This window comes from Thalassotalea montiporae (assembly GCF_053485855.1).
This window is the reverse complement of record NZ_JBQRUO010000001.1, coordinates 576,715-634,385: the sequence shown is the minus strand read 5'-3', so window position 1 is coordinate 634,385 and position 57,671 is coordinate 576,715. Positions and strand designations below refer to the sequence as shown.

Annotated in this window: 46 protein-coding genes and 2 pseudogenes (2 of these 48 only partly in view); 14 read left to right on the top strand and 34 right to left on the bottom strand. The window is 44.0% G+C overall.

Annotated elements, in window-relative coordinates:
• On the top strand, nucleotides 1-1,206 hold the 3' portion of the coding sequence (locus ACSLUR_RS02665) for a GGDEF domain-containing protein (RefSeq protein WP_448551546.1). 384 nt of this gene lie to the left of the window's left edge; the window shows 1,206 of its 1,590 coding nt (coding positions 385-1,590); the start codon falls outside the window, past its left edge; its stop codon occupies nucleotides 1,204-1,206.
• Between the two features lie 104 nt (nucleotides 1,207-1,310).
• Here the strand turns inward: ACSLUR_RS02665 and ACSLUR_RS02660 are convergent, their stop codons facing one another.
• From ACSLUR_RS02660 to rlmD, 4 genes are all read right to left on the bottom strand, one after another.
• Nucleotides 1,311-1,697 (bottom strand): YbaN family protein, encoded by a 387-nt coding sequence (locus tag ACSLUR_RS02660; protein WP_448551544.1) that lies wholly within the window; start codon nucleotides 1,695-1,697, stop codon nucleotides 1,311-1,313.
• Nucleotides 1,698-1,712: 15 nt separating this feature from the next.
• Nucleotides 1,713-2,618: a nucleoside triphosphate pyrophosphohydrolase gene (gene mazG, locus ACSLUR_RS02655; protein ID WP_448551542.1), complete on the bottom strand. Its 906-nt coding sequence runs from the start codon at nucleotides 2,616-2,618 to the stop codon at nucleotides 1,713-1,715.
• A 3-nt stretch (nucleotides 2,619-2,621) separates the two neighbouring features.
• Entirely contained in the window at nucleotides 2,622-4,820 is a 2,199-nt protein-coding gene (gene relA / locus ACSLUR_RS02650) for a GTP diphosphokinase (RefSeq protein WP_448551540.1), read from the bottom strand.
• 104 nt (nucleotides 4,821-4,924) lie between these two features.
• The gene (rlmD, locus tag ACSLUR_RS02645) at nucleotides 4,925-6,361 is read right to left on the bottom strand and encodes a 23S rRNA (uracil(1939)-C(5))-methyltransferase RlmD (RefSeq protein WP_448551538.1); all 1,437 of its coding nucleotides are present in this window, start codon (nucleotides 6,359-6,361) and stop codon (nucleotides 4,925-4,927) included.
• A 99-nt stretch (nucleotides 6,362-6,460) separates the two neighbouring features.
• Here rlmD and barA point away from each other — a divergent pair, with 99 nt between their 5' ends.
• Nucleotides 6,461-9,274 (top strand): two-component sensor histidine kinase BarA, encoded by a 2,814-nt coding sequence (barA, locus tag ACSLUR_RS02640; protein WP_448551536.1) that lies wholly within the window; start codon nucleotides 6,461-6,463, stop codon nucleotides 9,272-9,274.
• A 172-nt stretch (nucleotides 9,275-9,446) separates the two neighbouring features.
• Here the strand turns inward: barA and ACSLUR_RS02635 are convergent, their stop codons facing one another.
• From ACSLUR_RS02635 to rpoE, 12 genes are all read right to left on the bottom strand, one after another.
• Nucleotides 9,447-9,692: a hypothetical protein gene (locus tag ACSLUR_RS02635; RefSeq protein WP_115999199.1), complete on the bottom strand. Its 246-nt coding sequence runs from the start codon at nucleotides 9,690-9,692 to the stop codon at nucleotides 9,447-9,449.
• A 138-nt stretch (nucleotides 9,693-9,830) separates the two neighbouring features.
• Nucleotides 9,831-10,217 carry a holo-ACP synthase gene (gene acpS, locus ACSLUR_RS02630; protein WP_448551534.1) on the bottom strand — a complete coding sequence of 129 codons (387 nt, stop codon included), beginning with the start codon at nucleotides 10,215-10,217 and terminating at the stop codon, nucleotides 9,831-9,833.
• Nucleotides 10,217-10,948, bottom strand: coding sequence for a pyridoxine 5'-phosphate synthase (gene pdxJ / locus ACSLUR_RS02625; protein WP_115999197.1), 732 nt, complete (start codon nucleotides 10,946-10,948; stop codon nucleotides 10,217-10,219). The genes acpS and pdxJ overlap by 1 nt, the downstream gene beginning before the upstream one ends.
• Nucleotides 10,949-11,241: 293 nt before the next feature.
• Nucleotides 11,242-11,922: a DNA repair protein RecO gene (gene recO / locus ACSLUR_RS02620; protein WP_448551531.1), complete on the bottom strand. Its 681-nt coding sequence runs from the start codon at nucleotides 11,920-11,922 to the stop codon at nucleotides 11,242-11,244.
• A 51-nt stretch (nucleotides 11,923-11,973) separates the two neighbouring features.
• Nucleotides 11,974-12,885 carry a GTPase Era gene (gene era, locus ACSLUR_RS02615; protein ID WP_448551529.1) on the bottom strand — a complete coding sequence of 304 codons (912 nt, stop codon included), beginning with the start codon at nucleotides 12,883-12,885 and terminating at the stop codon, nucleotides 11,974-11,976.
• The gene (gene rnc / locus ACSLUR_RS02610) at nucleotides 12,875-13,564 is read right to left on the bottom strand and encodes a ribonuclease III (RefSeq protein WP_448552969.1); all 690 of its coding nucleotides are present in this window, start codon (nucleotides 13,562-13,564) and stop codon (nucleotides 12,875-12,877) included. The genes era and rnc overlap by 11 nt, the downstream gene beginning before the upstream one ends.
• Before the next feature lie 2 nt (nucleotides 13,565-13,566).
• Nucleotides 13,567-14,499, bottom strand: coding sequence for a signal peptidase I (gene lepB, locus ACSLUR_RS02605; RefSeq protein ID WP_448551527.1), 933 nt, complete (start codon nucleotides 14,497-14,499; stop codon nucleotides 13,567-13,569).
• Nucleotides 14,500-14,620: 121 nt separating this feature from the next.
• Nucleotides 14,621-16,411: a translation elongation factor 4 gene (gene lepA, locus ACSLUR_RS02600; RefSeq protein WP_115999193.1), complete on the bottom strand. Its 1,791-nt coding sequence runs from the start codon at nucleotides 16,409-16,411 to the stop codon at nucleotides 14,621-14,623.
• Nucleotides 16,412-16,598: 187 nt separating this feature from the next.
• Entirely contained in the window at nucleotides 16,599-17,066 is a 468-nt protein-coding gene (locus tag ACSLUR_RS02595; protein ID WP_448551525.1) for a SoxR reducing system RseC family protein, read from the bottom strand.
• A gap of 88 nt (nucleotides 17,067-17,154) precedes the next feature.
• On the bottom strand, nucleotides 17,155-18,129 hold the full coding sequence (locus ACSLUR_RS02590) for a MucB/RseB family sigma factor regulatory protein (RefSeq protein WP_448551523.1): 975 nt from the start codon (nucleotides 18,127-18,129) through the stop codon (nucleotides 17,155-17,157).
• The gene (locus ACSLUR_RS02585; RefSeq protein ID WP_448551521.1) at nucleotides 18,126-18,761 is read right to left on the bottom strand and encodes a sigma-E factor negative regulatory protein; all 636 of its coding nucleotides are present in this window, start codon (nucleotides 18,759-18,761) and stop codon (nucleotides 18,126-18,128) included. The genes ACSLUR_RS02590 and ACSLUR_RS02585 overlap by 4 nt, the downstream gene beginning before the upstream one ends.
• Nucleotides 18,762-18,902: 141 nt before the next feature.
• The gene (gene rpoE, locus ACSLUR_RS02580) at nucleotides 18,903-19,481 is read right to left on the bottom strand and encodes an RNA polymerase sigma factor RpoE (protein WP_115999189.1); all 579 of its coding nucleotides are present in this window, start codon (nucleotides 19,479-19,481) and stop codon (nucleotides 18,903-18,905) included.
• A 257-nt stretch (nucleotides 19,482-19,738) separates the two neighbouring features.
• Here rpoE and nadB point away from each other — a divergent pair, with 257 nt between their 5' ends.
• The gene (gene nadB, locus ACSLUR_RS02575) at nucleotides 19,739-21,361 is read left to right on the top strand and encodes an L-aspartate oxidase (protein ID WP_448551518.1); all 1,623 of its coding nucleotides are present in this window, start codon (nucleotides 19,739-19,741) and stop codon (nucleotides 21,359-21,361) included.
• Here nadB and ACSLUR_RS02570 read toward each other — a convergent pair.
• Together ACSLUR_RS02570 and ACSLUR_RS02565 are read right to left on the bottom strand one after the other, a co-directional pair.
• Nucleotides 21,358-21,786 (bottom strand): hypothetical protein, encoded by a 429-nt coding sequence (locus tag ACSLUR_RS02570; RefSeq protein WP_448551516.1) that lies wholly within the window; start codon nucleotides 21,784-21,786, stop codon nucleotides 21,358-21,360. The genes nadB and ACSLUR_RS02570 overlap by 4 nt on opposite strands.
• Nucleotides 21,787-21,838: 52 nt before the next feature.
• Nucleotides 21,839-22,090 (bottom strand): FAD assembly factor SdhE, encoded by a 252-nt coding sequence (locus ACSLUR_RS02565; RefSeq protein WP_115999186.1) that lies wholly within the window; start codon nucleotides 22,088-22,090, stop codon nucleotides 21,839-21,841.
• Between the two features lie 143 nt (nucleotides 22,091-22,233).
• On the opposite strand from ACSLUR_RS02565, the gene ygfZ reads away from it, so the two are divergent.
• Nucleotides 22,234-23,208, top strand: coding sequence for a tRNA-modifying protein YgfZ (ygfZ, locus tag ACSLUR_RS02560; RefSeq protein ID WP_448551514.1), 975 nt, complete (start codon nucleotides 22,234-22,236; stop codon nucleotides 23,206-23,208).
• 67 nt (nucleotides 23,209-23,275) lie between these two features.
• Nucleotides 23,276-23,788 (top strand): FKBP-type peptidyl-prolyl cis-trans isomerase, encoded by a 513-nt coding sequence (locus tag ACSLUR_RS02555; protein WP_448551511.1) that lies wholly within the window; start codon nucleotides 23,276-23,278, stop codon nucleotides 23,786-23,788.
• Nucleotides 23,789-23,929: 141 nt separating this feature from the next.
• On the opposite strand, the gene ACSLUR_RS02550 is transcribed toward ACSLUR_RS02555, so the two are convergent.
• From ACSLUR_RS02550 to dsbC, 8 genes are all read right to left on the bottom strand, one after another.
• Nucleotides 23,930-24,478, bottom strand: coding sequence for a YkvA family protein (locus tag ACSLUR_RS02550; RefSeq protein ID WP_448551509.1), 549 nt, complete (start codon nucleotides 24,476-24,478; stop codon nucleotides 23,930-23,932).
• A gap of 151 nt (nucleotides 24,479-24,629) precedes the next feature.
• Nucleotides 24,630-24,905 (bottom strand): hypothetical protein, encoded by a 276-nt coding sequence (locus ACSLUR_RS02545; protein ID WP_448551508.1) that lies wholly within the window; start codon nucleotides 24,903-24,905, stop codon nucleotides 24,630-24,632.
• A gap of 185 nt (nucleotides 24,906-25,090) precedes the next feature.
• Nucleotides 25,091-26,368 carry an energy transducer TonB gene (locus ACSLUR_RS02540; RefSeq protein WP_448551506.1) on the bottom strand — a complete coding sequence of 426 codons (1,278 nt, stop codon included), beginning with the start codon at nucleotides 26,366-26,368 and terminating at the stop codon, nucleotides 25,091-25,093.
• A gap of 315 nt (nucleotides 26,369-26,683) precedes the next feature.
• Nucleotides 26,684-28,708: a peroxidase family protein gene (locus ACSLUR_RS02535; RefSeq protein WP_448551504.1), complete on the bottom strand. Its 2,025-nt coding sequence runs from the start codon at nucleotides 28,706-28,708 to the stop codon at nucleotides 26,684-26,686.
• Between the two features lie 476 nt (nucleotides 28,709-29,184).
• The gene (gene lysS, locus ACSLUR_RS02530) at nucleotides 29,185-30,744 is read right to left on the bottom strand and encodes a lysine--tRNA ligase (protein ID WP_448551502.1); all 1,560 of its coding nucleotides are present in this window, start codon (nucleotides 30,742-30,744) and stop codon (nucleotides 29,185-29,187) included.
• A 76-nt stretch (nucleotides 30,745-30,820) separates the two neighbouring features.
• Nucleotides 30,821-31,919, bottom strand: a protein-coding gene (gene prfB, locus ACSLUR_RS02525) for a peptide chain release factor 2 (RefSeq protein ID WP_448551500.1) whose coding sequence is annotated in 2 segments (ribosomal slippage) — nucleotides 30,821-31,843 and nucleotides 31,845-31,919 — 1,098 coding nt in all. Because the reading frame shifts where the segments join, the coding sequence is not laid out codon by codon here.
• 141 nt (nucleotides 31,920-32,060) lie between these two features.
• Nucleotides 32,061-33,818, bottom strand: a complete 1,758-nt coding sequence (gene recJ, locus ACSLUR_RS02520) for a single-stranded-DNA-specific exonuclease RecJ (RefSeq protein ID WP_448551498.1) — start codon at nucleotides 33,816-33,818, stop codon at nucleotides 32,061-32,063.
• 164 nt (nucleotides 33,819-33,982) lie between these two features.
• On the bottom strand, nucleotides 33,983-34,771 hold the full coding sequence (dsbC, locus tag ACSLUR_RS02515) for a bifunctional protein-disulfide isomerase/oxidoreductase DsbC (RefSeq protein ID WP_116014911.1): 789 nt from the start codon (nucleotides 34,769-34,771) through the stop codon (nucleotides 33,983-33,985).
• A gap of 300 nt (nucleotides 34,772-35,071) precedes the next feature.
• Here dsbC and fldB point away from each other — a divergent pair, with 300 nt between their 5' ends.
• From fldB to ACSLUR_RS02495, 4 genes and pseudogenes are all read left to right on the top strand, one after another.
• Nucleotides 35,072-35,608 carry a flavodoxin FldB gene (fldB, locus tag ACSLUR_RS02510; RefSeq protein WP_448551496.1) on the top strand — a complete coding sequence of 179 codons (537 nt, stop codon included), beginning with the start codon at nucleotides 35,072-35,074 and terminating at the stop codon, nucleotides 35,606-35,608.
• A 192-nt stretch (nucleotides 35,609-35,800) separates the two neighbouring features.
• Entirely contained in the window at nucleotides 35,801-37,054 is a 1,254-nt protein-coding gene (gene srmB / locus ACSLUR_RS02505; protein ID WP_448551494.1) for an ATP-dependent RNA helicase SrmB, read from the top strand.
• A 194-nt stretch (nucleotides 37,055-37,248) separates the two neighbouring features.
• Complete coding sequence (locus ACSLUR_RS02500; protein ID WP_448551492.1) at nucleotides 37,249-37,599, top strand: 5-carboxymethyl-2-hydroxymuconate Delta-isomerase; 351 nt, start codon at nucleotides 37,249-37,251, stop codon at nucleotides 37,597-37,599.
• A 99-nt stretch (nucleotides 37,600-37,698) separates the two neighbouring features.
• Nucleotides 37,699-38,068, top strand: a pseudogene (locus ACSLUR_RS02495) (DoxX-like family protein).
• Between the two features lie 156 nt (nucleotides 38,069-38,224).
• On the opposite strand, the gene ACSLUR_RS02490 reads toward ACSLUR_RS02495, so the two are convergent.
• The 8 genes and pseudogenes from ACSLUR_RS02490 to ACSLUR_RS02455 all read right to left on the bottom strand — a co-directional run bounded on the left by ACSLUR_RS02490 (nucleotide 38,225) and on the right by ACSLUR_RS02455 (nucleotide 50,991).
• Nucleotides 38,225-38,848, bottom strand: a complete 624-nt coding sequence (locus ACSLUR_RS02490; protein ID WP_448551489.1) for a bifunctional 4-hydroxy-2-oxoglutarate aldolase/2-dehydro-3-deoxy-phosphogluconate aldolase — start codon at nucleotides 38,846-38,848, stop codon at nucleotides 38,225-38,227.
• Between the two features lie 35 nt (nucleotides 38,849-38,883).
• Nucleotides 38,884-39,894: a sugar kinase gene (locus tag ACSLUR_RS02485; RefSeq protein ID WP_448551487.1), complete on the bottom strand. Its 1,011-nt coding sequence runs from the start codon at nucleotides 39,892-39,894 to the stop codon at nucleotides 38,884-38,886.
• A 128-nt stretch (nucleotides 39,895-40,022) separates the two neighbouring features.
• A pseudogene (locus ACSLUR_RS02480) lies at nucleotides 40,023-41,339 on the bottom strand (MFS transporter); the annotation flags it as partial.
• Between the two features lie 4 nt (nucleotides 41,340-41,343).
• Nucleotides 41,344-41,685, bottom strand: a complete 342-nt coding sequence (locus ACSLUR_RS02475; RefSeq protein WP_448551485.1) for a cupin domain-containing protein — start codon at nucleotides 41,683-41,685, stop codon at nucleotides 41,344-41,346.
• Nucleotides 41,682-44,198, bottom strand: coding sequence for a heparinase II/III domain-containing protein (locus ACSLUR_RS02470; protein WP_448551483.1), 2,517 nt, complete (start codon nucleotides 44,196-44,198; stop codon nucleotides 41,682-41,684). Before ACSLUR_RS02470 ends, ACSLUR_RS02475 begins: the two co-directional genes overlap by 4 nt.
• Before the next feature lie 6 nt (nucleotides 44,199-44,204).
• The gene (locus ACSLUR_RS02465; protein ID WP_448551481.1) at nucleotides 44,205-46,502 is read right to left on the bottom strand and encodes a polysaccharide lyase 6 family protein; all 2,298 of its coding nucleotides are present in this window, start codon (nucleotides 46,500-46,502) and stop codon (nucleotides 44,205-44,207) included.
• A gap of 185 nt (nucleotides 46,503-46,687) precedes the next feature.
• Nucleotides 46,688-47,566 (bottom strand): NAD(P)-dependent oxidoreductase, encoded by an 879-nt coding sequence (locus tag ACSLUR_RS02460; RefSeq protein WP_448551479.1) that lies wholly within the window; start codon nucleotides 47,564-47,566, stop codon nucleotides 46,688-46,690.
• A 257-nt stretch (nucleotides 47,567-47,823) separates the two neighbouring features.
• The gene (locus ACSLUR_RS02455; protein ID WP_448551477.1) at nucleotides 47,824-50,991 is read right to left on the bottom strand and encodes a TonB-dependent receptor; all 3,168 of its coding nucleotides are present in this window, start codon (nucleotides 50,989-50,991) and stop codon (nucleotides 47,824-47,826) included.
• Between the two features lie 376 nt (nucleotides 50,992-51,367).
• On the opposite strand from ACSLUR_RS02455, the gene ACSLUR_RS02450 reads away from it, so the two are divergent.
• The 5 genes from ACSLUR_RS02450 to ACSLUR_RS02430 all read left to right on the top strand — a co-directional run.
• Entirely contained in the window at nucleotides 51,368-52,876 is a 1,509-nt protein-coding gene (locus tag ACSLUR_RS02450; RefSeq protein WP_448551475.1) for a polysaccharide lyase family 7 protein, read from the top strand.
• A 45-nt stretch (nucleotides 52,877-52,921) separates the two neighbouring features.
• Nucleotides 52,922-53,500: a hypothetical protein gene (locus ACSLUR_RS02445; protein ID WP_448551473.1), complete on the top strand. Its 579-nt coding sequence runs from the start codon at nucleotides 52,922-52,924 to the stop codon at nucleotides 53,498-53,500.
• A gap of 212 nt (nucleotides 53,501-53,712) precedes the next feature.
• Nucleotides 53,713-55,728 (top strand): VCBS domain-containing protein, encoded by a 2,016-nt coding sequence (locus ACSLUR_RS02440; protein ID WP_448551471.1) that lies wholly within the window; start codon nucleotides 53,713-53,715, stop codon nucleotides 55,726-55,728.
• Between the two features lie 186 nt (nucleotides 55,729-55,914).
• On the top strand, nucleotides 55,915-56,991 hold the full coding sequence (locus ACSLUR_RS02435; RefSeq protein WP_448551469.1) for a polysaccharide lyase family 7 protein: 1,077 nt from the start codon (nucleotides 55,915-55,917) through the stop codon (nucleotides 56,989-56,991).
• Between the two features lie 351 nt (nucleotides 56,992-57,342).
• On the top strand, nucleotides 57,343-57,671 hold the 5' end (the start) of the coding sequence (locus ACSLUR_RS02430; RefSeq protein ID WP_448551467.1) for a FadR/GntR family transcriptional regulator. Its footprint extends 400 nt past the window's final position; the window shows 329 of its 729 coding nt (coding positions 1-329); the start codon lies at nucleotides 57,343-57,345; the stop codon falls past the right edge of the window.

Here is a 57,671-nt window from a genome sequence, read left to right as displayed (position 1 = left end):
TTTGCCACAGATCTAAGTAACTTAAGAGAATCTTCGAGCGTAGTTGTTAAAGCGGAAGACGTAGTAACAGATGAAACGGGTGTTGTTGCCGCTGATGTTCACTTAGCCAGTAAAAAGCTGCTCAAAGATGTGGTTGTCGTCTCAAAACAATTAACCAAAACATACCCGAATGACGAGTTTATTAGTGGTATTCTGCGCGAGGCGTCGAGTGTTAAAGAAGGTAAAGGCACCTTTTTCACTGCCATAAACTTATTAGAGCGTACCACCACTTATTTAACCTTGCTTATTCAGCAAGAGCGCTGTGCTACCGAAGAAATGCTTAATGACATTCATGCCAATTTAATGAATGCCATTAGCCAAACTTGTGTGGTTAAAAAACTGGTTGATTCTTCACAAGATAGCTGTGACAAAGTGAGTCAGTCGATGGCCAACGAGTTACAGAATATGGAAGTTAAAGCTAAGAGTATTGATACACTCAGCGGCATGCAGCAACATATCAAAGACAGTGTCAGTTTGATCGCTAAGCTAATGAATAGCTACTCCGATGAACAAAAACAAATTCATCGCACCAACGAAGCAACAATCCAAGAACTGACCAGCCAAATTGAAAGCACCTCGAACTTTGTTGATCAACTTGAAAAACAGCTTAATGTTGCTGAAGAAACCAGCTTAATCGATGAACTAACCACTATCGGCAACCGGAAAGGTTATGTGCTGCGTATTAATGATGAACGCAAACATTGGCAAATCACTAAGCAGCCGTTGACCTTAATGGTGATTGATGTTGATAACTTCAAAAGCATCAATGACACTTACGGTCATAGCATTGGCGATCAGGTCTTAAAATGCTTAGGCCAAACGTTGAAAAAGCACATTCGCAACTCTGATTATGTAGCTCGTTTTGGTGGTGAAGAATTTGTAATTATTTTACCGGCAACCGAAATTGATCGCGCCGTTCAAATAGGGCAAAAAATTCAGGGTGTGATCAACAACCTTAAGTTTGAACTACGCAAAAAGAACAAAGTACTTAAAATGACTTGTTCATTTGGCATCGCAGGCTTTAGTCAAAAATGCAGTAATAGTACCGATGTTTTTAACTTGGCAGATAAAGCTTTATATAAAGCAAAAGAGAATGGCCGAGATTGTATCGTGGTTGCCAAAGACGACAAACTGGTCAAAGTTGAAGCTGAAAAGGCAATGACCTAACAAGTTAACATGACATAACGAGAAAACGAGCAATATGCTCGTTTTTTTATATCTATACATTCTGATAACAATTGAATTAATCGCTATATAAGTTACTTGGGCGTTTATCGGCCTTCTGGTGGCTTTTGTTCACTAATTGGCAAGCGCCAAACAAAAATAAATGGCCCAGTGATCAGCGCGATAACTAACGCCCCCCACAAATAACTTTGCAGTACATAACATGACCAAGCACATGCCAATACCATTGAGACTAAAGCTATTCGTTTAGCTCGCAGTGGAATGCTTCGGTGTGCTTGCCAATCGCGGATCATTGGTCCAAATATTCGGTTATCAAGCAGCATTTGATGGAGCCTAGGCGAAGACTTTGCAAAACAGGCGGCCGCAACAATCAAAAACGGCGTTGTTGGCAACACAGGCAAAACCACCCCAAGGATGCCCAAGCCCACAAAGAGTAAACCGACAATAACCAAGGCAATTCTACTTATACGCATAGAATAAATAACAACCTAGGGCTTATTAGCAGTTTGCTTTGGTTGAGCTGCCTGCAACTCAGTTTGACACTGCTGGGATTGCTCGTAACCGTTTTTTTCTAACTGCTTAGCACTTTGCCAAAACTGCTCTAACGTCGCTAAATCATGTTCAGCCATGGTTTTACCGGAGCTTGTCGCTTGCTGTTCAACATGCTTGAATCGTTTACTGAATTTATCATTTGCGGCTCGCAGCAGCGCTTCAGGGTCTTGTTTAGCATGACGACAAACATTAACCACAGCAAAGAGTAAATCCCCCAGCTCTTCCCCTAAGCTTGCCTGTTGTGCGCTATTGGTTAGATCACCGGTCAACTCAGCTTTAACTTCGGCAACTTCTTCTTCAACTTTCTCAAAGCATTGCGAAATATTATCCCAGTCAAAGCCAACGTGCGCACAACGCTTTTGAATCTTATTAGCTCTTGATAATGCCGGTAACGCCTGCGGTATATCAGCCAAAATACTTAGATTCTCTTGCTGATTCTTTTGCTTTCGCTCATTCGCTTTTTCATTTTCCCAATTCGCTTTAATATCAGCGTCCGTCGTTAGCGTTTTATCGCCAAAGACATGGGGGTGACGACGGATCAACTTCTCACAAATTGCCGCGACAACCGAATCAAAATCAAACCGCTTTTGCTCTGCTCCCAACTGGCTATAGAACACCACTTGAAACAGTAAGTCGCCAAGCTCTTTTTCTAGCTCAGAAAAGTCTTGCTGGTTAATGGCCTCAGCCACTTCATAGGCTTCTTCGATAGTATGTGGAACAATTGATGCGAAGTCTTGCTTGAGATCCCATGGGCAGCCCGTTTCAGGATCGCGTAGCTGCGCCATTATCCAGCGCAGCTTTGCCATTGATGCTGGTGCATCTTTCATATTAGTGTTTGTCATGAGTTAATGTGATAGCCGTTTAACGTCAATAATATCATCAAGTTGACGAAGCTTAGTGACGATGCGATTGAGCATACTACTGTTGGCAATTTCTACCGTAAAGCTCATTCGGGTGGTTTGCTTAAACTTGTCAGAATGGCTTGCCATACCCGTGATAAGCACTCGCTCGTTGGCGATAATCGTCGAAATATCTCTCAATAAACCGTGGCGATCACTGGCGGTCACTTGTAAGGTTGCTTGGTAGCTTTTTTGCTGTTCATGCCCCCATTGCACTTCTATTTCACGCTCTGGATTTTGTTCAAGCGAGTTCGCTAATTGCTCACAATCACTGCGATGTACCGAAATACCGCGCCCTTGCGTAATAAAGCCGAGAATGTCATCGCCTGGTACAGGCAAGCAACACTTCGCCATATGCGTCATCAAATTACCAACGCCAGAGACAATCACACCATCATTGCGCGCTGGCTTTTTATTAGCCGCTTGCTGGCTAACGAGTGATTGCGGGTCTATTTCAGGCTCGGGCTGATCTTTTGCTACTTGTTGCTGCAAGTAATTTACAACTTGCTGCAAACGCGCATTACCTGAGCCAATAGCAGCATAGAGATCTTCAACACTGCCAACGTTAAAACGTTTGGCAGCATCCAGTAAATCCACCTCTGCTATTTGACTTTTCGTTAGTTCATTTTCCAGCGTTTGCTTGCCCAGCTCGATATATTTATCGCGATCAAGCAATTTAAAAAAGTGCTGAACTTTAGCACGTGCGCGCGCTGAGTGAATATAGCCCAAGTTTGGATTTAGCCAATCGCGACTTGGATTAGGTTGCTTGCTGGTTAGAATCTCAACCTGGTCACCGGTTTGTAATTGATAAGTAAAAGGTACTATTCGCCCAAATACCTTAGCACCAATACAGCAGTGACCAACATTGGAGTGAATATAGTACGCAAAATCGAGTGGCGTTGCGCCAACAGGTAAATCAATCACGTCGCCATTGGGCGTAAAGGCATAAATTCGGTCTTCAAATACTTGGCTGCGCAGTTCATCAAGCATTTCACCGCTTTCTGAGACATCTTCTTGCCATTGCAAAATCTTGCGTAGCCACTCAATTTTTTCATCAAAACCTGAGGTTTTACCGCTAGCACTACCTTCTTTATAACGCCAGTGCGCCGCCACTCCTAGCTCAGCATCTTGGTGCATTTGCTCGGTACGTATTTGAATTTCAACCGACTTCCCTTCAGGCCCAAGTACCACAGTATGAATCGATTGGTAGCCGTTTGGCTTTGGTGTAGCAACATAGTCGTCAAACTCACTCGGCAAGTGCTTCCAATTGGTGTGTACTACCCCCAATGCGGCGTAACAGTCTTGCAGCTCTTCAGCGATAATACGCACCGCTCGTACATCAAACAGTTGTTCAAAATCTAACGACTTGTTTTGCATTTTCTTCCAAATGCTATAAATGTGCTTAGGGCGGCCATACACTTGCCCTTTCACCTTTACCGTCTCTAATTGCTGCTGCAAACTATCAACAAAATCGACCATGTACTGCTCGCGCGCTAAGCGTTTTTCATCAAGCCATTTCGCGATTTTTTTGTAGGTTTCTGGATGTAGGTAGCGAAAAGCAATGTCTTCTAGCTCCCACTTTAGTTGACCAATACCTAGTCGGTTGGCGAGCGGTGCATAAATATTTGCTGTTTCTTTTGCGGCGAGTACGCGAATGTCTTCCTCGCTGTTTTTCACCAAACGTAAATAACACAAACGCTCAGCGAGCTTGATAACCACAGCGCGAACGTCCTCTACCATCGCCAGTAGCATCTTGCGGATATTGTCTACTTGGTTTGCTGCCACTTTGTTGGTTTGTGTTTGTTGCAAAGTTTTAATGGCCTGCATTTGCTGCACGCCCTTACACAACATATAAACTTGCTGACCGTACTGCTCTTTCACTTCAAGCAGGTCATAAACCTGCTCGTCAATCAACGGTGTTAAGATAGCGGCAATTAATGAGTCTTTGTCTAGGTTCAGCTCGGCTAATATTTCCACCATTTCTTTGGCTTTGGCGAGCGCAATATCATGATCGGTAAACTTGCTCTGCACTTGCAGCCATAAAGCCTGCAAGGTTTGGGCTTTTGTGTCACTTAGCTGAAGCTCTGCTAACCAGTGCTCAAAACTAGTCGCTGAGATTTGATGAGACTTGCGTACCGATACCATAAATACTCCCTTGGCGAACAATTAGAAAAGAATAGCTGTACAGAAAATGAAGGCCGCGCCAGCTGTGTTTAGATGAATATTTAACCAACTCTATAAAGCGCGTTCTAATTTGTTGCAATACGCTCAAACAATACCATAGTTTCAACATGCTTTGTGTGGTTGAACATGTCGATTAAACCAATTTTTTTCACCTGATAACCCTGTTCGCTAAGCACTTTAGCATCACGCGCTAAAGTTCGTGGGTCACAACTGACATACAAAATGCAGTTTGCCTCTATCGTGGCGAGTTGCTCACAAGCTTCCAGCGCGCCAGCACGTGCTGGATCGAGTAAGACTTTGTTAAATTGATGCGCTTGCCATGCTTGATTTTGCCAATCACTATTGAGGTCAAGCTGATAAAATGCTGCATTCGTGATTTGGTTGCGAGCGGCATTTGCCGAGGCACTATCCACCATAGTTTGCACACCTTCAACACCGACTACCTTTGCGACTTGTTTTGCCATTGGCAAAGAAAAGTTACCTAAGCCACAAAACAAATCTAACACCACATCTGCACTGTCTAATTCAAGCCAGCTAAGCGCCTGCTTGACCATAAGTTGATTCACCTCACCATTTACTTGAATAAAGTCATTGGGCGCGAACTTAATAGTAATGCTTTTGTTATCTGAATTTTGATCTGAGCCCTTATCTGAGCTACCAAGTGAGCCGTCGATTGAACTGTCTATTGAACGGTCGTTCAACCAATCAAGTTCATAGCTCAGCGGTTGGGTTTCCGTCGTTTCTAACGCAGGTAAATCACTGCCCTTATCGCCATAGTCAAAACTTACTTGCCAGTGATGCTGTTTCGCGGCTTGTTGCCAAACGGTTTTAGCATGTGCAGAAAGCTTACGTAATTGCCTGACAACCAACCTAATTTGTTTGGTTTGAATAACTTCAATATGACCGATGCTTTTAGGCTCAGCTAATTCTGCCAGCACATCAGCGAGTGCTGTGGTAATCGACGCCAAAGGTTTTGATAATACGTGGCAATATTTAATCGGCACTAAGGTGTTACTTTCTTTTTGTCTAAATCCGAGCGTTGCCTCACCTAGCTTGTTGTACTGCACACCAATGCGAGCTTTACGGCGGTAGTGCCAATCACTTCCGGTAACCGCGGATTGCCACGGCAACCCTGTAAGCCCTTGACGAGCAAAAAGCTCTGCCACTTTTTGCTGCTTAAAGGTGAGTTGTCCTTGATGAGATAAGTGTTGAAGATCGCAGCCACCACAAACGTAATAGTGCTCACACACAGGCTTATGGCGCTGATCATTAAGGTGGGCAACTTTAACGGCTTTCGCCTTAATAAACTTACTGTTAGTTTCAATGACTTTGGCTTGCACATGCTCACCCACTAAGGTGTTTGCGACAAATACGGGCTTTTTTTGATAACGGCCAACACCGATGCCATTAACGTCAAGGCGATCGATAGTGAGTTTAATAACCTGCCCCAACAACTTTTGATTGCGACTAGATGATTTAGGTGCTTGAAATATTTTTGCCATGAAAAAATAAGGTCTTAAGGTATAAGCTACAAATTTACTTGTCGATATGACATGATACCGACAATAGATATCTGATTTTACCCTAACTTCTGCCTCAACATGCACAAAATAAGTCTTAAAGACTGGGTTGTTTTGCTTACCATAGTGCCAACGACACTGATTGGCCTTGGCATTGGTGGCTACTTTTCTTACAACCGATATGTTGAATTAGACGAATACCTAACGCTTCGTGCTAAAAGTATCGCTGAGCCTATTGCGATTGTCGGTGTTGAACCCATTATTGAGAAAAATCGCGATATCTTGCGCCGCTTAATTGGTACTGCGCATCGTAACCACTCTGATATTGTTAAAAATATTACGATTTTTACCGCTGACAATCAGATTTTTGTAACGAGTGCGTATCATGGCGACACTGGCTTGTTGCGACTTAAACCTGATCAATTGATCCCACAGCAAACCATGGTTGAAGTGGTGCCAAACTACTTGATATTTCGCACGCCAATATACGATGACATCCGACAGCAATCGCCAAACTTAGTGTATGAAAATGCGCTTGGCTATATCGCCATTCAAATTGATCGCAACAAAGTGCAATTTCGTCAGCAAAGTCAGATTGTTATTGCCTTGGGTATTGTGGTTTTTGGCTCACTGATCAGTGCAATTTTTGCCTTTAGATTAATTAAAAACGTAACCCGCCCAGTAACTTCAATGGTGCAAGCAGTTGATCGTATTCGTGAAGGCAAGCTTGAAAGCCGTGTTAGTGGTCAACTGGTCGGCGAACTCAACTTTCTTAAAAACGGTATTAACGCAATGGCGCAGAGCCTTGGTGACTACCATGACGAGATGCAACGCAGTGTTGACCAAGCAACCGTTGATTTACGCGAAAGTTTAGAGCAATTTGAAATTCAAAACGTTGAGTTAGATATCGCTAAGCGCAAAGCACAGGAAGCAAACAAGGTTAAATCTGAGTTCCTAGCCAACATGAGTCACGAGCTAAGAACGCCGCTGAATGGCGTTATCGGCTTTACTCGCCAAGTACTTAAAACACCGCTTGGCGATACCCAACGAGATTACCTACAAACCATTGAACGTTCTGCCAATAACTTGTTAGCCATTATCAACGACATTCTCGATTTCTCGAAACTCGATGCTGGCAAAATGGTGATAGAAAGTATTCCATTTACCTTGCGTGAGTCCTTAGAAGAATCGTTAACCTTATTAGCGCCCAGCGCTCACAAAAAGAATATTGAATTGTCACTGCGAATCGCGCCACAAGTACCGGATTCGTTAATTGGCGATGCGATGCGAATTAAGCAGATTCTGATCAACCTTGCCAACAATGCGATAAAATTTACCGATAAAGGTGCTGTCTGTATTGATGTTGATATCGAACATCAGCAAGACAATAAAGCGAGCTTTAAAGTTACGGTTACCGATACCGGTATTGGCATGAACAGTGAGCAACAAAAAACAATTTTCGAAGCCTTTGGTCAAGCGGATAAAAGTGTTACCCGCCTTTATGGTGGCACAGGGCTTGGCTTAGTAATCTCGCAGCGACTCGCCCAAGAGATGCAAGGTGATATTGGCTTTATCAGTGAAGAGCGAGAAGGTTCAACGTTCTGGTTCACTTTTAAGTGCGAGATTAACCCGGTTATATTGGCTCACGCATTGCCAGTTGAAGCATTAGCCAGTAAAAGCATTCTATATTTTGAACCGCACACACATAGCCGAATTGCCACCAGTGACATTTTAACAAGCTGGCACATGCAGGTAATGCCAATTGGTACCTTGGACGAGTTGACCACTGAACTAGAACAAAATCAGCATTATGACTTTGCTCTTATCAGCCATGATGTCACGCCAGCTGCATTACCAGAGCTAAAAGCGCTCATTGCGCTACTTCAAAAACGTACCAACACCATCCACTTGGCCGTGAACAGTAATTCACCGAGCCTACATGAAGTATTAATAGGTAATGGCGCGACAAGTTGCCTAAGTAAACCTATCACGCCTTCTCGACTCGCTAAATCGTTAATGCCGCAGCATCACGAGAATACTACGCAAGTGCCTATTGTTGGCGAGCAAAAACTACCGATTAAGGTACTCGCCGTAGACGACAATGATGCTAATTTAAAATTAATTCATGCACTGCTAGCCGAACAAGTGCAAGACATACATACTGCTTGTAATGGTCAAGAAGCGGTCAATTTATGCCAAAGTGAAAAATTCGCCCTAATCTTTATGGACATTCAAATGCCTGTAATGGATGGCATTACTGCCCTTAAAACTATTAAGGCACAGACGTTTAATGATGAAACACCGATTATTGCGGTTACCGCCCATGCACTTAGTGGCGAGAAAGAAAAGTTAATGGTAGAAGGTTTTAGCTCTTACATGACTAAGCCCATTGATGAATCTATGTTAAAGCACACCATATACGAATACTGTGACTTAACCTTACTAAGTCCAAAAGCCGAGACAACTGCGCACGCCGAGATTAAATCCCCCACAGTAATTGATGCCGCGAGTTTTACACTCCCCATTCAAACGACCGCGATAGACTGGCAGCTTGCATTAACTCGAACGGGCAATAAAGTCGAATTAGCAAAAGATATGCTTTCAGGTCTAGTCAACAGTTTGCCGGAAACTAAATCACTGATTAACGAAGCCATTGTTTGCCAAGATATCGAACAAGTTAACACGCTTATTCACAAGCTTAACGGTGCTTGTTGCTATACCGGAGTTCCAGCACTTGGCAAGATCACTCACCAAATCGAAACTATGCTCAAACAAGGGCAGTTATTAGATCAACTTGAGCCTGAGTTTTTTGAGTTCTTCGAACATATAGATAATGTCCTCGATGAAGCACCTAAAGTGCTGGAAGAAGTCGAAGAATTAAGTAGTCAAAGCTAATTGTCTTTCCTGCATAAAAAACACAACTAGAAATAAACTACAGATTTGTAAATAAACAAAGCTATCAAGGCGTTCAAAAGGCAGGTTAGATTAAATGGTAGTTTATGGCTGCTTGGGTTTATGTAGAGCCTTTGAGTGGCTCTAAGGCTGAAGTGCTAGCTAAATATGCTGGCTAGCGTATTTGAATGCTTGGGGATGTATCTATCTCACCATCGTCACTAATGGTAGCAATACCATTGTTGCATGTCAGCACGGCTAGGCTTCCGTGGTCGCCAGAGCGAACAAACTGTAGCTCATAACCAAACTTACCAAGACTACTGGCAGAAAATTTTTGTGCTAATGTGAGTTTATCCCACCACACGGAATGTTCTGGCTGGACACCACGGCGTTCAACCAAGGGCTTTTTTTCAGATTGCATGGTTAATTTCAAAGGCCTTTGTTACTGCTTAACCATTCTGAGTATAGCTAAACAAAAGCACTTTTCTATACCAGTTAACAATTTATTAACAAAAAAATTGTAACCGATATAGATAATTACTTTCATTACCAATTATTGCTAGCTCGACAAGACAACAAAAGCGAGTGCGTAATGCTTCTCATCAGATATAGAAATATGCCAATGACTGGCACCAAGCTCGGTAGCAAGCACTAAGGCGCGATCAGATAAGGTTAAGACTGGCGCACCTGAGGGTAGGTTTTCAATAATAAAGTGTTGAAAAGAAACGCCATCGGCAATCCCAGTACCTAATGATTTTGCCGCCGCTTCTTTTGCCGCCCAACGTTTGGCAAGAAAGCTGTCAGCTTGTGGCTGGTGATGGGCTGAATAAATCGCAAGTTCGCTCGCGGTTAACACTCGCTCTGCTAAGCGTTGTTTGGCCGCGTCTTTCATTTGCGCAATACGGCTTACTTCAACAATATCAGTGCCAACACCAACCACAGACATTACTGACGTGCCTCAAGCATTAGTCGCTTCATATCACGAGTAGCTTTTTCTAGGCCATCAATCGCAGCGCGGGCAATAATCGCATGCCCTATGTTCAATTCGATGATCTGCTCAATGGCAGCGATCGGTTTAACATTGTGATAGTTAAGACCATGACCAGCGTTGACCTTCAACCCAATGCTATCAGCATATTCAATACCTTGGCGAAGCCTTGCTAGCTCAGCAAGCTGTGCTTCCTCGCTTGTTGCATCGGCGTAATGACCAGTATGAATTTCGATAAAAGGTGCTTTAGCGGCTTTTGCAGCGTCAATTTGCGCATTGTCGGCATCAATAAATAGGCTAACCAAAATACCGGCATCCGCTAATCGTTCAACAGCATCCGTTACTTTAGCTAACTGCCCCGCCACGTCTAAACCGCCTTCAGTGGTTAACTCTTCACGTTTTTCCGGTACTAAGCAAACAAAGGTCGGCTTAACGTCGCAGGCAATGGCGATCATTTCTTCGGTCACGGCCATCTCTAGGTTCATACGTGTTTGCAAGGTTTCTTTCATTACATGCACATCACGATCTTGAATATGACGGCGGTCTTCACGTAAATGAATGGTAATGCCATCAGCGCCAGCATGTTCAGCAACGCTCGCCGCATGTACAGGATCTGGGTAAGTCGTGCCACGCGCTTGGCGCAGTGTAGCGATATGGTCAACATTGACCCCTAATAAAATGTCCTTCATAAATGAGTCTCTTTTCTCAAACTATCTTATACCAATTGAAATAAATACTTAATCATTCAGCGAGAATTAAAAGGTTCAGAGGCAAGGCATTGATTGCAGAGAATGGTCGCTCCCTTGTCAAAATCAATAACGCAGCATATGAACCTTTTAAACTCGCCCTTTGGGAGCGTGTCAGCGTCGCGATAACTGCGCCAAATTGATGAGATGTAGAACAACTATATCAACAAAAATTTGGCTTGTTCTCCCACCGCTGACAGCGCTCTGAATTGACCAATTAATTAATTCAATTGGTATTATTTTTTATCAAACAGGCTTCGGCTGTTAAGTGGTTTGTTACCGAGCAATTGATTGATGATATTACGCATTAAGGTTTTCGCTGTATAAAGGTTTGCCTTATCGTTAAACTCCCCTGAGGCAATACCAAGCAATGCTGTTTTTGAATACGTAGGTAAGCTCGAAATCGGCTCAGTAAAGCCAGAGTCAAGATTAAAGCTAACGGTATCGGTTTGAATGCTTTGCAGCGCAAAGAAATCTAGCCCTATGCCTAGCTCTTCTAGCAAAGCCAACTCAAACTGTCGCAGTGCTTGTTGGCTAACACCTTGCTTGGCTAAGCACAATAAGGTTTGTTGGTAGCGTTCAAATAACCAAGGGCAAGGCACTTGTTCAGGTAGCAACCTCACCAGTAACTCATTAACATAAAAGCTGCAATATAATGACTCACCGCTGAGTAACAAGGACTTACCATTGGCCTCGATGGTTTGCAGCGACTTAAGCTGACTTTTACCTTTAAGCGTGACCGTCAGTGGCAGAAATGGCTGAAGTAAGGCTTTTTTATTCGATTTAGCACTTTTGCCAGCATAAACCACGGCGGCAACCTTCCCGTCTTCTGCCGTTAATAGCTCAACCAAAAGCTTGTGCTCTTGGTAAGGCCGACTATGGAGTAAGAATGCGGCTTGTGGCTGTGGAGTGTGCAAGTGCTAAATCACCTCTAGCGCGTTTAATCAGAGGACTTATTGCTAAACAAGCTAACCAGAGTAATCGTCACCATAACCAAGGCTGCGCAACGCTCGTTCATCATCTGCCCAACCGGTTTTCACTTTTACCCAAGTCTCTAAAAACACTTGTTGACCAAAAAGTGCCTGCATATCACGGCGGGCTTCTTGGCCCATGGTTTTCAGTTTTTCACCTTTATTGCCGATGATCATCCGTTTTTGGCTATTGCGCTCAACCAAGACTAAGGCATTAATATGTAAAATACCTTTCTCGTCTTGCTTAAACTGCTCGATTTCTACTGTCGTTGAGTATGGCAATTCATCACCTGTGAAACGCATTAACTTTTCACGTAAAATTTCAGACGCCATAAAACGACTAGAACGATCGGTAATATAATCTTCTGGGAACCAGAAACCACCTTCAGGTAAGGCATCAAAACAAAGCTGTTTTATCTTCTCAACATTATCCCCTTTCGTTGCAGAGATTGGCATAATGTCTTTAAAGTCATGCATTTCACCTAGCTTTTGTAGGTGCGGTAGTAATTCTTCTTTATCTTGTACGTTGTCGATTTTGTTAATCGCCAAAATACACGGCACACCACTTTGCTTAACCTTATTAAGCACCAGCTCATCATCACCTGTCCAATGCGTCCCTTCAACTAAGAAGACAATCAATTCAACTTCGGAAATTGAGCTACTCGCAGCGCGGTTCATTAAACGGTTAATGGCACGCTTTTCTTCCGAGTGTAAACCTGGAGTGTCAACCAGCACAGCTTGGTATTCGTCTTCGGTTAAAATCCCTAAAATGCGATGGCGCGTAGTTTGTGGCTTACGTGAGGTAATACTGACCTTTTGGCCAAGTAGAGCATTGAGTAAGGTTGATTTACCGACATTTGGACGACCGACAATGGCAACCAAACCACACTTTTGAGTATCAGCTGTCATTTTCTATCATCTCCAACACTTGCTGAGCGGCAGCTTGCTCTGCCTTACGACGGCTACTGCCTTTGGTAATAATAGCCTGTTGATTAATATCGGTCGTACATTTGACCGTAAATTCTTGGTTATGTGACTGTCCTTTTATATCGATCACTTCATATTGCGGCAGGGCAATTTTGCGTGCTTGTAGGTATTCCTGTAAGCGAGTTTTCGGGTCTTTCTGGGTAATGCCTGGTTGAATTTCAGCAAGGCGCGGCGCAAACCATTTTAGTACCAGTGTTTTACAGGTTTCGATATCCGCATCCAAATAGATTGCGCCGATAATGGCTTCCACCGCATCTTCTAAAATCGAGTCGCGGCGATGACCGCCACTTTTCTTTTCGCCAGGCCCTAAAATTAAATGCTCACCTAACTTAAAGTCACGTGCCATTTGCGCTAACGTAACACCACGCACTAAGCTTGAACGCATGCGAGTTAGCTCACCTTCACTTTCCTTCGGAAATTGCTGATATAACTGCTCTGCAATAATAAAACCCAAAATTGAGTCGCCAAGAAACTCTAAACGCTCATTATGCAAACCTTTGGCACTGCGATGTGTTAAGGCTTGCAGCAGTAATTTTTGCTCTGTGAAGCGATAGCCTAAGCGCTTGCTTAGTCTAGCTAATGCTTCTGGGGTATTCCTAATCACTACTCAATACCACCAATACGAGAAAAACGCACCGATGACGGGAACCAGCTTGGCATCCAATCTGGTACCCAGCTATCTTCGCCACGTTCAAAGCCAAAGCTCATCCAAATAGCCACCGCTTCACCGACCATATTGGCTTCAGGAACAAAGCCCCAGAAACGACCATCTAAGCTGTTATCGCGGTTATCACCCATGACAAAATATTGACCTGCTGGCACAACGAATTCATCGCGCTGCGTCCCCGCTTGGTTAAAGTAGTGTCCAGTGCGTGGTAACGTATTATTGTTCACTAAAATCTCATGCGTTTTGTTAGGCATATTTGACGTGTAACGGGTTAGCTCAAAGCCGTTATCAACGTATTCACCTTTTGATTCAAAATCTTGCACTACTTGTTCAAACTCAGGGCAAACGTCATCCGTTGGCTGGCACGCAGGTTTGATATATAACGACTTGTTACGATAAATGACGCGGTCACCTGGTAAGCCAATGACACGCTTGATGTAATCAATTCTTGGGTCAACTGGGTATTTAAAGACCACAATATCACCACGCTCTGGCAAGCCGTTTTCCCAAAACTTATTGCGGGCAACTGGATCTTTTAACCCGTAGTTGAACTTGTTCACTAGGATAAAGTCGCCATCGAGCAAAGTTGGCATCATAGAGCCAGACGGAATTTGGAATGGCTCATACAAAAACGAACGTAAAATTAAGACAAAAGCAATTACAGGGAAGACCTGTACCGCTGTATCTGTCAGCGCATTAGGCTCGCTGATTTTTGCCTTCGCTTCGTCGCTTAGCGCATCACCGCGCTCAGCAATGGCATCTGCCAACTTTAAACGACGCTGTGGCGCCAAATAAAACTTATCAGCAACCCAAACCACACCAGTGACGACAGTTGCTAATACTAAAAACAGAGAGAAATATACGGCCATAATTGTCCTATCTTGTCCTCTTCGGGTTTGTCCTCTTCGAGATTTATTCTCTTTTTTCCTTTTCGCTTTCGGCTTAGTTAATAGATAGTTAAACCAAGCTAAGCCTAGGCGGAAGTCGAGATTACTTATCGAGTTTCAATACGGCTAAAAACGCTTCTTGTGGTACTTCAACGTTACCCAACTGCTTCATGCGCTTTTTACCTTCCTTTTGCTTCTGCAATAGTTTCTTCTTACGACTGACATCACCACCGTAACATTTAGCTGTTACGTTCTTGCGCATTTGCTTGATAGTACTACGGGCAATAATGTTGTTACCAATCGCTGCCTGAATGGCAATATCAAACATTTGGCGATGAATAAGCTCACGTAATTTTTCCACCAAGTCACGACCACGAGGTACTGAGTTTGAACGGTGGGTGATCATTGCCAGTGCATCAACGCGATCACCATTGATCATCACGTCTACACGCACCATGTCAGCTGGTTGGAAGCGAACAAAATGGTAATCTAATGATGCATAACCACGACTCGTAGATTTCAATTTATCGAAGAAATCCATCACCACTTCGGCCATTGGCAACTCGTAAGTTACCGCCACTTGATTGCCGTGGTAAACCAAGTCTTTTTGCACACCGCGCTTTTCAATACACAAGGTAATCACGTTACCCAAGTGCTCTTGCGGCACAAGAATATTCGCTTGAACGATTGGCTCGCGAATTTCGGCAATTTCGTTAATCGGTGGTAAATCTGTTGGATTATCAATTTGCAGCACTTCACCACGGGTAGTTTCTACTTCGTAGTTTACCGTTGGTGCTGTAGTGATCAGATCTAGGTCATATTCACGCGCTAAACGCTCTTGAATAATTTCCATGTGCAACATGCCAAGGAAACCAACGCGGAAACCAAAACCTAGTGCTGATGAGTTCTCTGGCTCGAAGAATAACGAAGCGTCATTCAAGCTCAGCTTGTTTAGCGCATCGCGGAAGTTTTCATAATCGTCAGAGCTGATTGGGAAGATACCCGCGTATACTTGCGGTTGTACTTTTTTAAAGCCCGGCAGCGGTGCTTCTGCTTCCTTTTTCGCAATAGTGATGGTGTCACCTACTGGCGCACCGTGAATTTCTTTAATACCCGCGATAATAAAGCCAACTTCACCCGTTTTTAATACGCCAGTTTCGGTTTGCTTAGGGGTAAAAATACCGACTTTATCAATAATGTGAGTTTGGCCCGTCGACATAACAACCATCTTGTCACCCGCACGAACTTCACCGTTCATCACACGTACAAGTGAAACAACACCTTGGTAGTTATCAAACCAAGAGTCGATAATTAGCGCTTGTAGGTTATCGTCTGGGTTGCCTTCTGGCGCAGGAATGTTTTCAACAATGCACTCTAAAACATCTTCAATACCGATACCGGTTTTTGCCGAACAAGATACCGCGCCTGTCGCATCAATACCGATAATATCTTCAATTTCTTCACAAACGCGCTCAGGGTCAGCTTGTGGTAAATCGATTTTGTTAAGGATCGGCAGTACTTCCATATCAAAATCAATTGCGGTGTAACAGTTGGCTACCGTTTGTGCTTCAACACCTTGGCCGGCATCAACAACTAACAGCGCACCTTCACATGACGCTAACGAGCGGGATACTTCGTAGGAGAAGTCAACGTGGCCTGGTGTGTCGATAAAGTTCAGCTGGTAAGTTTCACCGTCACGGGCTTTGTAGTCTAACGTCACACTTTGTGCTTTGATGGTGATACCGCGCTCGCGTTCAAGATCCATTGAATCCAAAACTTGTGCTTCCATTTCACGATCAGACAAACCGCCACAATGTTGAATTAGACGATCTGATAAGGTCGATTTACCGTGATCAATATGGGCAATAATGGAGAAATTTCGGATATGTTTCATAAACTGGAATGTATAAAAAAAGCTGCAAAATCTAGAATGGCGAGATTTTAGCTAATTTACCGCGCTGGGGCTATAGCTGGGCTGAGATAGTTGCCCAATAGCACTGAAAAAGATGTTAAAAAACGTAGCAAGTGAACCGAAAAACTAGCCAGTTCACTTTTTATTTGCATCAGCAGGCAAGGGCTAACTATGAAATTGGTGTCGCTAAAGTAGGAATTAAACGTTGTTTAATCGTTGGCACTAGCGCTTGTTGTTTCGGGTTGTTATCCAATCTGGCTTTTGCCCATTTAAAGCCCACAAATCCGCCAACCAAGCCCATCATAATGGTTGACAATTCATGGCTTAATATGCCGTTAAGTAGCAATAGTTGACCTAGGCCAGCGCCGAGCATTAAACCGATAACAGGCCATAAATACACTTGCCAAGCTACTGCTAGCATAGCTTGCTCAGGGATAGTGATAATCACTTGCTCACCAACGGTGAACTGTTCTTGCGTAACAATTTCCACGCGCAGCTTTTGTTGTGGTAAAGCTTTAGCGACAAGCCCGCTGCCACAGTTGTCCACTTGTTGGCACTGGCTGCAGGTGGACTTAACTTGGCTTTCAACCACCACACTGTGGTTGTTAACTTCAACAATGGTCGCTTTTTCATCCATTATTCGTTGTCCACTCTTGTTGTCTCTTAACCTTTTTACTGAACGTTTTTGGAGCTCTTGTTTGGTGAGCATTTTACTGACTTTTTAGCTACTGAGCACCTGCATCTGTTTGATTTGAGCCATTCAGTGCCACTGAATCTGCAATTGCTTTAGCCGTTGCCGATGGTATTTTACCAACAACACTGACCTCAATACCATTCGTTATCTGGTTTAAGACAACAGTTGCACCATTCATGACAAACTCAACAGCTCGTTGCTTTTCCTGACTTGGGTTCACGTAAACAGAAATATCCACTAATCCGTCATTAAATAGCATAAATTCAACTGGCTGTTTTGTGTTAGCGATGCGATGGCGATTCGCACTGACTCGCTCAAAGCCAGCAGGCAACCAGTTTACTTGCCAAGCAAATGCTTGAGTTTGGCTATCGGGTAATGCCAGCACTTGCGGCAGCTCTGCGCTTTCTAGCTGTTTTAAGCTTTCTGATGGCTGCTCTGTGATTTCAAGGTGAGTAAATTGAATTTGCTCTAGCAATTGGCCCTTGCGGGTAATTAACGCCATTTTTAGTGGCAAGCCAGTGTCCATGTCTAACCACAGCCAATGCCCTAATCTATGACCATCTCTGGCAACTATTCGAATAAGTTGAGCAGCTTTACCCAAAACACGGCTACGTCCAACAGAAATAAACTCATAGTTGTCTTCAAGGCGAGAAACATCTTGGCTAAAAATCGCTGGTATAGGCCCACTAATATGACTTGCAGCAACCGAGTAAGGGGGAAGCTCTGGCTCGATATAGCTGACAATCTCTCCGCGGCGAAGCACGTCACGGCGAGGACCATTAAGCAGTGATAATATTTCTAATTGCTTGTCATCACCGCTAATACCGTGAAACCAGTGGTAAGGCTCAGCTTGGTTATTTTTAACGACAACAAATGACGTGGTGAAATTGAGGTTGTTCAGTGAATCGGAAAGTCGCTTTAACCAAGACTGTGCTTGTTCACTTTCCATTGCCACTGCTGAAAAGCTAACACTTAACAGCAGTGCCAAACTACTAATTAATTTCATTGAGGAGTATTTTCAGCCTTATTCTCTGACGTAATATCTGCCGCTTTATCACTTTCTAACTCAGTTGCTTTAGCTGCTGTGCCTTTAGCTACAGCACTAAGCTTAACTTGCTGCTGGTGATCTGCTAACAGTGCTTGGAAACGGCGCTGTTGTTCCAAGTATGCTTGTTTTTGCGCAGCGCGATCTGGGGTTTGGTAGTTCAGACTAACAGGGTCAGCGACACCCACAAACGGTGTTGTTTGAATCACTTGCTGGGCAGGTGTAATCACTTCATTGTCTGCAACATTGGTTTGTTGAACACCTAAAATCATTAAACCCGCAGCAGACGCCGCAATCGCTACTTGCCCAAATGGCTTACCAAATTGAACCACTTTCGCTTTGGCTGCGCTAATGAAAGTACGACGTTTAGGTGCTAATACTGTTGGCTCGTCGGCAATCGCTGCCGCGATTTGTGCAGATAAATCAAACGGCACAGATTTTGGTGTTTCATCTCTTAACACATCACCGATCAGATGATAGTTTTCCCAGCGCTTAGCCGCTTCGCTATCGGCCAATACACTATCAAGTTTTTCAACGTCTTGCTGGTAACTGTCGATAATACCTGAGACGGTTTCAAACTTATTATCACTCATAAAAACACCTTTTGGTTAGCGCACCTACATTTTACGCTTAATGGTTCTTGCTGAATATCTTTTACTGATTAGCTATTAGGTTGCAGCTTTAACGCAGCCACCTTTTGATTCTCTACTTTTGGTTTCCCAGCACTTGGCTTTCTACCGCTTAAGCAAAGGGCTAATCTTTTTATCTATTGCATCACGCGCTCGGAAAATTCTTGACCTTACAGTACCCACTGGGCATTCCATAATGGTTGCGATTTCTTCATAGCTTAGCCCTTCAATCTCACGAAAGTTAATGGCTAAACGTAAATCTTCCGGTAGCTGCTCCATGGTTTCAAACACAACTCGTTTGATCTCATCAGTTAGCAGCATACGCTCAGGTGAAGCATTTTCTCTTAGTGCATCGCCGCCTTCATAAAACTCGGCGTCTTCCACCTCAACATCAGAGCTAGGTGGTTTGCGACTACCCGCAACCAAATGGTTTTTTGAGCAGTTGACAGCGATTCGGTATAACCAGGTATAAAACGCACTTTCCCCACGAAAGTTAGGTAGTGCCCGATACGCTTTGATAAATGCTTCTTGTACAATATCTGGCACATCAGCCTGATTTTTGACATGACGTCCAACCAAGCTAGAGACTTTTGATTGATACTTGGTAACCAGTAAATTAAAAGCCCCTTTGTCTCCACGTTGTACTCTCTCGACCAATTCCTGATCGATTAACTGTTCGCTCATATGAGCCATATCTCCTACAAAACTACTTAACTCAACATCTGGCTCATGACAAACGCAACTGTTATGACTATACGCATCTCATAAAGTTCGAAAAAATCGAAAAAAATTGTTAATTGAGCGAATAACCATCAGCTATGACTATTCGATTAGCAAGTTACACGCTAAAATCCGTTGCAATTAGATTAACGTAATATTGTGATTTTTACACCTTTAACGGCCTGGCTAGGCAGTAAAAAAGCAATCAAATAGAGAGCATTATGAGCAAACAGCACAATTGTGACGTGTTAATTATTGGCAGCGGTGCAGCAGGTTTAACCTTAGCCCTGCATTTAGCGAAAAACGCCGATGTTATTGTATTAAGTAAAGGGCCAATTAATGAAGGCTCAACTTATTACGCACAAGGCGGTATCGCTGCTGTTTTTGATGAAAACGATAGTATTGACTCTCACGTGCAAGACACACTGATTGCCGGCGCTGGCATTTGTGAAGAAGATGTTGTGCGCTTTACCGCAGAAAATGCCAAAGCCTGTTTGGAATGGCTGATTGAACAAGGGGTAGAGTTTGACCAAGAAGAAAGTGACAGTGGCGACGCGAAATATCACTTAACCCGTGAAGGCGGCCACAGCCACCGCCGCATTCTGCATTCTGCTGACGCTACAGGACAAGCGGTGCAAGAAACCTTGTCAACGCGTATTAAACAACACAATCGTATTCGCGTGTTTGAACGTTACAACGCAATTGATTTAATTAACAACTCAGACGAAGGTGCTGAAAAAGCCTGTGTGGGTGCCTACATTTGGAACCGCAATAGTGAAAAGGTGGAAACCATTCACGCCCGCAAAACCATCTTAGCCACAGGCGGCGCCAGCAAGGTATACCAATATACCTCAAACCCAGATGTCGCCAGTGGTGACGGTGTTGCTATGGCATGGCGCGCTGGTTGTCGCGTCGCAAATATGGAATTTAATCAATTTCACCCAACCTGCTTGTATCACCCTGATGCTGGCACTTTCTTGCTAACTGAGGCACTACGCGGCGAAGGTGCAATTTTGCGTCGGCCTAACGGTAGTCGCTTTATGCCAGAGTTTGATGAGCGTGCAGAATTAGCCCCACGCGATATCGTTGCCCGGGCAATTGATTATGAGATGAAGCGTCTAGGCGCCGATTGCATGTACCTTGATATTAGCCACAAGCCAGCAGAGTTTATCAAGCAGCATTTCCCAACGATTTATCAAAAAACCATGTCGCTTGGTATTGATATGACCAAACAACCTATTCCTGTCGTACCAGCCGCACACTATACCTGTGGTGGCGTGATGATTGATAAGAATGGCCGAACTGATGTTGAAAACTTGTATGCCATCGGTGAAGTGGCCTATACCGGTTTACATGGTGCTAATCGTATGGCGAGTAATTCACTCTTAGAGTGTTTAGTATTCGCTCGTGCGGCAGCAAGCGATATTGCTAACCATTTAAAAACTCCGCAAAAGTACCTAAAACTGCCAAAGTGGGATGAAAGCCGTGTGACGGATTCAGACGAAGAAGTGGTAATTCAACATAACTGGCACGAACTGCGTTTATTTATGTGGGATTATGTCGGTATTGTGCGTACAACCAAACGTTTAGAGCGTGCATTGCATCGCGTTGAGCTGCTGCAACGTGAAATTGACGAGTACTATCAAAACTTCCGTGTCAGCAACAACTTATTAGAACTAAGAAACTTAGTACAGGTTGCTGAATTAATTATTAAAAGTGCATTGCTTCGCAAAGAAAGTCGCGGCTTGCACTACACGCTAGACTACCCTGAATTAGCGCCGTCTTCTGGCAATACAATATTGTCACCGAATCACTCAAGAGAAGTTCAAGGCCAGTTAAGCTAGCGGCCCTTTTGTGCCGCTTTAATTAAATAGCTTAAATAGCAAACTTGTTGATAATTTAGCTGAGAACGATAGATAAACAGCTCGTACTGAACATTCTTTCGTATTCGAGCTATTGTATTTTTGCCTGCCAGTCCTGCTGCCTGTTTGTCTAGCACTTCCGTTTTATCTAACAACACCAACCAAAAGCCTAAAAAGCTCAATCGACTGGCACTGTCTGCCACATAAGTACCTTGCCGCCAATTTATCTCATGCTCAGGCAGCGCTATGGTTAGCTGTTCAGACTGGGACTCAAAAAAGTAACGCTTGGTTAGATAAATTAGTGCGGCACTGGAAGCGAAAAGTAATAGCAGCCCATGCCATAACCACTGCGCGGTTTGTGCGTTGATTTGCGTAAAATAAAAAACAAGATAACAAGCTGTCAGCAAAGAGCAGCCAACAGCGAGCAGCCAATTAACTTTTATTGGGGTGTAGCGAATATCACACTTTGATGCGGTTAAGAATAATTTGCACGATTTCCTTAAGTGCTGGGTCTTCACATTCCTCGTGTCCCATAAACCAGGCGAAAAGCTCAGGGTCGTCGCATTCTAGCAAACGCTCAAACTCTCGCTTGTGTTCTTCAGTTAAGTCGTCATAAGCGTTTTCAACAAACGGCATAAACAGTACGTCAAGCTCCAACATACCACGACGACATGCCCATTTTAGGCGCGCTTTATTTTTAGCTAACGACATTTCTTTTCCTCATAATCAAAACTAGCTGCATTCTACCAATTTCACAAATAATACCAATTGAAATAAAGTCCAAGCTTTCGCTTGTTTTTTTTGAATCTGCCTATACTTGTATTTCAAACCTAATTTTCTGCATTAATCACCACATGAGCTCAGCACTACCGAATCTTTCGACACTGCCCCCCAATTTTATGATGCCTTTGCCGCAACTGTCTGCGATCAAACTTGCCGGTGAAGAGCAGCAAAAATACCTGCAAGGGCAAGTGACTTGCGACGTTAATGAGCAACATGCTCACAGCTTGCAGCACGGTGCCCATTGCGATGCCAAAGGTAAAGTGTTATCAGTATTCAGGCTAATGACACACCAAGGTGCATTGTTACTTGTTCAGCTTGAAAACTCAGTCAAAAGTTCACTTGCAGAATTACAAAAGTTTGGTGTATTTGCCAAAGTAGAGATTAGCCAAGCAACAGAACTCACCTTTACTTGCCTGGTTGGCGAAGATGTGAGTCAACAATTAGCCAACCAAGTTGGCAGCTTACCTGACGCCCTAACTCCCGTTGTTACGCTCCAAGGCGCAAGTATCGTTTACTTGGCAGGCAAAATCACTCGTTATTTAGTTGTTGCTAGCGCTGAAGAGAGCGAACAACTGCTAGGTACAATTGAAGCAGAGCAAATTAGCCCCGAAGCATGGCAGCTATTGGAGATTAGCGAAGGCTTTCCACAACTTAACGAGAGCACAGTAGCCAAGTACGTTCCACAAATGCTCAACCTAGATAAACTCGACGGAATTAGCTTTACAAAAGGCTGCTACTTAGGCCAAGAAACTGTCGCCCGCATGCAGTATTTAGGCAAAAACAAAAAAATGATGGCACTGTTAACAGGCCACAGCGAAACGACGCTCGCCTCAGCCATTGGCTTCGAAAAACAAATGGCTGAAAACTGGCGTACCGGCGGAGATGTACTTGCTAGCTACCAAGCCGATACTGGTGAGCTTTATATTCAAGCCGTTGTTGCCAATGAATTATCTGACAGCGACGTGCTTAGGGTTAAAGATAACGACAGTGTTAAACTTTTTTTAACCGCACTACCATATGAACATACACAGAATGCAGATGAATAACGCCAAGTGAAAAAGCTTAGTTTTATTTATTCACCCTATTATTTAATTTTACGAGCGCTTTAATTTTATGAAAATTTCAAACAATGCAGTTGTTAAACTTCACTACGCAGTATCAGATAGCGAAGGTACCTTAATCGACAGCTCTTACGATCATGAGCCACTTAATATTATCCAAGGTACTGGCTACTTAATTCCGGGTCTTGAGCAAGCTCTAGACGGCCGCGAAGCTGGTGACACATTTGAAGTAGATGTGGCTGCCGACCTTGCTTACGGTGAGCGTTTCGACGAATACGTGCAAACCGTACCAAAAGCCGTGATGGAAGGTGTGGATGACTTACAAGTTGGCATGCAACTGCGCGCAACAACAGATGAAGGCGAGCAAACGGTTATCGTTGTGGATGTTACTGACGAAGAAATTACCGTTGATGGTAACCACCCGCTAGCAGGTATTGATTTACACTTCGACGTAGAAATTCTAGAAGTACGTGAAGCGACTGCAGAAGAGCTAGAACACGGCCATGTGCATAGTGAGAAAAGCGAAGAAGGCGGCTGTGGTGATAGCTGTGGCTGCGGTAGTTAATCGCTAACTTAAGACGACAATAAAAAAAGCCTCAATTTTTCGTAAAATTGAGGCTTTTTTTATTTAATTATTTAACTTAGGTTAATAGCTTAAGCACAAATAGCTATAACCTGTATGAGCTTTGGCCTTAACAGCAATAACTTAAAAAATTGAGCGGAAGCCTGAGCGTCCACTGCGTCGTGAGCTGCGACGATTACGCATACGGCTATGCAACTCTCTGCGTTTTGAATCTAGCCAATCTTCTGTAGTAATTTCTTTATCGCCGGCACGGCCTTGCTCACGTTCACGGTATGCACAAAACTCTTCAAATGCTTCGATATCGTCTTGTAAATCTTCTACAACTAACTCAATCATAATCGCATCATCTAAAAAGCCTAGTGCTGGAATATGATCCGGTACTAAATCTTCTGGATCACTAAAGTAAGCTAGTGCACTTAGCACATTCGCTCGCTCTTCCCCGTCTAATTTCCATTGGGCATCTTCTACCATGGTGACTAAAACTTCGAGCTTACGTAAACGGTCGGCGACGAACTCTGGCACATCTGCTTGCACGCTCGCACTAAGCTCTTTGGCCTTAGCCAGAATATCGTCTTCACTTAAGTGCGATGCACCGTCAATCGCTTTTTTCATTACTTCGCGAAAATGCGCTAAATCTGAATCTTTTAATTCAAACTTTACCTCAAATGCCATTTCGTTATTCCTTATTGTTTTCGGTTAGCGAACATACTCTAACACAGCCTAGCTGGTTAAAAAGTAATGCGTGTTAAAAAATTAAGCGCCAGCTAGTTTGAAAAATACCGATAGGTTCGGCGCCAGCTGACTAGTAAATGCATATAAATGATTAAAGTCGATCTATTTCACGTTTTAATTGCTCGGCAGGGTCAGTAATAATCCGCTCTAAGGTCGCTACTCGCGCTTTAAGTGACTCTACTTCTTGAGATTTTTCTTCTATTTGGCGCTTTAATTCCGATTCTATCAGCGCGTCTTTATCCTCTAATGAAACACCTAGGCTCATTCCTCGAGATAAACCTAAAGCGAAACGCTTATCTAGCCAAGCAAGTCCTGCAATCGAGGCCACAATAGTGAAGATTAAAACAGTTTTTTCAATAATTTCCATATTCAGCTCCCAAACGATTAAACAAAGTAAAATCAGTGATGACTAAGCACTCCCCCCACTAGTCATCAGGAGCTTATTTTTATTACAACTTTTTTGATGTTTTTTTGTGCACAAAAATAAGAGAGACAAAAACCCTAAGCCTTATTACCCTGAATTAGAAGCCCTGAATTATTAACCATGAACTACTAACCCTGTAATCTTGGCTTTTCTGCCACCGCACTTTTTAGCTGCTTAGCTGTATTGCTTGGATTTAGTTCAACTAATTTGAAGCTCGCCTTGTTATCGCCATAAACAAGGACATTACAGCCTTGCCAGCTCTGCGGAATTTTCCAAATAGATTGCTCATTAACAGTGTAAACGTGGCGTTTATTACGACAGCGTATGTCCAGCTTGTGCAGCTCCCCTGAGACATCTGCGAGTTGGAACTCATTGCGAATTAAGGTGTGCTGCCAAAAGTCTCTTTTCCCGATAAAACCTTGGGTAACTATTGGCGTATCACTGGCAATAAAATCAATAAGCGTTTGTTTTTGCTGTTGGTATGCCGGCCAGTTAGGTTTGGCAGAGGACAGTAACAAAAGCTTATCAACGGTATCTAACGCATCGCCGACACGGCCAAAGTCGAGTTCTAATAAAAGCTTGTCATGTAACACTGGAAATAATGCTGCATCAAGAAACTTATAGTGTCGTTGCGTGCTCGCTGAAATAGCTTCGTCTGCAGATTCACCCTGTTTCACTTTGACGCCAACAGCATCGACAGTATCACTTTGTACTGCGCGTTTATGGTCAAAGAAGCCGCTAACGCCAGAGAATTGAAATGTTTTGTTAAGGTAATTAAGCTCTTTTCGCTTATTTTGCTGGTGCTTTGCATAGCGTGTCATTAACTGATATTTATAAAATGACTCGCGTAGCGTTTTTACCTCATAGCTTTCAAGCTTATCAATTAGCTCAGTGATATCTTCCTGAATATTTTTATTAAAGGCTTTTTCAAGCTTACGATATAAGCTGAGAAAACGTCTTGAAACGCCTTCTTGCTCACGGGCCATTTTAAAGTCAATTTGAACACTATTTTTACACTGTTGGATCGGCTTACCACCTTCCATTGCAGGCTCATATTGCCATTGCTTAAGTGCTTTTAACGCTTCTCGTTCAAAGCTCTTGCGCCCTGTTGATTCCAAAATAACGACATTACTGGTTGAACCGTCAGGCTCAACAATAAAGCTCAGTCTTACCCAGCCATCTATTCCCTTTTTAGCCTCACTAATTGGAAATTTTGGCGGCACGCGAAGCTTAGCTTTAGCATCAATAATCTGCGTTATTTCAGTAGATAAAATTTGCTTAGCTCTGGCAGCCTCATGACTAGACTGTTCTTGTGGCGACGTTTCAGATGGCAGCTTAGCAATAGCTGCAGAACTAAAAGGAAAGTGGACGAGAATTAAAAATATTAATGAGTAACGCTTGTTCATAAGCAGCTCCTTTGCAAATTAGAAATACTATAGCAACTCCATTTATGTAGGCAAAGGGTAAGCGCCATGGCCAATATCATCTAATAAAAAGTAGCGAGAGAACCTCAGCCTTTCATAACTAATCTGCTTCTCGCTACTGTTTTTCGCGTAACCTTGAAATGCCCTATCGCTAGTGCAATTTGGCAGTGCAGTTATGTTATCCATACTCTACTTTAAGATAATTGTTTGATCTCTTGAGTAAAAAAGCACCTAAAGGTGCTTTTTATTTGAGTTGTTACTAGCAGGTCACTATATCATCAACATAACGTCACAAGATTAGTTTCTTTTTAGATAAAAAACACTGTCTTGAAGCTCACTGCCTATACTGGTATTGGCTCGAATAACTTCGGCTAAAGTCGTGCCTTCTACTAACCTTAACTCTTCTGGCGACAAGTAACGCTGATACCAAAAGCGATCGCCGTCTCGAAAGGCTTCAAACTGGCGAATGTGCATGGCACGGAATAACTCTCCCATTTGTGAGCCGACTTCGCTAAGCGGGTCTTCAGCCAGTCCTCCAGTAAACAAGTCAATATCGTCAACCGTTTCATATGTTTGCGCCAACGCTGCTGCAAGCTCAGAGTTTGAAGTAATTTCATTGAAGCTGGTAACACGCTCAAAACCAAACACATCTCGCATATCGTTGTACGAGGGTACCCCATGATCTCGTCCACGTTGAATGTTAAGTGAAACCAGATCTAAGCCTCCCGCTCCTGGCTGTCCGAACAAGAAATTTCGCAGTTCATGGGTTACATTAACATCAAGTTTTTGACTAAGTTGACTCGCCTGACCTCTCAAAATAGGGTCTATGCTTGTTTCATTAGTCAGCAAGTTAGGGGCGGTAAAAAAGGCATCACGCAATGATAAAGCGCCAGCCTCAATGCTATTGCCTTGAGCATCTAGGCGCAGTAGTTGATTGTTAACTAATGAATGGCCATAGCGATAAGCCGCAACTGCAAACTCATTGAATAGGCCTGGATTTACCGCCGCATTGTAGCCACGATAATCACTAATTGCGTCCTCTCCAATGAGCGCCGGTAAGTATTCTTGATAGGTGATAATCTGAATTTTCGCGATTACTAGTCGCCTTGCCGCTTGATATATTTGCTCACCACTGGCATCAGGGTTCGCCTGCGCCATATTGGTAGCAATGCGGTTGTGCTCACGTACCCATAATGTATGCATAACCGCTAGGCCTACCTGTTCATTGGCACGAATATCCCCCGCCAAGAACAGTTGCTCATCATCAACAGCAAAGGCATTTGCGTTGGTCTGCCCATTAATATTAAAAGGTAGCAAGTTACCTTCGCTAGTCGCCAAATAAGGGCTCTGTTCACTTACTCGCAATGCAAGTGCACGTTCGTCATCTGAGCCGTAGATCATGCTGCCATCGATCCAGGCCGTAAGTTCATTCTCTTGCTCACGCGGATTGCTTTGGTCAGTACCAGTGTTGTGGTCAAACAAGGCCCGCGAGAACAGAATAGTTTGTTCGCCAGTACCGCGAGGGTCGAAATAGGTGTCGCCACGTGGCACAGCAATATCAGCGGCTTCTTCAACACCATCGGTAACGCCAATATCATGGTCAAGAAATTGCCCCCACTGCCAAAGAAAATCTGTGGTACCAAAAGTATTTGGTATGATTTCACCATCTTCTTGAGCATGAATATTATTCGACACAACCCTAGCACTTGGACGCGCAGCTCCTGCTAATGAAGCAATACCATCTTCATAGTCAGCGACTGCCCAACGCGCTAAATGGCTAAATGAAGAGCCCCAAAGCGTATTTGTTTGATTGTTGAAAGAGCCATCAATCGTTCTGACCTCGCGGTTATTAACAAAACGAGGGTCATTGCGTCTATTGTTATTTGCCTGATTTCTCCTGTCTTGAGCATTCTCGTTAATACCCTGTGGAGAGGCTCTTCGGTCGCTAACCTGTATGCTAACCTCGTCTGACGAGCTGGCATTGTCACTATCAGTGACGGTTAGCCTAAAGACTAAACTCTCATCATTGGTAGTTGCAGGTGCGCGAAAACTTGGGGTAAGTGTATTGGTGTTGTTTAAATTAACAGGTGTGCCCGAAACCTGTTGCCAAACAAAGCTCACTTCCCCTTCAGCATCAGTAGCAGTGCCTGATAAAGTAACAAAGCTGCGCTCATCAACGTCTTGTCTCGCGCCTGCATCAACAAGGGGTAACACATTACTGCTGCTATTTGTACTTGTCTCGCTGTCGCTGCTACCACCACACCCTGTTAGCGCTAAACACACTGCCAATGCGGTATAATTAAAACCTGTTTTTTTCATCATTTCATGCCCTACAAACTGAATTGAATTAGTGGGCGGTTCGCCTGCACCACAAATTTTTATGGCTGTATTTGGCAATTACCCACGCTGTTAAGTCAGTATTTTTGTGACTAAGGAAGAAACCCCGTCAACGCAATACTTAGTGCGCGATTGAAAAATCCATTTCCAGAATGTCCTGTTCATCAACTCTGATGGCATTGTAGGTGTTAGGTTCAGTGCTTGTCATAAAGCCCAAAGGAACTCCATTGAAACTTCACACTCTGAGCAAAATCTGCACAACTTCTGCACATTTCGTATCGTCAAGTGCGAACCTCGCAAGGGTTAACATGAAAAATAACTAGGGCTGTTGAATCGCGTTAAGAGCGAGCTAGAAAACAAAAAAGCCCAAACGTTTGTTTGGGCTTTTCTTCATCTATTTTGGAACGGGACGTATTTTAGGCAGCAAGATTAGCACAAGGCTAAATAGCAGCTACTTATGCTTATTCCGCTAGCGGACGCATATGCGGGAATAAAATCACGTCTTTAATGGTTGGCGAGTCAGTGAATAACATCACTAAGCGGTCGATACCAATACCTTCACCGGCTGTTGGTGGCAAGCCGTACTCAAGTGCGTTGATGTAGTCTTCATCAAAGTGCATCGCTTCATCATCACCCGCGTCTTTCTCTTCCACTTGCTTACGGAAACGTTCGGCTTGGTCTTCGGCATCGTTAAGCTCAGAGAAACCATTCGCTAACTCACGACCACCAACGAAGAATTCAAAACGGTCAGTAATGAATGGGTTTTCGTCGTTACGACGTGCCAGTGGCGATACTTCCCACGGGTATTCAGTGATAAACGTCGGCTGGTCAAGTAAGTGCTCAGCGACTTCTTCGAAGATTTCACAAATGTACTTACCTGGACCCCATACTTTCGCCGCATCACCTTCTTTCACATGTGCTTTTTTCGCTAATGCTTTGATGGTGTCGAAGTTGTTTTCAGGGTCGCGCAGTGCCGCTTCATCTTCGCTGGTTACCATGCCTTCTGGTGCGTATTTCAAAATCGCGTCAACCATAGATAAACGCACAAATGGCTTACCAAAGTCGTAGAACTTCTCTTCTACCACTTCGCCTTCAGCGTTTTTCACGGTGTTGCGGATCACTGGATTACCCATCACATCTTCCGCAAGCGTGCGTAGCATGTCTTCAGTTAAGTTCATTAAGTCATGGTAGTCAGCGTACGCTTGGTAGAATTCAATCATAGTGAATTCTGGGTTGTGACGTGTTGATAAGCCTTCGTTACGGAAGTTACGGTTAATTTCGAAAACACGCTCAAAACCACCAACCACTAAGCGCTTAAGGTAAAGCTCAGGGGCAATACGCATGTACATTTGTACGTCTAACGCATTGTGGTGAGTAATAAATGGTTTCGCCGTTGCACCACCTGGAATGGTTTGTAGCATTGGCGTTTCCACTTCCATAAAGTCGCGATCCGCTAGGAAGCGACGAATACCTTCAACAATTTTCGAGCGAATACGGAATGTTTCACGGGTTTCTTCGTTAGTGATCAAATCCACGTAACGCTGACGGTACTTAGTTTCCGTATCTTGTAAGCCGTGGAATTTTTCAGGTAATGGACGTAGCGACTTAGTGAGTAACTCGTACTTGTCCATATTTACATACAAATCGCCTTTGCCTGATTTGTGCAAAGTACCTGTTACGCCAACGATATCACCGATATCCAGCACACCGCCTAAACGGGCTTTAATGTCTTTCTGTACGGTTTTATCAGCGTAGGCTTGAATGCGACCCGTCATATCTTGTAATACCAAGAATGGACCACGCTTAGCCATCACACGACCAGCAATGCTGTAAACGTCAGTTTCAGCTTCAAGCGTTTCTTTGTCTTTCTCACCGTGGGCAGCTTGTAAATCAGCTGCATAGTGTTTTCGGTCAAACTGGTTTGGATGGCCATTAGCCGGGCAGTTTTCGCGAATTTGCGCTAATTTGCCGCGACGCTCGGCGATTAATTTATTTTCGTCTTGATTTGCTTGGTCTGTCATTTTCAGTCTCAAACTTGGTTAAAATACAGCTAACATTTCGCAGGTTAGCTTAGTTAATATTCAAAAAATTGGGTTATTAAAGACCAGACTTCAAGCTAGCTTCAATAAATTTGTCTAAATCACCGTCTAATACCGCTTGGGTATTGCGGTTTTCCACGCCAGTTCGTAAATCTTTAATCCGGCTATCGTCTAATACGTAAGAGCGAATTTGGCTGCCCCAGCCGATATCTGATTTCCCTTCTTCGAGCGCTTGTTTATCTTCGTTTTGCTTTTGAATTTCCATTTCATACAGCTTAGCTTTTAAAAGCTTCATGGCTGTTGCACGGTTCTTGTGTTGTGAGCGATCGTTTTGACATGCCACCACAGCGCCCGTAGGAATATGGGTAATACGAATCGCTGAATCGGTTTTGTTAACGTGCTGACCACCAGCACCTGACGCGCGGAATGTATCAACGCGTAAATCGGCTGGGTTAATATCAATTTCGATATTGTCGTCAATTTCAGGGTAAATAAACGCTGAAGCAAATGAGGTATGACGACGACCACTAGAATCGAATGGTGACTTACGTACTAAACGATGCACGCCCGTCTCAGTGCGTAGCCAACCATAAGCATATTCACCAGAGTATTTAATGGTGCAACCTTTAATACCGGCAACGTCACCGTCTGACACTTCAATTACTTCAGTTTTAAAGCCGTGTGCTTCACCCCAGCGCAGGTACATACGCATCAGCATTTCTGCCCAGTCTTGCGCTTCGGTACCACCTGAGCCTGATTGAATGTCGAGGTAACAATCGTTTTCATCTTGCTCGCCAGCAAACATACGGCGAAACTCTAGCTTTTCAAGCTGCTCTACCAGTTCTTGTGCTTCGGCTTCAGCTTCGTTGAAAGTATCTTCGTCTTCAGCTTCAATCGCCAGCTCAACTAAGCCTTCAATATCTTCACAGCCTGCTTCGAGCTGCTCAATGGTGTTGACCACAGCTTCAAGCGCCGAGCGCTCTTTACCCAGCGCTTGTGCGCGCTCTGGCTCGTTCCAAATTTCCGGTAATTCTAATTCGCGAGTAACTTCGACTAAACGCTCAGCTTTGACTTCGTAGTCAAAGATACCCCCTAAGCATGGTGGTGCGTTCTTTAATGTCTTTAATGGTGTTTAATACAGGATTAACTTCAAACATTCGGGTCGAAAACTCTTATCAAAATGCCGATTGGAAAAGTCCGGCATTGTAGCTCAATTGCCTGTCTAATTAAACGACTAAATAAATGGCTAATTAAACGAGTAAATGCATGGCTAAATAGGCGGCTAAAAATAGCGCTTTTTACAAGGCTTTCAAATGCTCCACCATCAATTGAACATTTTGCTTACCGCGAAACTCATTGACCGATAATTTATAGGCGATATGGGCCTTTTTCGCCTGACTATTCGGCCACGCTTTGACATCAATATTAAAAGCGATGGCATCAAAGGCAATATTGTCTTTTTGCACCACCAGCTTTAAGTGTTTTTCGCCAACTATACGCTGTTGTAACAGCTCAAATTCATCGTCAAATAGTGGTTCAGGGAATTGTTGCCCCCAAGGGCCTGCTTCTTGTAGTAAATCCGCAAATTCAATGGTCATTAACGAGGCGGGTAATTCGCCATCAGATAGCAGCGTACCGGTGAGTTGCTCTTTGTCTAACCAAGCTTCGGCATATTGGCTAAACAGCTGATTAAACTGATCGAAGTTTTTCGCCTGAATCGACAAGCCTGCTGCCATGGCATGACCGCCAAACTTGATAATAATATTCGGATGTTGGCTATCGATATGCTCAAGTAAGTCACGAATATGTAAGCCTGGGATTGAACGTGCTGAGCCTTTGATTTCCTGTTCGTTATCAAAAACGCCATCTTTATCAGGAAAGTCAGCATCCGCAGCAGCAAACACAATACTCGGACGGTGGAACTTCTCTTTTAAGCGACCGGCGACAATACCAATGACCCCTTGGTGCCAGTCTTTTTGAAATAGCGCAATGGCAAAAGGCAAGTTGTCTTCTGAAAACTTAAGGCTCGCAAGCACGCGCTCCGCTTCCACTTGCATCCCTTGTTCAATTTCGCGGCGGGCTTTATTGAGTTCATCCAACTCTGACGCCATTACCCGCGCTTCCATTAAATCATTAGCCAGCAAGCAATTAATGCCATACGACATATCATCCAATCGCCCTGCCGCATTAATCCGTGGGCCAAGGGCAAAGCCAAAGTCCGCCGCGACTAGCTTAGCTTGATCGCGTTTAGCGATTTCAATTAACGCTTGAATACCGGGGCGTGTGAAACCCGCGCGAATACGTTTTAACCCTTGTGCTACCAAAATACGGTTATTGGCATCAAGCGGCACCACATCAGCGACCGTACCTAACGCCACTAAATCGAGTAATTGTGCAAGGTTCGGCTCTGGTATTTGTTGGTTAGCAAACCAGTTTTCATCACGCAGCAGTTTACGCAGTGCCAGCATAAAATAGAAAGCAACACCCACGCCAGCTAAGGCTTTTGACGGGAACTGACAGTCGTACTGATTGGGGTTAATAATGGCATCGGCAGGCGGTAGCTTTTCACCGGGCAAGTGATGATCTGTAACTATCACCTGCATGCCAAGCGATCGCGCGCGCTCAATACCCGCAAAGCAGCTAATACCGTTATCGACGGTAATGATCAGCTCAGCCCCTTGCTGATGGGCAATTTCCACGATTTCTGGTGACAAACCATAGCCGTATTCAAAGCGATTCGGCACAATAAAATTATGCGAGCGGCTGCCTAGCAAGGTTAAGGCTTCCATCATCAACGCTGTGCTGGTTGCGCCATCGGCATCAAAATCGCCGACGATGGTAATGCGTTTGCCTGTTTGCAGTGCTAGATAAAGAATGTCACAGCCCGCAGCTAAACCCTTCAAGCTAGTTACTGGCGCCATTTGCTTAAGCGTTAATTCAAGCTCATGATCACCCGCGACACCTCGACTGGCATAAAGCTGACGTACCACAGGGTGAAGATTCATCGGTAAATGTAGGTCGGCAACTGGCGTGCGGCGAATGATTTGTTTTTGCATGGTGTCAGCGTAATTTGAGTTTTAGGAAGCAAAGCTGCGGTATTAAGCGCTAATTCTACTTAGATTCGCACACTAATATCCATCAAAAAAAGCCAACGAAAAAGAGCCAATAAAAAAGGCCACAACGAAAGTGCGGCCTTTGGTTTTTAAGAAAACGACTAAATCTATAGGTTTTCTAAAATATTCATTAGGTCATCCGCATCACGATAGCCCGGCAGCATAAAACCATTTGCTAAGATAATCGCAGGTGTACCACTAACCCCAACCTGACGACCAAATTTAAAGTTTTCTTCTACTGGCTTGTCACAAATGCGGCGAGCAACACTTGAACCCGCTTTCGCACGTGTCATCGCTTTGGCAGGATCTTCGTTACACCAGATTGAGCGCAAGTCTTCAAAGCCTTGCGTATAAGTGCCTGGCGATTGGTAAACACCAGCGCGAGGGTAAGCTAAGTAACGAACGGTAATACCTAAATCGTTGTACTCTTCCATGCTGTTGTGCAATTTACGGCAGTAACCACAGGTAATGTCGGTAAATACCGTTACGACATGCTTTTCGTTTTTCGCAGGAAACACGATCATGTCTTTTTCAAATTTAGCCATACCGTCTAAACGTACTTGCGCTAGGCTAGTTTCCGTTAAGTTAGTAACGTTTGGTCCTAAATTAAATAACTTACCTTGAATAAAGTATTCACCGTCGTAGCTGGTGTAAAACAAGCCTTGTTCGGTAACAATTTCAGCTAAGCCAGGCATTGGCGTTTTGCGAGCAGTGCTCACTTCCAAGCCTAATGTTTGACTAATGGTTTGTTTTAATTTTTCAGCATTAAAAGTGGCCGCTGAAGCGTTAGCAACAGCTGCTGGAACTTGCTCAGGGCTTTCAGCATGTGCGGTAAGCGCAAAAGAAGAACAAAGAAGCGCGCTGGCATAAACCGCGGCAGAAAACAGCTTTTTCATTTACATCTTCCAAAATTGGGTAATAGGGTTACGAGATTATTGGCTATTAGCAACCAAGTGAACACACAGACCCTGATTCGATGGCTAAAATTACAACCTAAGCATTAAAAATGCAAACCTAAGCCTATAGCTACCGGATCTATGCCATGCTGAATCCTTGAGGCACCATACCAATTGAAGTAATAGTAGTGGCGAAGAATACGCCATTTCTGCTAAACTCGCGCCCGTTTTAATTCCAATTCGTTTTTGGCTGAGAATCATCTTAGTTGGAACACCAATAAAGCAAGGCGTAAAACCCCAATGAAAATCGGCTTATTTTATGGCTCAACCACTTGTTATACCGAGATTGCTGCGGAAAAAATTCAAGCAGAAATGGGTAACGATGACACCGGCACTCCGCTAGTAGAGCTGCACAATATTAAAGACGAGCCTTTATCTTTAATTGCCGACTACGACCTAGTGATTTTAGGCATTTCCACTTGGGATTACGGCGAATTACAAGAAGATTGGGAGTCTCAGTGGCAAGACCTAGCAACCATTAGCTTTGCCAATAAAATTGTTGCCTTGTATGGTATGGGCGACCAAATTGGCTATACCGAATGGTTCCAAGACGCCTTAGGTATGCTGCACACCTGTGTGGTTGAACAAGGTGGTCATGTCATTGGTTATTGGCCAAACCAAGGCTATGAGTTTGAAGCCTCCAAAGCCCTGACCCAAGATGGCAGCCAATTTGTCGGCTTAGCTTTGGATGAAGACAACCAATATGACCAGTCTGACGCCCGTATCAGCCAATGGTGCCAAAGTGTATTGGAAGAGATTGCTGATATTCTGGCTTAATTGACCAATCGCCAAATTCACGCAAGAAATCTAGCGTAAAGCCGCTTGCAAACGGCCCACGCGACATTAAAGACAATAACTAAGAGTGCAAGCCCAACTATTATTTATGTTGGCACAAGCCACTTTTAGGTAAATAAACAGTTTCACACTATAATCTGCACATCTTTGTGCCCAAGTAGCGACGTAATATTCATGTTCGAGCAGTTTGATTTAGACCAAGACCTGATCGGTGGCATTGCCAAAGCCGGTTTTAAAAAGCCCACTTCAATTCAGCAATTAGTGCTGCCAGAAGCAATGGACGGCAAAGACATTTTAGCCTCAGCGCCTACCGGGACAGGTAAAACGGCTGCGTTTTTATTACCTGCTGCTCAGCATTTACTGGATTACCCACGCACAAAGCCAGGCTTTCCACGAGTACTCGTATTATCGCCGACACGTGAATTAGCGCTGCAAATCAGCGAGCAAAACGAGCTACTAACCGCCCACACTAACATTAAAACCGGAGTTATCACCGGTGGTGTTAATTACGGTAGCCATAAAGAAATTCTAACGGCCACCACAGATATGCTGATCGCTACACCGGGTCGTTTAATGGAGTACATTGAAAACGAACAATTCGATGCTCGTGAAATTGAAATCCTGATTCTGGATGAAGCGGATCGCATGTTGGATATGGGTTTTGCCGACACCATCAACCGTATAATCGGTGAAGCGCGCTGGCGTAAACAAACCATGTTGTTCTCGGCAACGCTTGAAGGTGCTGGTGTGATCAAGTTCGCTAAAGAGATCCTTGATGAGCCAGTATACTTAGAGGCTAACCCGTCTCGCAAAGAAAAAGCAAAGATCCACCAATGGTTGCACCTAGCGGATGACAAGCAACATAAGCTTGAGCTACTAACGCATATTCTGAAACAAGAAGAAGTAGAACGTGCCGTAGTGTTTGCCAACAAGCGTGAAACCGTTCAGTTCTTATCGGGCAAACTTTACAGCGCTGAAATTCCATGTGTTTGGTTAGAAGGTAAAATGCCACAAGACAAGCGTAATAGCGCGGTTGAGCGTTTACGCAAAGGTGAGCTTAATGTCTTAGTGGCAACCGATGTTGCAGCCCGTGGTTTAGATATTGACGATATTACCCACGTGATTAACTTCGATATGCCACGCAAAGCCGATATTTACTTGCACCGTATTGGCCGCACTGGTCGCGCTGGTAACAAAGGTACGGCTATTTCATTGGTAGAAGCACACGATATGCTAGCAATCGGTAAAATTGAGCGCTATACCAAAGAGCGCCTGCAACGCCGTGTGATTGACGAGCTTAGACCGAAATTTAAAGAAGCGAAAGTGCCGATGAAAAAGCCGAAAGTGAAAAAATCGGCGGCCCAGAAAAAAGCCAAGGCGAAGAAAATCGCTAAAAAAGTGGCAAAGAAATCAGCGAAGAATAAGTAATAGCCCAACTAATAACGACTCATAACCTGCTACTTTAAGACTAAGTAAGCGATAACCGTTAGCTTGGTCGTTAGTTCAAAAACCGAAAAAAAGCGCTATTTATCACCTGATAAATAGCGCTTTTTTCTTGCCTTTCAATTAGGTAGCATTAGGCTACTTTCATATAACTTTAAACTAGCAATTTAAACTAGCAAATGCCCCATTGCATTATCGAACACGCCAGTACACTTGATAGCAACAAGCTTGTTTCAGCCGTCTTTCAAGGTGCTTTAGCAAGTGAATTATTTGAACCTGATGGCAGTGATATTAAAGTAAGAGCAATTGGCTTTAACAGCTATCAAGTAGGCAATAACCAATCAAAAAAGAGCCCGTCAGACTTTATTCATATCACACTCAAAATACTCTCAGGTCGCAGTGAAGAGCAAAAACAACTGCTAAGTAAAAGTGTATTGGACGCGTTTAACACACTAGTATTGAATAGCTGTGAAATCACAATCGAAGTTGTTGATATAGATAGAACTAGCTACCTGAAAGCCAAGTGCTAGCGGCTAAACATTTACCCACAGTCGTTAGTCCTTAAACCATCTCCCAACAAAAGAATGACAAACGTCAAACGACAAGCAACTGACAACAAGGAAGTAGTTATGCAACCCATTCAAATCGCGAGAATTATTGTCAGTTTTAGCTGGGTTTACCACGGCCTTTTTCCCAAGCTTGTACATATTGCACCGCTTGAAAAACAGATGACAGCCAGCTTTGGGTTTTCAGCAGAGCACTCATATCTTGTTACCAAAGAAGCAGGTGTCGGTGAAATGCTGTATGGTACCACCTTATTTTTTTTATCGACACAAGCCTCTAGTTGTTCTAAATATTCTGGCCTTAGTTGGTTTATTGGGGTTTGTTGCCATTATGCAGCCGCAGCTGTTAATTGAAGCCTTTAACCCAGTGACAACCAATATTTCCTTAATCGCACTAAGCGTTATCTTGTTGAATGAAAAGCAACACAGTAAATAGATGTTTGCTGGCTATTGCCATCGGCCAGCAGCGCTTAGCCGCCAGCTTTTTCGTCGTAAACAGAATCTACACATCGTCACAGCTAAAGTCACCAGCTGGAAAGTTCGTAGCTGTATCCTTACCGGTTTTATCTCTAATTTAATGAGGTTGATTTGCTTAATGAGGTTGGTTCGCTGCTAGGCAAGCACCTGTTATGGCTTGCCAATTTTGCGTTGCTACCCAGTCTTTACTCGCAACCCATGTACCTCCGACAGCAAACACATTATCGAGTGATAAATAATCGGCTTTGTTTTCAGCGGTCACGCCGCCCGTTGGACAAAAACTAATATCTTGAAATATAGACGAAATTGATGACAAAAATTTCGCACCACCAGATAACGAGGCAGGAAATAGTTTTAATTCTTGATAACCAAACTCTCTAGCAAGCAAAATCTCACCTGTGTTTGATACGCCCGGCAATACCGGTAAGCCACATTGTGTTAGCTGGGTGAGCAATTTTTCAGAAACGGCAGGCGTAATAATAAAGTCAGCTTTTGCCGCTATCGCTTGTTGTAAAATATCGGCATTGGTTACCGTACCGGCGCCAACAATCAGTTCAGGCAATTCGGTTTTAATGGCGGTTAACGCCGCAAGTGAGGCTTCGGTGCGCAGCACCACTTCAACCAGCGTTAATCCTGCATCAGCCATCGCGCGAGCAATCGCAATGCCTTGTTCAGGAGAGTCAGCTTGAATAATCGGTAGTAAAGTTTGGTTTCCCATCAATGAGGAAAAAGACGTCATGGTATAAACCCTAAAAAATAGTTAATGGCTAATAGTTAGTTGAAACGTGAAGAGAAAGCTGTGCTTTCTACAATGGCACCTTTGTGTTGAATAACAAAAGCAGCAACCTTGTTTGCCAATGCTACTGCTTGAGGAATAGAAGAACCCACCATGCGAGCGCCAAGGTAGGCGCCGTTAAAGGAATCGCCAGCTGAGGTGGTATCGACCACATTTGACACCGGCGTTACATCGACAACGTGCCGTTGATTACCAGACACACAATAGACATTTTTTTCGCCATTTTTAATCACCAACTCTTGGTAATCGTAGTCTTGAAAAAACGCAATGATTTGCTCGACTTCTGATTTCACCGCTGATTCAGGCATTGAATTTTTCAAGTCAAATATCTGGGCGAAATCATCGACACCGGGCAATAAAATATCCGCAGCGGCAAAAGCTTGTTTGAAGGCTAGTTGCGCCTCTTCATTGCTCTGCCATAAGCGCGCGCGGTAATTTAAATCGAAGGCAATGCGAACGCCTGCCTCTTTTAAGGTTTGCACAAATGCCCAAAATTTAGGTCGTTCTTCAGGCAAAATCACAGCTAGCGAGACACCACTAAAAAAGAAGAGATCTCCTTGGCTAATTGTCTTGGTGATAGAGTTGGTGACCGTGTCATCGATAAACGACATCAAAGTGCGGGCGGCAGAGTCGCTACGCCAATAGCTAAAACTGCGCTCGCCATACTCATCAAGTTGAATCGCGTAAAGCCCGGGGGTTTTTGCTTCATTGCGAAACACAAAGTCTGTGCTTAACGCATGGTGGTGAAAATAATCGAGCATGTCATCGCTGAAATTGTCGTTGCCAATGGCGGTGACAAACTGCGTATCAATGGCTGGAAAGAGCCGTTTTAAGTAAACGGCGGTATTAAATACGTCGCCAGCAAAGCCTTGTTGAAGCGTTTTACTGGTAGCTGTTTTATCGGCAGTACTTGTCGCTTGAGTTGTTGTCGCGCTGTGTGCCGACATCAACTCAATCATGCATTCACCGAGTAAAAAAATCTTGTTCATTGCCTATTGTTACCCAAGGAAAGTACTATCAAAAAAAGTGTTACCCCAGAAAATGAGCGCTAATTGCTGGTTTGCTTACGGGCTTGATCAGCCGATTGCGATTCGCTCTTGCTGTTATCTGATAGCGGCTTTAGCGGTTCAACTTTAGGTATTAGCAACCAAATGGCTGCCATCGCGATAATCGCTAGCGAAGCGCCAATAACAAAGGCAGGCGTATAGTTACCATCGGCGGTTAACCACGGTACTAGCGAAGTAAGCCCTACCGCGCCTAACTTAGCCGCCATCCCCGCAAAACCAGCTAGCGTGCCGACTGCTTGTTTGCCTAGTAAATCACTTGGCAGGGTTTGCACATTGCCAATGGCGGTTTGAAAGCCAAATAAAATGACCGCCATAATTAATACTGCAGTTACGGGCGCACCGGGATTTGCCATGGCAAGCAACGATGGCAACATGATCAAGCAACCTAAGGTAATAACAAATTTGCGGGTTTTATTAGTATCCCAGCCAGCTTTTAGGCGGTTTTGTGCCAGCAAGCCACCAAACCAAGCCCCAAACATCGCACCAACGTATGGCACCCAACCGTATATACCGATAGATTTCACGTCCATGGCATAGACTTCGTTTAAATAAATCGGGATCCAAAAAACAAACAACCACCAAATCGGATCGATAGCGGCAGAGGCGATAATCACGCCCCAGCTTTGCTTACGGGAAAGTAGCTCGCCCGTTGATGGGTTGTATTCTTGCATTTGCAGAGCTGTATTTTGCGCGCCAACTGTTGCGCCTTGTTGCACGTCAGCGGATGGGCGTTGTCCTGTTAATATATATTCGCGCTCTGCTTCGCTAATCCAAGGGTGCGACCCCGGCGGCGCTTTGACTAATACTAACCAAGGTACAAGCCAAAGCAGCCCCACCAAGCCGACAACAACAAAAACCATTTGCCAGCTAAAGTAAACGGTAAGAAAAGCGATGAGTGGAATCGCGACAATACCACCGATAGCAGCACCTGAGTTAAAGATACCTTGTGCTAATGCACGCTCTTTGGTGGGAAACCATTCCGCATTGCCTTTGGTGGCACCGGGCCAGTTGCCCGCTTCTGCAACCCCTAAAATTGCGCGGAAAATACTAAAGCTCAGTATCCCTTGGGCAAATGCATGGGCGACAGTTGCCAGTGACCACACACCAATCGATAACACAAAGCCGATTCGTGTGCCGACCCAATCAAATATTTTGCCAAAAATGGCTTGTCCAAAGGCATAAGCGAAAACAAAGACAATCGAAATATTGGCGTAGATTTGTTTGCGCTCTAATGCCGATTCATCTGGAAATAAGTCTTCAACAATGTCCGGCCAAAGCACACTTAATGCTTGGCGGTCGATGTAGTTGATAATAGTCGCGAGGGCAATAAGTGTTACGACCCACCAACGTAATCCTTTAATTTGCATGGTCTTACTCCTTTAAGAAATCTTCGCGCGCGGGGCTAAAAGTATCGATGAGAATACCACCTGTTGGTGACGTTGCACCATGCTCGGCGTTAGGTGGGATGTAACAACTGTCGCCTGCTTTCAACACCTTAGTGACGCCATCAATCATAAAGTGAAATTCGCCTTCAACCACATAAGTGACTTGCGAGTGACGATGGGCATGCGTATACGCGGTAATACCTTGATCGAACCAAATTTTCACCGCCATTAGTTCATGGTTGTAACCGAGCATTTGGCGTCGTAAACCACCGCCAAGATCTTCTATTTCAGCTTCGTTGCCAAAGGTAAAGTGTGCGCTTTCACTCATGATAAATCCTCTTGTAATATCCCGTTATTCGCCTGCTTGGTTAATGCAATGCTAGGAATTTGAATAACGGTTAATCGACCATTGGTTTGGTAGTCGTTATTATTGTAATTAAATCTTGTCTTGTGGTTTTTAGGCGTTAACTGATGGGCATGATTAATCGCGATCAGGAAGCGTTCACCACTGACTAATTGCACTTCAACCAAATCAAGCTCGCCATCTACCTTGTGAATTAGCCCCGACACTTGTGTAGTGGCTGATACTGTAAATTCTTGCGCTGGATTATATTGCCCATGTGGCTCTAGTACGCTGACAAAAGTGTGCGCTTTGGCTTGCTTTTTTCGGTAAATAAAGCCAGCTTCATTACGCAAATTAAAGTGTGGATCGTTCGCCCCTAATCGGGTGAATAGAGCTTGTGTGTCGCCATCAGCAATGGTGGTTTGCGTATAAAACTTGCCGTTGTCGTTAAGCCAAGTAACTTGCGCAATGTCTTTTGCTGGCGTTGCCTCAGCGGTTAGCCATAAGTGCTGATAACCATTGCTTTTACCTAATGGCGATAGTGATTCGGTAAATGCTTGTCTTTCAAAGTTGGTGTCAATCAGCTGCCCTTGATAATGCAGCGGTAAATCAAACTGACGTGGCTTCTTGCTGGCGACTGAAAATATATCAAGCGCTAGTGGCTTTTCAGCTCCAGTGCTCGTTTTTAGGGTGAACAGTGCCAAGGTGCGTTTTAAATCCGCATCTTTATAGGCGGTTTTTATTTCGGCACTAGCGACTGTGGCTTTTATCTTACTTTTTAGCGCCTTACTTTGCTGATTGGCATTGGGCGCAGTATTCTTTTCAGTCGTTTCAAAAAACAACAGTTCAGGGTGATTCGCATTGCCGACACTGACTTTGCCATTAAAGTGACTTTGTTCATCAACAACTAGGGTATTGTGTGCGACAGTTTGTTTGGCGTAAGACTTATTCTCTGGCAGATAGCGACCACCAAATTTTGCTTCCACATTGAGAAAACGGGCTGCGCCGTAGTCAGAAACAATTTCATTGCCGCCATCGTAAAATTGCCATGTCAGCTTATCAAAATGCCCATGTCCTAAGCCTTGAGCCGCCGGCTTAAACAATAAGGTCTGCCCCTGCTCAGAGCGCTCTCGCTTGCTGTGCTGGCGCATAATCACCAAGGCACCTTCACTACCTGTGGCACCATCACCAAAGGCGATAGATTGGTACTGGTAAGGAGTAGTTAATTGCTGATCTAGTGCCTTGGCGACTTTAAGCCCATTGCCTGATAACACAATTTGGTTTTGTTGTTTGGCAATGTCTAGCAGTCCAGTATCGCCCGTTAAGCCGTAAGCCAAGGTGACGCCGTTAACTAACTCTATGGTGTCGATACCTTTTGATTTAATTGCATCGTTAATGGGGAAAAACAGCCCGTTGTAGCTAAGTTCAATCGTAGTGGTAATTGCTTTGAGGATAATGCCATCACGATAGCTAAAAATATCACGCTCTGGCTGATTGTTATCGATAGCTTGGGCAAAGGTAATAAAAGGCATCAGAGCATAGCGCTGATAATAAGGTCCTTCGTTGTAGTAGCCCTGTGGTGAAAATAACTGATCTAGCTGGCGTAAAAAGCCACCTTTACCGGATTTTTGCAAATCGTACAGTGCCTTTTCAACCCACTCCGGCTCGTTCATGACATAGCCTGCCATACCCACGCCAGCGGTTGCCCATGTACCGTGATTGTGCACTTTATTAAAAGTAGAAGGTTGTCCTTCAGATAAAAACAGGGCGACGGGTTTTAGCAGGTTATCTTCAATAGTTGTAATGTCTGAAGAAGACAGCGCATTGTAGATAAGATCGTAGGCTTGAATGGTATAGACCAACCACACCGCTTCGTTGAGACTTTGCCAGAAAAACTTGCCAGGGTTTTGTGATTTTACTTTGCGTTTTGGGTGCAGCCCTAGCGTTGGGTAAAGCTTGGCATAGGCAAGTAACATATCACGGACAAAATCAGCGTACTGTTTGTCTTGGCTTAATTGATAAATTAAGCCCGCGTTAAACATCAGTTGATAATTTTTCTTATGCCTTTCATGAGTATAACCACCGCCACCATCGGCTGGGACGGGCACAGTAATCGGCAGCTGCATTTGTTGATCTACACGCGTTTTAAGCGCTTGATACTTTGTAGCGAAGCGTCCTGTGTCGTTAATCGCCGCACGCATTAATGGCAAGTCGCTGGCACGAATGACTAAATTGGGGCTAACTCGCGCACCTTTTTCTGAACTAGCGCTATGGTTTTCAAAAGTGTTGTTTGTAAAATTGTTGTTTTCATTAGTTTTAGTTGTTGAAACGGCGTTTAATTCAATAGCGTTAGCGTCAACTGCTAAAGGCATACTTAACAACAAAATAAGCATCGACAGCGTAGGAGTCAGCGCAGAAGTTAGCATTCTTACGTGACGAACTTGGCGACATAAAAAATTCGGTAAACTGGGTAAACTGAGCAAATTAGCGAACATCATCACGGCTTATCTCGTTTTATGATCGCCAATGGCGAGCTGATTGTTTTTAATGTGCGCGGTATGTTCACCCTTGGCTCTTAGCTCTGCGACTCTCAGCTCGACCACAGATGGCTTAGCACTTAGCTGATTATTGGTAATCCGTGTTATCGGTTCGCCCACAGTATGTTCAATCACAATAGGCGCGCTATTAATTAACTGATTATTCTTAATATCCGTGACTTGCACGCCATGCAGATAAACACTTGCTGGCGAATTTTTAGCGACTTTATTGCGTTTACCATTGCCAACATCGGCTAGCTTATTACCTGACATGAGCAAGTGAGGACCAAAAGTACTTTCATCGCTGCCTCCGCGATAAAGTTTTACAAGCGCGCCTTTTACTTGAGTGAACTCATTACTCGTTAAAGTGACGTATTCTGCGTTGTACACGCCTAAATCTTCAATCTCTTTGTTTAGGCGCAGAATATCGCCGGATATATTGATGAAACTATTGTTGTCAAAGGTAATTTGGTCGGCAAATGCACCTTTACCTGATTCAAACACATGAAATGAGTGGTTAATATCAAGGTTCTGAATTCGTGAATTTTGGATAACCAAGCGGTAGTTTTGGGTCATCCCCCACTTTTTAGTACGCACTAAGGTATTGCCTGAATAGTCAGGGCTGTTGCGACCGTCGATAACCAACCCGTTGAGCGTTAAACTGCCACCATCAAGCAATTCAAAGAAAGTACCGCGCTCAAAGCTTAGCGTCGCTTGCTGCTTATTTTTTGCTACGATGGATAGGGTTTTATCCAGATAAATAATCTTACGGGCGTTGTAATTGCCGTTTTCTAATACCAGCACATCACCATCGTTGGCACGCGATACGGCATTGAATAGCGCATCTTCGCTCGGCGCTACGCTAATGGTTTTACCGCCGCCAAAGGCGCTTTCTGCCGCAGCTTTGGGATACCAACTAGGACCTGTTTGTGCTTTGGTGATTGGTGTTATGTTGTTAGCAATACCTTGAGCGGTTTTTGGGGTTGGGTACAACAAACCATTGTCAGCGCGTTGTAATGTAAGGTTTTGCTTAGTGAGCCCAGATGACAAAGCCGCTAGAGGCTGGGTATTGGCGAGGTTGTTTTTAAAAGCAATACCAGAGACGTCATCGAATAAGGTGAAAGGCTGCTGATCGTCGTTGTAAATCAGGTTATTAGCGAGTGTAGAGTTAATTGGTACTGCACTGCGCTCAGCGTCACTGCCAGCAGCGAGTTGGATATGGTCAACATTAATTAAACTGTTATTGGTAATAAGCGCATTGTCTACTTGGTGATAACGATTAATGGGTGAATTTGGCACGCCATTCATTACGGTTAGCCCACTGCCAAAGCGGTAGCCCGTTAATCCTTCAAGGTAATTGTTGCGAATAATTTGGTCTTTATTGATAACACGAATGCCACCAGTGTGATCGACGCCGTTTCCAAAAAAGATATTGTTCTCAATAATATTACCGTTGCCGTGACGCAGCGTTAAGGTGCCACGTGATTCAAAGAATACGTTGTTGCGCAGGTGATTCTTGCCGGATTTAACCGAGACAATTTCAACTTCCCCATTGCAGCGGTCAAAATAGTTATTCTCTACTAGGGTAAACGAGTGACTTAGCGAGTGATGGCTAGTGCCAATACGCAAGGTTTCACCGCCGTTGGAGCCAAAAATAGGACGAGGACCAAAATAGTTATGGTCGATACGGTGATAGTTTTCTTGGCTGTTTACATCGTTTAAACGCACCGCTAAAGTCACGCCTTTGTTGCGTTTACCGGCTAAATAGTTATGGTCAAAACGGTTGTGCTTACCGTACAGCGCTACCCAGTAATCGCCTTCGCGTTTATCAGGGTTTGAGTAGTTTTCAATAACGGTTTCGGTCACCCGAGAATGATAGGCAAAATCGGTTTTATTGCGGCGAAATGCGATGACTTCACTACTGGGGGTATAACCATTTTTGAATACCAGCCCCGAAACCATTAAATATTCACCCGCTAGGCGTAAATTCGACTGCCCTGAGAGAATGACTTTACCTTTGGTTTGCGCAGTTAACGTGATGGGGTTGTCTTTGCTGCCTTTACCCGTAAATAAGATCTCGAAATCATGATAGGTACCATTCGCCAGCGTCACCTTATCACCCGCAACTACTTGTTTAACAATGCGTTTGAATGCTTTGGGTGAATCAACCAAATAGTCTTTGGCTGAGGCTGGCAAGCTGACACCTAAAGTAAGGGCTGCCCCTATCAACAATAACGCTAACTGTACTGATTTACCGTAATTCATAACGCGACCATGTGTATTAAAATATCGGCTTTCCCAATATCCTTATAAGAGAAAGCCGAGCGACTCAATGGGGGAAATACTAGGGAGATAACTTACCCACTGAGCATGCCCTGTTGTTAGGTAATCTAACTTTCTTAACTTCCTAACTCATTGTTCTTATATGCCTTTTCACTTAAAACCTGTATTTAGCGGTTAAGCTTCAAAAAGTAATCGAAAATTTCAGGTACATTGCCATTCCCCATACCGGCATCAAATGCCGCTTGTAAATTTGCCGACGACCCTTCAGCAATTTTCGAGCAAGTACCCAAGTCTTCAACCATTTGCAGGAAGTAGCCTAGATCTTTGTTGGCATTGGCAATAGAGAAACCGAGGTCGCTAACACCATCGACTGCATAATTTTTACAAAATTGCATAAACGGTGAGTTCGAAGGGCCTGTCGACATAATGTCGAATAACTGCTGACGATCGACACCAGCACGGTCAGCAACAGCGAACGCTTGCGACATAGCGCATACCGTGGTCATACCCATAAAATTATTGACCAGTTTAGTGGTATGCCCCGCACCCAAGGCGCCTAGGTGGAAAACATTTTCCCCTTGCTCATCAAGTACTGGTTTTACCTTATTGAAAGTATCGATATCACCGGCAGCCATAATGTTAAGCAGCCCGTCTTTCGCGTGAGCAGGGGTGCGACCTAGTGGCGCATCAATCATACCAACACCATTTTTGGCAAGGTCGGCACCGATTTTTCGGGTTGATGCTGGAATAGAGGTGCCAAAATCGATAAGCACTGAATCTGGCTTCATGCCAGCGAGTAAACCGTCTTCTGAATAAACCAGCTTCTCAACGACATTAGAGGTGGTTAAACATAGCATTACAATGTCGCTCGCTTCGGCAAGTGCTTTAGCAGAACTTGCAGTATTGGCACCGCGTTGCACACAAGCGGCAACGGCGTCAGGATTAAGATCCATGACTGTCAGCGGGTAACCTTTATTTTGCAGGTTTTCCACCATATTGCCGCCCATTAAACCGAGACCGATAAAACCAATACGTGGTTTTGACATAATAAACTCCTCGAAAAAAGCGTTATCGTTTTTGATATATCGCTGCCCAGTGAGAAGACAGACGAATTGATAACGCTCCTTATCTAACTCTGCTACTTGAACTCAATTACTCGAACATTAGCCATGTTGAATTAAATAAGTGTTTAAACAAAAGAGTGTTTAACTATTGGAAAAAACACTCCGGATAATTCAGCAGGAAACTGCGAGCATAGCCTGCTGAGGTAAAACGTTGCGTTAGCTAGCCAACGCGCTTGCTATTAAAATTTCGCTTTTACGCCAAACTCCCATTTGGTGCCTGAGCGTGAATAATCGGCGATTGTGGTGTCGTTACCTCGCGTCATTACTTGCGGTTCGTTGGTTAAATTCAGACCTTTAAGAAACAGGCTGACGTTTGAATTGATTTTGTATTTTGCCGACATGTTCATATAGGTTGCGTCTTGCACATAGCGGTGTGAACGATCGGGGAACGGCAAACTATTGGGTTGTAAGTATTTAGAGCGATACTTCCATAACAGGCGCACGGTAGTTTTATCGCCTTCCCAGTAAATTGACGCTGATGCGACATTTCTTGAAAAACCAAATAAGTTGGCATCAGGCACGATACCTGGGCTTGCTGGCTCGTCAGTGACAAAACTTGAGTCGGCGTGGTTCCATGCGATTTTGGCACCTAAACCGTTAAATGGCTCAGGTAACTCAACAAAGTGTTTTTGTGCGTTGACTTCAAAGCCCTTGATGACAGACTCATCGTCTGACGTTTGTTTTACGATGTGGCTCACATTCGGGTAAGTGGTATCAACACCATCGAGATTCACGGTAATATCGCGCTGTTCAATGGTCGTCTCGTAGCCGCCAGTAAACGATTTATAGTAAAGCGCTAAACTCACGGCGGCATCTTCTGATGGGTAGTATTCAAACGACACATCAAAGTTATCTGCTGTGTATGGGTCTAAGTGGTTACCATTGGCTTCACCGCTGCGAATCACTTCAGAAAAGTCGGTATTGGTATTGGGATCGCAAATGGTGTCGTTTTCATCTTCACAGGTTTCATAACTTACACCTGCCGACATCGCATTCATTTGAAAACGCGACATAGAGCGATAAGCGGCGGTACGCACATAAAAATCGTCTTGTACCACAAAGGTTAAGTTGAGGCTGGGCAGTACTTCAGTATATTCAGAATCTAGGGTGACACGTTCTATCTCACCCGTCGGGTTGATGACCGAATCCCAAACGATATCCCCTTCGTTGGTTTCGCGAGAGGTAATATAAACTTTGTCGCCCCAGCCATCGGAATGGGTTTCAGTTTTCACCACACGAACACCGACATTACCAAATACTGGAATGCCACCAATTTCTGCATCGATGTTACCCATGATGTAGGCAGCGGTAATGGTTTCTTCAACATCGCGGTCACCGCCATCTCTGCCATCAGCACGTTCACCAATATCGTAAAAATCAGTGCCTGTGGCGCCTGGCAATTGACCTAGAATTTGACCGATAAAACACTTGTGATCATAGGTGGCGTAACGGGTGGCATCGCCGCCATCACCCGGCTCTTCAGTAAATTGAATATTGTTTGAATGATCGTTTTGGCAGTTATCAATAATACCGTTGATAAGCGCTAGATTCGCCTCTGGGTTGAGTTCATCCCAGTTATTGTCTTCGTTATCGCTGGCACCATTGCGCTGATCACCGGTGGCGATGACTAATGACACATCGTTGTTGACATAATCAACTAAGTTTTCAACCGAGTAACGTACCCCTGCTTTAATGCTAGAGAAATAATCATTGTCCAGTTCGTATTCACCGCTAAAATCAATGGCGGTTATGTCATCTTTACGTTCTTCGTGGGTGCGACGATATTCAACATAGGCATGGTCATTGTTGACAAAATTACCCATGTGGCTGGCGTCAAAAGCTTCCCAAGAGGCAAACCCTGCATTGTCTGGACCTAGGCGGTTACTGTCAAGCCAAGTCAGGGTTGGCACATTGCGACCGCGGAAATCGAGCGCGTAGTTATAACGTTCGGTTGAGCGGAATTTAGTCCTGTGGCGCAAGCGGTAACGATATGACTCAGAGTAAGAAAGATCGAGAGCAAGCGATAAGCGCTCAGTTGCTTGATATTCAAATTCAAGACCGCCACCGCGGTATTCGTCAACTTGGTTGCGATCTTCACCTTGCAGAGTTGGGCGTGCTTCACCTGTGGCATACAATAAAGTGTGGTCACTTGAGATAATGTGATCGGCAAGATCATCGCGACGCGTATCGAGTGCTAACTCCATTCGCTTTTCGGTATATTCTAAATCTGAATATTCAAAGTCGGCATTTATATCGAGTTTTTCGTTTGGCACCCACTGAAACGTAAACACGGCACCTGTGCGAATATCTTCGTCTTCACCAGTACGCCAGTAAGCATCGTTCGGTACGTAGAAGATACTGTTACGATCAAAATTAGCTAAATCGGTATCGATACCTAATTCAGGCGAGCGACCAACACGACCTGCGCTTACCCCTTGTTGTCCGGTGGCGCAGTTGCTGCCGCCAACCAGTGATGAGCCATCAGCGGCACGCAGTGCACAAACACCCATTTGTGAACTGCCGCCGTAATTTTCTTCTGGGTTAGCCGAGTCACTATGGATAAGACCTGCGGTAAAGCCCATGCTACCGTAGTCTTGGGTATCCCACTGCTGGACTGTTGAAGCTACGATTTTTCCGCCCCACGGAGAAACATCACCGTCAACGTCTTGGTAGTATTGGTTATAAATACCTGCCACTTGCACAGTCGTTTGCGACTTGCCGCTGTCAACTGCGCGAAGTGAGTTGACGTCAATAGTGCCTGAGGTACCGCCTTCTACTAAGTCAGCTTGTTGCGATTTATAAATCACAACCTTATCAACCAGCTCTGAAGGAAATTTTTTAAAGTTTACTGCACGACCAGGTCCCGCATTGGTAATGGTGCGACCGTTAAAGGTTGAATAGCCCCAGTACGAGCCTAAACCACGAATCGATATTTCATTTTGACTACCTTTCAAGCGGTGTCCAGAAGCGCCAGAGATATTCTCAATAACATCTGATAGCGATAACCCAGGCAGTTCGCCGAAATCGGCAGCAGCGACGGCATCAACAATTGCCATATTGTCTTTTTTCTCAGCGAGAGAGCGTGTCATGGTTCTTTGTAGCGAGCCACGTACTTCAATAACTTCGACTTCGTCGGCGTCTGGATCTCTTGTTGCCGCAGTGGTTGATGGTGACTCTTGCGCTGATGTTTCTTGCGTCGCTACTTCTTGTGCAGCAATTGTTGGAAACGCGAGCATTGTTAATAAGGTTGACGCACACAATAGTTGTTTGCGGTAGCTGTCCCCGTGGCGTAATGCCCAGCTGACCTTATTGAGTCGATTGGTGGTTAACGTGTTGGTAGTAGCCATGTTGTAAACCCGATTGATTATAGTTTTTTTATTTTTTAATGATCATTATTCAAGCAATACAACGTTTCGTTGTCAACCATTTTGGTAAAACAATATTTATTTTGGTAATGACTTATGCCTTACCAATATGATGCTTTTAATAAGTGACTTTACTTTATCTCTTTGATTTTAAATGGTTAATTCTAGGGCGCAGTGGTTACCCAGAAAAGGGTGTTTCTATCAAAGAAAAATACAGACCTTTGAATAATTATTATTGTTTTAAGCGATATGAACTATCCTTGCTATAAAACCAAAATCTTTATATTGGTTGACCAATGATTTGGTTTTGGTGTAAAGGTCTATGGGGTATAGAACTTAACAAGAGGGATGGCTTACGATGAACTGTGCTAATGAAATCTCAATAGCAACCGCAATTTTTAATACAAATAACCGTATTGGCATCGGAAAGCTTACTGCTCGTTCGCAATACGCGTCTCGTTCGCAACACATCGATGGCGCCCATAATTCACGTACACTTGTATTGTTGATTGGCTTATTGGTCTTGCTAGCTGGATGCGGCGGTAATGGCAATGCTGCGCCCGCAGTAGCGGTGCCACCCTCAGTAGAACCAACACCACAAATAGATGACATCAGCTGTGAATCATCTCACTTACTCTCCCTCGATAGTATTGTTGCTTCTTCATCCGACAGCAATATCACAGCACTTCACGATCGCAATAAAACCAACAGCTCAAGCTGGCAAGCGACAAGCTTGAGTGAAGAGTTAACGATTAAAATGGCAGAACCTGCGCTTGTTAAAGCCATGGTGCTGAGTTGGCAAAATAGCGAGGTTAGCCACGGTTTCAGTATTGCTGCATCGAAAAATAACGAAGATTGGCTTGAACTCGTTACGCCATCACAGAGCGCTGAGATGACGATAATTCCTGAGCTGATTGATTTAACTACAATGGAGTCGGCAACGGCGCTATACCTTAAATTATCACTTACTGGCGGTTCAGTGTCTGAGCCCAGTCAATTGGTTGAGCTAGAAGTGTTTGGTTGTCAACAAACGCGAGAGCATAACATTGAGTTGATTGATTGGTATTTAAGCGTACCAACGGATGAAGACAATGACGGTCGCTCTGATAGTATCAGCGAGTCACGACTAGCCAACGGCTACCAAGATCCTCGATTCTTTCGCAGCACTAGCGATGGTGGTTTGGCGTTTGCGACTAGCGTTTCAGGATACAAAACGTCAACCAATACCAGCTATGTGCGTTCAGAGCTTAGAGAGATGCTTCGTCGAGGTAATACCAACTATCGAACGCAAGGTGTAAACCAAAACAACTGGGTATTTTCAACGGCGCCAACAAATGACAAAGAAAGTGCGGGCGGCGTCGATGGCACGCTTACCGCAGAGCTTGCTGTTAATCAGGTGACGTCAACGGGTGAAGCGTATCAAATTGGTCGAGTGATCATTGGTCAAATTCATGCCAATGACGACGAACCAGTGCGGCTTTACTATCGCAAATTACCAGACAATCAAAATGGTGCCATATACATAGCCCACGAGATATTAGGTGGTGACGATATCTACTATGAAATCATTGGTAGTCGCAGTAATAGTGCAAGTAATCCTGTTGATGGCATTCCATTGAATGAGAAATTTAGCTACGAAATCAGTGTCGATGGGTACACTTTAATAGTGACCATTACCAAGGTCGATGGCACGACGCATAGCACGCAAGTTGATATGTCTGCTAGTGGTTACGATCAAGGTGGTCAGTACATGTATTTTAAGGCAGGCGTATACAATCAAAACAATTCTGGTGATCAACACGATTATGCAGAAGCAACGTTTTACCAGATATCCAATAGTCACCAAGGTTACAACAGCGGTGGCTGATGCAGTACAGCACATTCAATTCACAGGTTTTATAAGGAATATCCAATGAATATCAATAACAGGTGTCGCTATTTTTTCGCTTTGCTCACAGCACTATTTTTGAGTTTATGTTTTAGTTTAAGCGTTAGTTTTAGCGCTCTGGCATCTAATACAAAATCTCATGCATTTTTTGATGAACACTTAACACTGTCATTGCCAACAGAGTTAAAGCAGCTCTCTGCCAAAGCGATTCGCAAACGCTATGGTAAACAGAAAGTACCACCGGCATTTGCGTTCACCGGTGCCGACAATAGTGTCAGTTTCACCTTTACTCAATATCCGACACCCGCTGACAAAGCGTCGATGACCAAAATTCATAAATCAATTTCCAATATGCTGCGCAAAGCAAGTGGTAATGCCAAATGGAAAAAAGACAAAGTGTATACCCGATTAGGTACCAAGATTGCTGTCTATGAATATGAGGTTAAAGGAATTGGTAAGTATCAATATAACCTCACTTATGCCTTACCTGTGGATGGCAAGTTAACCTTTATTTCTTTTACTAGTACTGACAAAAAATACAAAGACAAGTGGCTCACTAATGCCAGAGATAGCCTTGACTCTATTAGCCTTTCAGGAAGTTAGTGAGTTTATTGAGAGCTTTCAACCGGCAGCTTTATCAGAGTTACTGAATCAGGGTTAGTAGCCGTGGCAAGTAGCGGTGGCTAGAGAGGGAAAGATCTTAATCCGATCTTTTATTTTAATTGCTGGTTGACAATTATGTCATACAATTAAATACTAAAGTGTAAATCAATTATTTTTTAATTGTTTTACCATAAAGCAACAGGATTATAATAATGAAAATATTTACAAACAAAAAAGTGGCCGTTGTTGCATTTGCCCTTTCGCTTGCAGGTTGTGGTTCTGATACCTTGCCAGACGATGAAGGTAATTCATTTGGTCAACTTGCCTTATCAGGCACACCACTCGTGGGGGAAACGCTAACGGCAACAGTGACAGATGCCAATGGTGTGGACGGTGGTGCCATTACTTACACTTGGATGGCTGACGATGTTGCCATTGCGGGTGCAAACTCAAATACCTTTATGCTGACTGAAGCTCAAGTTGGCGCCAATATGAGTGTGTCGGTGGCGTATACTGACAACGACAACTACGAAGAAAGAATTAAATCGTCTGAGACATCTGCCGTTGTTGGTGTTGATGTGCCAGCGACTTTTAGCGGGTTAACCGCCAGTGTTGCCAACAACGTGAGTGAAGCGCTAACAGGTACCGTTGTCGTTAGTGATGATGACGCGGGAGAAAGTTTAGCTGAAGCGCAAACCGATGTAGCGACAACTTTTGGTACTTTTTCGATTGAAGCATCGGGTGCTTGGACTTACCAATTAGATACCAGCAATGCCACCATTGCATCACTCGTCGATGAAAGCGACACTGTAACCGATACCATCGCCATTGCCTCGGTAGATGGCACATCAGCTGAACTCGTGATTACTATTTTCGGTGCACCCAATAGCTCGGGTGGCGAGCCTACGCAAGTGGCAAAAATTACCGACAACATGACAGATGATGCAGGCGAGTTGCGCTTACGATTAGACTCAGCCCTTGAGCAAGGTAAGCTGACGGTTTCATTCCTTAAAGAAGATAACGCAGTAACTGCTGATGGTGTCGCCAAAGATGCATACATTGGTCTATTTGGTGAATCTACCAGTACCAGCAACGCGATTGTTGATTTACGTATTCAAGCAGACAAATTTGTAATTCGCGATAAAGACGATATCGAGGTTACGATTCCGTTTATCCCTGATGTATGGACAGATGTTGAAATGACATGGGATGCATCTGCCGCCACCGACACTGTGCCGCCACTTGTAACTATTTCGATTAATGGTACTAGTGTTACCACAGAAGCCTTTACGTCAGCGTCATCTTCATTGAATGATATAATGTCAGGTGTTCGCTACGCCATATTTAAATTGGGGGACAATGGTACAACTATTCCTGATGCTGCTTACTATGTTGATAATGTGAAAATCTATTCAGAATTAGCGGGCAGTGCCTTAGTGTTTGAAGATGATTTTGAAGGCTATGCTGATGGTGTGTCGTTAGATACCGACAATGCTGACTCGCCATATCACTCAAATACCGCAGAAACTGTTGTCGCAACGATTGATGGTCCCGGTGGCAGTGATGTAGCTAACCCTGATAATCAAGTGGCGAAAATCACCGACAATATGACTGACGATGCAGGCGAATTGCGTTATCGATTAGAGTCGCCGCTTTCACAAGGCAAGTTGTCTGTTGAATTCTTCAAAGAAGACAATGCGGTTACCGCCGATGGTGTTGCCAAAGATGCTTATATTGGCTTGTTTGGTGAATCGACCAGTACCAGTAATGCCATCGTTGATTTGCGTATTCAGGCCGACAAGTTTGTCATTCGTAACAAAGACGATATTGATGTCACCATTGCATTTGTGCCGGACACGTGGACGACAGTGGAAATGACCTGGGATGCAAGCGCTGCGTCAGCATCAACACCACCACTGGTGACGATTTCGATAAATGGTACAAGTGTTACCACCGAAGCGTTTACTTCAGCATCTTCTTCACTTAGTGATGTGATGACAGGTGTTCGTTATGCGATATTTAAACTCGGTGACAATGGCACAACCATTCCTGATGCGGCTTACTTTGTCGATGATGTGAAGCTATATTCAGATTTGGATGGCACTATGGTTGTGTTTGAAGATGACTTTGAGTCTTACACTGAAGGCGACTCGCTAGACACTGACAATGCTGCTTCGCCCTACAACTCAAGTACTGCAGAAACAGTGGTTGCTGTAAAAGGTCGATAGGCTGCAACACCAATAAAAAGTGACTAGGCGTGCGCTAAGTGAGAAAGAGTAACGCAGTGGTAATAGTTTTATAACAGTAGTTTTATAACAGTAGCTTTCTAACAGTAGCTTTCTGATAGGAGCTGGCTTATCACTGCGCATACTCTCACCTATGATTGGTGTTTGCCTTAGTCACCGACAAAACTAATGAAATTGCTTAATTTGGAGTACTCGATGATAAGAGCATTTGCCTTGATGCCGTTTGCTGTCTTTCTGTTTGCTTGTGTAAGTACGTCTGAAAAACCAGCGGACAAATTTGACCTGTCGCATTGGAAAATTACCGTACCACTTGATAACGATGGTAACGGTAAAGCTGACGATATTGATACCAAAGCGTTGCAAACGTACCAACATCCAGAGTTTTTCTACCTCGATAGCCAAGGGCACTTGGTATTTACCACACCTAATAAAGCGGTAACCACACAAACGTCAAGCAATACGCGCAGCGAGCTCAGACAAATGATTCGAGGACTCGATACCTCTATTGGCACCAAATCGTACGGTAATAACTTTGCACTTGCTGCACACCCTGATGCCCAGCTGTTTGATCAAATAGGTGGACGATTAGATGCGACACTAAAAGTGAACCATGTTGCGACAAATGCTAAACACGCTAAAAAAGCGGCATACTCAGTAGTGGTTGGGCAAATTCATGCTGGCAAAGATAAGGCATTGATCGCAGAGGGAAATGGTTTTGGTTATGGTAATGAACCGATCAAAATTTTCTACAAAAAATGGCCTAACCACAGCAAAGGCTCAGTCTTTTGGAATTATGAACGCAATTTGCCAAAAGACGATCCAAATCGAACCGATATTGCTTACCCCGTTTGGGGGAACACCTGGGAGAATCCTGAGGAACCATTAGCAAATGGTATTGCACTGGGCGAGTCATTTAGTTATCGCATTGATGTTGTCGGTAGTGTGATGTACTTAACATTTTCAGCCCCCAATAAACCGACAGTTAATTATCAAATTGATTTATCTAACAATATCGATGCATACGGTAAAGTAGACGATAAAGATAATCCCGCGGGCTACAGCGGTGATTGGCACTATTTTAAAGCAGGTGCATATAACCAATGTTCGACAAAAGATGCCGATGGTGTTTGGTATGCCGGTTGTTCTGGCACCGGTGATTGGGCAACAGATAAAGCGAATGGCGATTTCACTAGCGTCACTTTTTCACGGCTGACGTTGAGCGGTGGCGAAAATCCGTCGTCTTGATGCTTTTTGTCAAAAGCCCCGCTGAATTTCATTGGCATTACCAATAAAACTATAACTATGGCGTATCGAGTCTAGCGCTAGATATAAAAAACAATCTATATCTTTGTTTTATATAGCTTTAAAAACACTTTAATAAAGTTTAGCAAGAACACAAGTAAAGCAATTACGTTGGTATAACAATACACGCTATTTTTTTCCAATTATTGGTTTTACATATTGAATATACCCCTTTAATGTGTGAGTATATTTTTATAGCGCTACAGATACCCATATGTAGTGTAAAAATGTAGTGCAAAATGGCTGTACTATAGCGACTAACTAGCATAGATAAAGAAAATACTGGGGCACAAAATGGCATCAAAAAGACTATTCTGGGGAATTGTCGATTTAATTGAAGCGTCTATTAACGCTGGCGATTATCCTGCTGGTAGCAGGTTACCGCCAGAAAGAGAACTGGCAAGTAAATTCAGTGTTAGCCGGCCGACGATTCGTGAGGCAATTATTGCTTTGGAAGTACGTGGGCGAGTAGAAGTAAAAACCAGTTCAGGTGTATATGTCTTAGCTAACTCAGCATCATCCCAATCAAACGTCAAAATTAACGCCTTTGAAGTCACTCAAGCGAGAGCCTTGGTAGAAGGCGAGGTAGCAGCGCTTGCGGCGACGACGATAAACGACGAGGA

What these genes read in the sequence shown, in the direction of transcription:
- ACSLUR_RS02660 (WP_448551544.1), bottom strand. Translation starts at nt 1,697, where the DNA reads ATGCGTATAAGTAGAATTGCCTTGGTTATTGTCGGTTTACTCTTTGTG.
- mazG (WP_448551542.1), bottom strand. Translation starts at nt 2,618, where the DNA reads ATGACAAACACTAATATGAAAGATGCACCAGCATCAATGGCAAAGCTG.
- relA (WP_448551540.1), bottom strand. Translation starts at nt 4,820, where the DNA reads ATGGTATCGGTACGCAAGTCTCATCAAATCTCAGCGACTAGTTTTGAG.
- rlmD (WP_448551538.1), bottom strand. Translation starts at nt 6,361, where the DNA reads ATGGCAAAAATATTTCAAGCACCTAAATCATCTAGTCGCAATCAAAAG.
- barA (WP_448551536.1), top strand. Translation starts at nt 6,461, where the DNA reads ATGCACAAAATAAGTCTTAAAGACTGGGTTGTTTTGCTTACCATAGTG.
- ACSLUR_RS02635 (WP_115999199.1), bottom strand. Translation starts at nt 9,692, where the DNA reads ATGCAATCTGAAAAAAAGCCCTTGGTTGAACGCCGTGGTGTCCAGCCA.
- acpS (WP_448551534.1), bottom strand. Translation starts at nt 10,217, where the DNA reads ATGTCTGTGGTTGGTGTTGGCACTGATATTGTTGAAGTAAGCCGTATT.
- pdxJ (WP_115999197.1), bottom strand. Translation starts at nt 10,948, where the DNA reads ATGAAGGACATTTTATTAGGGGTCAATGTTGACCATATCGCTACACTG.
- era (WP_448551529.1), bottom strand. Translation starts at nt 12,885, where the DNA reads ATGACAGCTGATACTCAAAAGTGTGGTTTGGTTGCCATTGTCGGTCGT.
- lepB (WP_448551527.1), bottom strand. Translation starts at nt 14,499, where the DNA reads ATGGCCGTATATTTCTCTCTGTTTTTAGTATTAGCAACTGTCGTCACT.
- lepA (WP_115999193.1), bottom strand. Translation starts at nt 16,411, where the DNA reads ATGAAACATATCCGAAATTTCTCCATTATTGCCCATATTGATCACGGT.
- ACSLUR_RS02595 (WP_448551525.1), bottom strand. Translation starts at nt 17,066, where the DNA reads ATGGATGAAAAAGCGACCATTGTTGAAGTTAACAACCACAGTGTGGTG.
- ACSLUR_RS02590 (WP_448551523.1), bottom strand. Translation starts at nt 18,129, where the DNA reads ATGAAATTAATTAGTAGTTTGGCACTGCTGTTAAGTGTTAGCTTTTCA.
- ACSLUR_RS02585 (WP_448551521.1), bottom strand. Translation starts at nt 18,761, where the DNA reads ATGAGTGATAATAAGTTTGAAACCGTCTCAGGTATTATCGACAGTTAC.
- rpoE (WP_115999189.1), bottom strand. Translation starts at nt 19,481, where the DNA reads ATGAGCGAACAGTTAATCGATCAGGAATTGGTCGAGAGAGTACAACGT.
- nadB (WP_448551518.1), top strand. Translation starts at nt 19,739, where the DNA reads ATGAGCAAACAGCACAATTGTGACGTGTTAATTATTGGCAGCGGTGCA.
- ACSLUR_RS02565 (WP_115999186.1), bottom strand. Translation starts at nt 22,090, where the DNA reads ATGTCGTTAGCTAAAAATAAAGCGCGCCTAAAATGGGCATGTCGTCGT.
- ygfZ (WP_448551514.1), top strand. Translation starts at nt 22,234, where the DNA reads ATGAGCTCAGCACTACCGAATCTTTCGACACTGCCCCCCAATTTTATG.
- ACSLUR_RS02555 (WP_448551511.1), top strand. Translation starts at nt 23,276, where the DNA reads ATGAAAATTTCAAACAATGCAGTTGTTAAACTTCACTACGCAGTATCA.
- ACSLUR_RS02550 (WP_448551509.1), bottom strand. Translation starts at nt 24,478, where the DNA reads ATGGCATTTGAGGTAAAGTTTGAATTAAAAGATTCAGATTTAGCGCAT.
- ACSLUR_RS02545 (WP_448551508.1), bottom strand. Translation starts at nt 24,905, where the DNA reads ATGGAAATTATTGAAAAAACTGTTTTAATCTTCACTATTGTGGCCTCG.
- ACSLUR_RS02540 (WP_448551506.1), bottom strand. Translation starts at nt 26,368, where the DNA reads ATGAACAAGCGTTACTCATTAATATTTTTAATTCTCGTCCACTTTCCT.
- ACSLUR_RS02535 (WP_448551504.1), bottom strand. Translation starts at nt 28,708, where the DNA reads ATGATGAAAAAAACAGGTTTTAATTATACCGCATTGGCAGTGTGTTTA.
- lysS (WP_448551502.1), bottom strand. Translation starts at nt 30,744, where the DNA reads ATGACAGACCAAGCAAATCAAGACGAAAATAAATTAATCGCCGAGCGT.
- recJ (WP_448551498.1), bottom strand. Translation starts at nt 33,818, where the DNA reads ATGCAAAAACAAATCATTCGCCGCACGCCAGTTGCCGACCTACATTTA.
- dsbC (WP_116014911.1), bottom strand. Translation starts at nt 34,771, where the DNA reads ATGAAAAAGCTGTTTTCTGCCGCGGTTTATGCCAGCGCGCTTCTTTGT.
- fldB (WP_448551496.1), top strand. Translation starts at nt 35,072, where the DNA reads ATGAAAATCGGCTTATTTTATGGCTCAACCACTTGTTATACCGAGATT.
- srmB (WP_448551494.1), top strand. Translation starts at nt 35,801, where the DNA reads ATGTTCGAGCAGTTTGATTTAGACCAAGACCTGATCGGTGGCATTGCC.
- ACSLUR_RS02500 (WP_448551492.1), top strand. Translation starts at nt 37,249, where the DNA reads ATGCCCCATTGCATTATCGAACACGCCAGTACACTTGATAGCAACAAG.
- ACSLUR_RS02490 (WP_448551489.1), bottom strand. Translation starts at nt 38,848, where the DNA reads ATGACGTCTTTTTCCTCATTGATGGGAAACCAAACTTTACTACCGATT.
- ACSLUR_RS02485 (WP_448551487.1), bottom strand. Translation starts at nt 39,894, where the DNA reads ATGAACAAGATTTTTTTACTCGGTGAATGCATGATTGAGTTGATGTCG.
- ACSLUR_RS02475 (WP_448551485.1), bottom strand. Translation starts at nt 41,685, where the DNA reads ATGAGTGAAAGCGCACACTTTACCTTTGGCAACGAAGCTGAAATAGAA.
- ACSLUR_RS02470 (WP_448551483.1), bottom strand. Translation starts at nt 44,198, where the DNA reads ATGATGTTCGCTAATTTGCTCAGTTTACCCAGTTTACCGAATTTTTTA.
- ACSLUR_RS02465 (WP_448551481.1), bottom strand. Translation starts at nt 46,502, where the DNA reads ATGAATTACGGTAAATCAGTACAGTTAGCGTTATTGTTGATAGGGGCA.
- ACSLUR_RS02460 (WP_448551479.1), bottom strand. Translation starts at nt 47,566, where the DNA reads ATGTCAAAACCACGTATTGGTTTTATCGGTCTCGGTTTAATGGGCGGC.
- ACSLUR_RS02455 (WP_448551477.1), bottom strand. Translation starts at nt 50,991, where the DNA reads ATGGCTACTACCAACACGTTAACCACCAATCGACTCAATAAGGTCAGC.
- ACSLUR_RS02450 (WP_448551475.1), top strand. Translation starts at nt 51,368, where the DNA reads ATGAACTGTGCTAATGAAATCTCAATAGCAACCGCAATTTTTAATACA.
- ACSLUR_RS02445 (WP_448551473.1), top strand. Translation starts at nt 52,922, where the DNA reads ATGAATATCAATAACAGGTGTCGCTATTTTTTCGCTTTGCTCACAGCA.
- ACSLUR_RS02440 (WP_448551471.1), top strand. Translation starts at nt 53,713, where the DNA reads ATGAAAATATTTACAAACAAAAAAGTGGCCGTTGTTGCATTTGCCCTT.
- ACSLUR_RS02435 (WP_448551469.1), top strand. Translation starts at nt 55,915, where the DNA reads ATGAAATTGCTTAATTTGGAGTACTCGATGATAAGAGCATTTGCCTTG.